Below are 57,671 nucleotides of genomic sequence, written 5' to 3' on the forward strand. Positions count from 1 at the left end.
ATTATAATTAGCATAAAAAGGTTCGGGAATGATAACTTCATCGCCTGCATCACAAATACTGCCCATAGTAAACAATAAAGCCTCAGATCCACCTGTGGTGATGATCAATTCGTTGGCCGAAATATCGATCTCGTGTTTACTGTAGTAGGAGGCAAGCTTGGTGCGGTAACTTTCAAACCCTGCAGAATGGCTGTAAGACAAAACTTCAATATCATTGTTTTTAACCGCTGCAAGTGCTTTCGCCGGAGTTTTTATATCGGGTTGACCAATATTTAACTGATAAATAGTTCGTCCTTTTTTTATGGCAGCTTCTGCATAAGGAACTAATTTTCTTATAGGAGATTCGGGCATTGCCTGCCCTTTACTGGAAATACGTGGCATACTTAAATTTTTGGCTTACAAAGTTGCGAAATTTATATGACAAAAATATATTTCCTAACCTATATCATATACTAAATCGGGAGCCATACTGAATGCTATAAAATTCCCACACAAAAAAACCCTTCTTAAATAGAAGGGTCTCAAAAAAGTCATTTTTGGAAGGTCCTATTCTAAAACCGTTCCTTTTATTTTGATCGATTTTGCAGGTTCTTCAGCATTGGAATATACAGTAATTGTTTTCCGTATTGGTCCCACAATATTTGTATCATACTTCACCTTTATCTCACCGGTTTCTCCCGGTGCAACAGGTCCTTCCGGTCTTTCTGGAATTGTACATCCGCAGCTTGAAGAGACATTGGTTATCACAAGGGGAACACTTCCGGTATTGGTGAATTCAAAGACGCGAATACCGTCACTTCCCTTTTCTATTTCGCCATAGTCAATTACTTCAGACTTAAACTCAATTTTTGCTGTTTCCTGTGCCTGTACAGCGAAACCGGCAAAAATAAAGATGGCAATTGCAATTAATTTTTTCATAGTTGTTAGTTTTACTCAGAACTGTAAATATACTACTAATCTGTTTATTGTAGTAAAAAAAAGGCAATCCACTGCTTCGCCTTTTTTAATCCTGAAGTTATAATTACTTTTGCAAGATATTCCAAAAACCGCACCAAAAGTATGTCTGTAGCATCAAATTACATTGCCCGGGAAGTTGAAAGTAAATGGTATGACTACTGGATGAAAAACAATTATTTTCATTCTGAAGTTGATGAAAGGGAGCCGTATACCATCGTGATTCCCCCACCAAATGTTACGGGGGTGCTGCACATGGGACACATGCTAAATAACACTATTCAGGATGTGTTAATACGTCACGCAAGATTACAGGGTTATAATGCCTGCTGGGTACCGGGAACAGATCATGCTTCTATTGCTACAGAAGCTAAAGTTGTAGCCAAACTAAAGGCCGAAGGAATAGATAAAAATACTCTTTCCCGAGAGGAATTTTTGGAACATGCATGGGAATGGACTCACAAGCACGGAGGTATCATCCTCGAACAGCTAAAGAAACTGGGTGCTTCCTGTGACTGGGAACGTACTAAATTTACCATGGATGATGACATGTCGGCTTCTGTCATTAAGGTTTTTGTAGATCTTTATCGAAAAGGACATATATACCGGGGCTACCGCATGATTAACTGGGATCCACAGGCAAAAACAACACTTTCCGATGAAGAAGTGGTCTACCAGGAGCGGCAGGGGTATTTGTATCACCTGCAGTATAAAATTGAAGGAACAAACGAGACACTTACAATAGCAACCACCCGTCCTGAAACCATTTTGGGAGATACTGCAATTTGTATTAACCCAAATGATGAACGTTTTACTCATCTAAGAGGGAAAAAAGCAATTGTGCCGTTATGCGACCGGGTTATTCCTATCATAGAGGATGAATACGTGGATATGGAGTTTGGTACCGGATGTTTGAAAGTTACTCCGGCACATGATGAAAATGATAAGATGCTTGGGGACAAGCACAATCTTGAAGTGATCGATATTTTTCACGATGATGCCACTCTAAATTCCTACGGAATGCAATACGAGGGAATGGACCGTTTTGAAGCCCGTAAAGAGATGGTCAAGGATCTAAAAGAGAAAGGAATTCTGGTAAAGACCGAAGAGCACTTAAATAAGATAGGGACAAGTGAGCGCACCGGTGCTGTGATTGAACCCAGGTTGAGTGACCAATGGTTTTTGAAAATGAAAGATTTGGCAAAGCCTGCACTTGATGCTGTTTTGGAAAAAGAGGTGAACCTGGTGCCCGAAAAATTCATAAATACATACCGGCACTGGATGGAAAATGTTCGCGACTGGAACATTAGCCGACAGCTGATTTGGGGGCAGCAAATACCCGCATTTTACTACGGAGATGGAAAGGACGACTTTGTAGTAGCTGAAACCCCTGAAGAAGCTTTAGAATTAGCTAAAGAACAATCGCGGAATTCTGACCTAACAGCCGCCAATCTTACACAGGATAAAGATGCCCTGGATACCTGGTTTTCTTCATGGCTATGGCCAATAAGTGTATTTAATGGGATCCTTGAGCCGGAGAATAAGGAAATTAATTATTATTATCCTACAAATGACCTCGTAACAGCTCCCGAAATTCTTTTCTTTTGGGTGGCGCGAATGATCATTGCGGGATATGAATACAGAGACAAGAAACCTTTTAATAATGTGTATTTAACGGGAATTGTACGGGATAAGCAACGTCGGAAAATGTCGAAATCCCTTGGTAATTCCCCAGATCCTCTTGGATTAATAGATGCTTATGGTGCCGATGGGGTGAGGGTAGGAATGTTGTTGAGCTCTCCTGCAGGGAATGATCTTATGTTTGAGGAAGATTTGTGTAAGCAGGGTGGGGCGTTTGTAAATAAAATATGGAACTCTTTCAAGTTAGTGAATTCCTGGAAGGTTTCAGATAAAGCTGAACAACCTGAGTCAGCCGGAATTGGAATTAAATGGTACAGGTCAAAATTCCAAAAGACCCTGCAGGAAATCGAAGACAATTACAAAAAGTACCGCATGAGCGATGCTTTAATGGCAACTTATAAGCTGGTATGGGACGATTACTGTTCCTGGTTTTTGGAGATTGTAAAGCCGGAGTACGGTCAGCCGATGGATAAAGTCACTTTTGAAGCGGTGTCAGAAATTTTGGAAAATAATCTAAAAATACTCCATCCTTTTGTGCCTTTTGTTACGGAAGAGATTTGGCAGTCAATGAAAGAGCGTTCAGAAAAGGAAGCCCTTATTATTTCATCCTGGCCAAAAAGTGAGGGTTTTGATGCTTCCTTAATTGATGAGTTTACTGTGGCTTCAGAAGTTATTTCGGGGATAAGAAGTATTAGAAAGGAAAAGAATATCTCTTATAAAGATCAGCTTGAACTACAGGTGCTCAACAACGAAAGAGCAGCTAAAACTTTTGATCCTGTTATAGAAAAATTGGGCAATATTTCTACCCTTGGATACACAGATGAGCAAGTGAAAGGCGCCCTATCTTTTAGGGTAAAATCTAATGATTACTTTATTCCTGTTGCAGGTGCGGTAGACATTGAAGCCGAAAAAGCAAAACTTGAGGAAGAATTAAACTATACGATAGGTTTTCTTAAATCTGTTGAAAAAAAGTTATCCAACGAGAAGTTTGTGAACGGGGCACCAGCAAAAGTAGTTGAAATGGAAAAGCAGAAAAAGGACGATGCCGAAGCCAAAATTGAGGCAATTAATGCAAGTCTTAAGGCGCTTTCCTAGAGCTACTAAAACTTAAAACCAAGAGGAGTGCTGGTGAATCTTTTGTGCTAAATCTATACGGATAATGTTTTTTCATGAAGACATCTGTACAATTGGGTTGAATCACTTATCAAGAATAATCTTCTTAACAAGTTCAATATATGCTTTTTTGGCTTCAAGTTGAGACATGTCTTTGACCTGGAGCAACGCATTTAATTTAAAAGCATTCTTGACCTCACTGTCTCCGGAGGGAATATATGCCCGGGTGTGCTCTGTAGCCTGTTTGTAATAAGCATACAGTTTAAGCATAATATCTGGGGGGAACTTTTTAGAAGTCGTACTGGCTTTATCATAAGCTCTTAAGAATTCCCGGTCAACATCTTCGGAAGTCATTACTTCAGGATTAGGATACTGTGGCGAGGAGACTAATTCCACCTTTTACTTTTTGATTCAGTTTAACTTCCAGGGGAGTACCTAAGGGAAGAAATACATCCACCCTTGAGCCAAATTTTATAAAGCCACTGTCGCTTCCCTGTGCTACTTCTTCACCTACTTTGGCGTAATTTACTATTCGTTTTGCCAAAGCACCGGCAATCTGCCTGTAGAGGATTTCTCCGGACACCTTATTCTCAACGACTACTGTTGTACGCTCGTTCTCTTCACTTGCTTTTGGATGCCATGCAACAAGGTATTTACCTGGGTGATATTCGCTGTATTTTACAACTCCTCCCACAGGGTGCCTGGTGACATGTACATTTATGGGAGACATAAAAACTGAAATCATTAAACGTTTATCCTTAAAATATTCTTTTTCAAAAACTTCTTCAATAACGACTACCTTTCCGTCAACCGGTGCGATTACATGTACATCATTAACCTCTGTATTTCTTTTAGGATTCCTGAAGAATTGGAGAACCAGGAAGAACAGTAGGATAGAGGCAATGAGAACAGCCACCCTAATCCAATAGGTGAAAATAAATGTTTGTGCAAGTAGGTTTACAATGATCAACAAGATCACTGCCGTACCCATAATTTTATATCCTTCTTTATGAAACATAGTTAAGTAGTTGTAAGTAGGCGTAAACAAATGGGCTCGCGAAAATTATGCTGTCCAGCCTGTCAAATAAGCCGCCGTGTCCCGGCATAAGCCTCCCGCTATCTTTGACTCCCGCCTGACGTTTAAATTTAGATTGGATAAGATCTCCAAGGGTTCCAAAAATACTTAATATCACCGCCATTCCTATCCAGGTATGAATGTTGAGTAAACCTGTAAAGAAATAAACCAAATAAGCGGCAATCGCACTAAAAACCAGCCCTCCCAGAAAACCTTCCACTGTTTTTTTGGGAGAGATCCTTTCAAAGAGTTTCTTTTTACCAAAGTTCTTACCTACAAGATAGGCAAAAGTATCGTTTATCCAAATTAGTACAAATATTCCTACCACCAGCTCAGGTGTAAAATCGCCGGTATAGCTTGGAATGAGTGTAAGAAAAATCATGGAGGCTATGAGATAGAAGATAATGATCACGTATTTCTTCTTTTCGAAAAGAGGAATTTTATTCACCAGCATTAGGTCCTTCACTAAAAAAAGATTAACAAAAATGGTGATCATTAAAAGAACAATAGTGGCATAAGGACTCCAGCGCATATAGCTAAAGAAGTAAAAAAGTCCAATGAGCAGCAAGTATCCAAGAATGCTTTTTAAATGGAGCAGGCGCTGCAGTTCCCTTAAGCAGATAACTCCGAATAAAAGAAAAAGAGTGGTAAAGGCAAACTCCGACGCGAATATGGCAACCACGAGTATTGAAACATACATGACTCCCGATAAACCCCGAATAATGTTTTCCTTCATATTACAGATCTTCCAGAAGCAGCAAATATAGGTTTTTTGTGCTACTTCCATAGCTCATGAAATCCCCTTCTTTGTTGTTCTCAAAATTCTTTATGGTTGTAATATTTGAAGGAATACGATCTTTATTTTTAAACTTAATACCTCTTAAACCTTCCCCAATTGCATCAACAAGTTTGCTGGTGGAGGCAAGAATGACAAAATTATAAGGTAATTCTTTTAGCTTCTTTTCCTTGATCTGGTTAGAGGAAATGAGAATAGATCCATCGTTTGCAATGAGATATTCACAGGTGCTAAGAAAGAAAGCTGCTTCACCAGAATGAGTGAATTCCAAATTCTGGTCGGAAAATTTATCCTTTAAATTTTGGTCAAAACAACAAGTTTCTTTTTCATACCAGTCATTTTCCAGCATGATGTTTTCAAATGTTTCTATTAACTCCTCGTTACTCTCACAATAAAGAAACTTGCCGCCATTGTTTTTGAAATTGAGCATGAAACGCTCATCCGTGGGGAGTTTAACATCTGGCATGTACTTGCTACGGTCAGAATTTTCTACTTTATCCTGACCCTTGTCTGATTTAGATTTAGGGTTTAAAAAGTTTCTAAATAGACTCATATAGGGTTTTTGGTTACTCAAGGTAGCATTTCACCCAAAGGTAAAAAATCTTAACTTACAGATTAAGATAAGTTAAGATTTTTTCCTTGTAATTATTATATTATTTTCCTTCGGAAGTTGGAGCGTCCTGGGGCTCTGAAGTTGGTGAGCCACCGGGGATTGTTCTTTTGGTAACCGTCTCTTCCTGTGTAGGCACCTGCTTTTCCTGGCTGTTCCCGTTCATTATTTCATCCCGGCTTTTGTATGGTCTCTTTCCAAAGATCTCCTCAAGGTTATCCTTAAAGATTACTTCTTTCTCCAGAAGGATTTCCGCTAGTTGAGTAAGTTTATCTTTGTTTTCTTCAAGTAGACTTATAGCTCTCTGGTACTGCTCTTCAATCAGATTTGAGATCTCTTTATCTATTAATTCTGAGGTTTTCTCACTGTATGGCTTTGTAAAGTTATATTCGTTCTGGCCCGACGAATCATGATAAGTGAGATTACCCACTCTCTCGTTTAATCCATAGACTGTCACCATAGCCCGTGCCTGCTTGGTCACTTTTTCAAGGTCACTAAGTGCTCCAGTAGAAATTTTATTGAATACCACTTTTTCGGCAGCACGTCCTCCCAGGGCAGCACACATTTCATCCAGCATTTGCTCTGGTCTCACAATAAGTCTTTCTTCAGGAAGATACCATGCCGCTCCCAGGGATTGTCCACGTGGTACAATAGTAACTTTTACTAATGGTGCAGCATGCTCAAGGATCCAGCTAACTGTTGCATGTCCCGCTTCGTGAAAAGCAATTGCCTGCTTTTCCTCGGGAGTAATAATCTTATTCTTTTTCTCAAGACCACCCACAATACGGTCCACTGCATCAAGAAAATCCTGTTTTCCAACGGCAGTTTTACCTTTACGTGCAGCTATAAGTGCTGCTTCGTTACAAACATTCGCAATATCGGCGCCTGAGAATCCAGGAGTTTGCTTTGCCATAAATTCGGTATCCAGCTCATCGGCAACTTTTTTAAGGGGCCGAAGGTGCACTTCAAATATCTCTTTTCGTTCTCTAACGTCTGGAAGGTCCACATAGATCTGTCTGTCAAATCTACCGGCACGCATAAGGGCCTTGTCAAGAACATCTGCCCTGTTTGTAGCGGCAAGAACGATTACGTTCGTGTTTGTGCCAAAACCGTCCATTTCGGTAAGTAACTGGTTAAGGGTGTTTTCCCGCTCGTCATTAGATCCCGAAAAATTGCTCTTCCCACGAGCACGTCCTATAGCATCAATCTCATCGATGAAAATGATGGCCGGGGATTTCTCCTTAGCCTGCTTAAACAAGTCTCTAACCCTTGAAGCTCCAACTCCTACAAACATTTCAACAAAATCAGATCCGGATAATGAGAAAAAGGGAACTTTGGCTTCTCCTGCCACTGCTTTTGCAAGTAAGGTTTTTCCTGTTCCCGGAGGTCCTACAAGTAAGGCTCCTTTAGGAATTTTTCCTCCAAGGTTGGTATATTTATCTGGATTTTTTAGGAAATCCACGATCTCCTGTACTTCTTCTTTTGCACCTTCGAGACCTGCAACATCTTTAAAGGATGTTTTTACATCTGTGTTTTGGTCGAAAAGCTTCGCTTTGGATTTACCGATGTTGAAAATCTGCCCCCCGGCACCTCCTCCGGCACCTCCACTCATGCGTCGCATAATGAAGATCCAAATTCCAATGATGAGGATAAACGGTAATAAGGTTAAAAGTATGTCTCCCCACACATTTTGATGGGTTTCAAATACCACCGGAGTATCAATATTAGTTTCGGCTTTTACTTCTCTTATATCATCCTCCAGGTTTTGAAGATCACCAAATTCGAAAGTGTAGGCAGGAGATTCTCCCCCCGGGAAAAGCCCATCCTGAACTGCTTGTTGGTGTTCTTCTTCCGCTTTTGCTTCTTCGGTAAGAAATACTTTCGCCTGATTGCGGTTTACAATTACCACTTTCTGTACGTCTCCATCTCTTAAATAAGTCAGGAATTCAGCAGGATTTGTTTTGGCAGGTTCATTGAATCCGCTTCCGCTGAAGAAATTGATCCCAATAAAAACGAGTATTATCGCAGCATAAATCCAGTATGCACTGAATTTTGGTTTTTTGGGTTCTTTATTTTTAGGTTGCTCTTTGGCCATGCGTTCTTTCTTAACTCTTAATAATTTGTTTCAATTGAGGTGGATTTAGCATCCCCCCAAAGACTTTCAATATCGTAAAATTCTCTTATGTGTTTTTGAAAAACGTGTACTACTACACTTACGTAATCCATTAGTACCCACTCGGCATTGTCCGATCCTTCAATATGCCAGGGTTTATCTTTCAGTGATTTACTAACAGTCTTTTGAATGGAATTAACAATGGCGTTTACCTGCGTGTTTGAAGTTCCATTGCAGATAATAAAATAATCGCAAACTGTATTTTCTATTTCCCGTAAATCAAGAATATCAATGTTATTTCCTTTAACTTCTTCGATCCCCTTGATTATATGTGATATAAGTATATCGTTGTTAGCTTCTTTTTTTGTCATTAAATTTATTTTCTTTGCGCAAAGTTATTACTTTTTAAGGTTTTTAAACCTCGGTTTTTCATAACATTTAACGCCAGCATTATCTGTTCTTCGTATGCACCTTATCAAAGTTAGTGCCATCAACTCCACCAATTCATTCACCCGGGAGCTCCTTAAAGAGAATCCTAATTTACCGCTCACCTGTGTCGTGGCTAAAAAACAGTTGGAGGGCAGAGGGCAACGAGGTACTTCCTGGACCGCCGAAGGGGATAAAAACCTCACTTTTTCGATCTTTTTACCACGCCCCGGGATAAATCCTGCACAACAATTTTTGCTCAGCGCAACAGTTGCATCATCACTAATTGTCGCCCTTAAAAAATTTCAACTGCCACGACTCTGTATCAAATGGCCAAACGACATCTTGTCAGCCAACCAGAAGATAGCCGGAATTCTTATTGAAAATGTTCTCGCTGAAGGAAAGGTGATGGGCTCTGTGATTGGAGTTGGTCTCAATGTAAATCAGGAGAGTTTCGAGAACCTGCCACAGGCCGCATCCATGAAAATTATTACGGGTCGTGATTTTAATTTGGAGGAAGTTTTGCAAATGGTTTTAGCCGAATTAGAAAAGGGGTTTGCAGAACTGTCAGAAAAAAACTCCACATCTATATTAAATAACTATAAAAATAATCTTTTTCGCAGGTCAGTTCCGTCCACCTTTAGGTACCCCGATGGGCAGCTCTTTACGGGAATGATTGTCGATGTCACCCCGGCAGGAAAACTGCGGGTGAAAAAAGACGAAGAGGAAATAGCTGAATTTGATCTAAAAGAGGTTAGTCTCTGCTATTAAATCTTTGCCAGGTTTTCAGATAAATTAGTGATGAACTTCTTAAGAGGCCCTTTTACCATCATTGCCATCATTGTATTAAACTTACCGTGGAAAAATAATTGCGCCGAGCTCTGGTTTTCTCCAAGAGATTCGATCTCAACGTCAAGAGAGAAATTAAATTTATCTGAAGTAGAACCCAGTTTTATATACTCCGGTTCACGCGTTTCTTTAATCTGGAGTGCAATCTCGGGCATTCCTTTTAAGGCAAAAGCAAAGGTATCCTGAGATTTTACTTCAAATTTCTCTTTGCTCTCGGGCATGATCTGTTCGTAGTTGCTCACATCTGTGAGGAAATTAAACAATTCCTGCTGGCTTTTTTGTACTGTTACTTTGTCACTCTGTAATTCCATAGCTTATCTTTTCCAGTTAGCCGGATCTTTGTGCCAGCTTTTCAAAAGCTCGCTTTCGGCTTGATTTATATAATTAGTTTTTAAAGCTACTTCCAGGAGGTAATCGTAGTTACTCAGGGTGTGCAGCTCAATATTTGCTTCTTCAAAGTTATTATTGGCGGTCTCAAATCCATAGGAGAAAATAGCCAGCATGCCTTTTATTTGAAGGTTGGCATCCTTCAGGGCTTTGACAGCGTTGAGGCTACTTTTCCCCGTACTTATAAGATCCTCAATGACCACTACTGTTTGCCCGTCCTCAATTTTTCCTTCAATTTGGTTCTTTCGACCATGGGATTTTGCTTCGGGACGAACATAGGCAAATGGCAGGCTCAGGTATTCGGCAACCAGCATTCCTATACCTATGGCTCCGGTGGCCACTCCCGCAATGACATCAGCCTTTCCATAGAGCTGTTCTACCTGTCGGGCCATATGTTCCCGCACAAAATTGCGGATTGGAGGATAGGAAAGTATAACACGATTGTCGCAATAGATGGGAGAATTCCATCCGCTCGCCCAATTAAAGCCTTGTTGTGCATCTAATTTTATTGCCTTAATTTGCAATAGTAACTCAGCAGTTTTGCGAGCCGTTTCCTTGTCTAAAATCATACTGCAAATGTATAAAGTTTTTGTAAATGATATTCCTATTATTCTCTCAACGGAAAAGGATTTGGGTGAAAAATATGTGTCAATTCCGTTAAAAGAAGTTAAATTAAAAAGGATCATTAAAAAGATCAACAAAGGCAAACTGCTCTACGTTAACCTTTACCATGAAAAAAAAGAGAAGCTGCTAAAACACCTTTTTAAGAAGTTACCTGTAGTTACTGCCGGGGGAGGATTGGTGCTAAATCCGCAGAAGGAGGTGCTGTTTATTTATCGCAATGGACGGTGGGATTTACCAAAGGGAAAGGTGGAAAAAAATGAAAGCATAGAAGCTGGTGCTATTCGCGAGGTAGAAGAGGAGACGGGCGTAAAAGACCTGAAGATATCCAAATTCCTTTTGGCCACCTATCATATTTTTCAGAGAAAAGGACGCTACAGGCTTAAAGTCACATACTGGTACGAAATGATGACCGATTATGACGGGGAGCTTATTCCGGAAGAAAAAGAGGGCATTAAAAAGGTAAAGTGGAAAAACATGGAGAAGGCGCAAAAAGCTCTTACAAAATCCTACGCCAATATAAAACTGCTCTTTCCTGAAGAAATTTTACCTGTTCACTCTAAAGACGGGATATCTCAAATGTGATTTTTCATAATGATCACTTTTTTTATGTATCCAATCCAGCTGCGCGTACCAGTTTTCTGCAAATTCGGGTTCATTTGATTTCTTTGCCAGGAATTCTTCTTCGATTTCAGGATGATCATCTAAAAATTCCCTTGCTACCTCTTCAAAGACGTAAGGAGAAAAACCTTCCTTTTGCTGCAGGATGCTATCAAAGAAATTCCATTTAAAGAAAGAATCTGGAGCTTGTGGTTCCAGGGTTGCCAAAAGATATTTTGCGGCCTTTTGGTTTAGAGGTATGAATACATCACCTTCTCTTACCATAACTTTTTCCCTGCTGCTTTCCACTTCTACGTTTGAGTGCGGGTAATGACCTTCATAAGCCGTGTTCCTGGTCTCGTAATCCTTAATTCTATAAACTTCCAAAGTCATACTCGTATCTTTTTCGAACGGGATCATTGTGACATTGTTTAGTTCCAGTAAATTTAAAACCGGCCACCATGCCTGTGGTACAATGTATCCCTGGGGCATTTTTACTTCACGTGTTGCTGTAAAATTATCATAATAATCTACAGGCTTGGTGAAAGGACGTGTGATGTCGTATCTTAATCGTTCAAAGCCTGTAACCTGACTGGGAATTCTTTCTGCTTCATAGCCTTTGAATTGAAGAGTGGAAACCATACTGCTGTCTACTTTAAAGTCAAAAGCATAAGTGTTCATTTCTTGAAACTCTTTTAAATTCCGCTCCCGCAGCTTTTTAATTAATTCAGCATCTTCATCGGCGATGTCGATCATAGATCGTAAGAATTCATAGGTGCCCAAAACCCTTTGATCGTATGGCTTGAGCATATGGGTTTCGATCATTACACCTAAAGTATTCCAAAGAGCGGCATAACCTGTGGAGTATCGGGGAGTATCAAGGAACTGTGAAAATCCCTTTTCAGGAACATCACCAAAGACGTTTACATAAGGAGTTGTCTCCCAGTCTTTCTTTTGCAGAGCTTTTTCAAGCGCAGGTCGTAATTCGGTCTTGAGGTAATTTCCTAGAGGACCGCCCATTTGGTCGTGCTGTGTAAAAAGGTGAGTAAGGATATATTGGTAATCCGCTCCGTTACTTACATGGGTATCTATAAAAATATCGGGATTTACCATGTGGAAGATTTCGTAAAAGCTTCGGGTATTTTTAGTGTCGGCCTTGATGAAGTCGCGGTTGAGGTCGTAGTTTTGTGCATTTCCGCGGAAACCGTAAGACTTGGGTCCGCTTTGATTGGTACGGGTAAACGAATTTCGATTTAAAGCACCCCCAACATTATATACAGGTATTGCAGCAATTATTGTATTTTCGGGAAGCGCTATAGAATCTTGTGCAAGATCCCTGAACAACATCATCGTAGCATCGATCCCGTCGCTTTCCCCGGGGTGTATTCCGTTATTGATCATTACAATGCTGTTGTCCTCCCGACTACTTTCAAAATCAAATTCGCGGTTGCGACTATAAGTAACAAGATGCAGTGGTTCTCCACTATCGGTTTCTCCAATTCTTTGAAGGTTTATCGTGGAATATACAGCAGCCAGGTCTTCGTAATAATCAATAATTTCGGTATAGGTGGCAGTCTCGGTCCCACCAGATTTTTCAAAAACGGTAGTAAAATCGTAATCCTGTTCCAGAATGTAATTTGAAAAATCACAGGAACCAAGCCCAAGTGCGAAGATCGCCAGAACCAGAATCTTTTTCATGCAGGGGTTTTTAATAGCTGTAAACATAAAGAAAAACTTCAAAAGCTTAAAGAATTGCTAAGAATAAAGCAGGTTTTCCCAAACCTTAGAAAAAGCTTATTTTAGCTAAGGCTTTGTCGTAATTAAAGAGAAAGGTTTCAAATGTGACATTTTTGAAACTCTTTATAACCAGAATTTTAAAATATAGATCTTGAATAAATACCTGTTCCTGCTGTGCACCTTCTTTTTCTTCGGAAATCTCTCCGCTCAGAATATTAACGGAAAAGTAATTGATGCATTCACAAATAAACCTATTGAAAATGTGAAAATAACTTCGGAAGATTCTTCGGAAGCTGTTTTTTCTGACGCTTCCGGGGCCTTTTCTTTTTCTGCAGAAAATCTGCCCGTAAATCTCATTTTTGAATATCCGAATTATAGCCGGAAAGTTCTGCTGGTCAATTCTGCTTCCAATAATTTATCTGTATTTATGGCACCTTCTGAAGGTTCCCTTTCCGAAGTAGTGCTTCGCAGTACAATTATTCCGCAGGATTTACTGGAAACTCCGGCGGCTGTTTCCGTCTTAAGCGGGGAGGAGCTACAAAGATTTGATGAGACAAATATCATGCAGAATTTTAGCACGGTAGCAGGTGTTAGTGTGCACCAGGGAGCTTTAAACACAAACAAAATGAGTATTCGAGGGGTTGGCGCCCGTTCCCAGTACAGCACTAATCGTGTTAAAGCTTATTTTATGGAGATTCCCATCTCCAGCGCCGAAGGCGAAACTACACTTGATGACCTGGATCCAGAGGTTGTTGATCGTGTCGAGATCATTAAAGGCCCTACTTCCAGTGTTTATGGGGCAGGTCTTGGCGGAGTGATCACTCTTTTTCCTGCACGGGCAGAGGAGCAGGGCACACAGGCAAAGGTCAAGGGCACCTACGGGGACTACAATTTAATACGAGGAACTGTACAGGCCTCTCATGCATCGGAATCTACAAATTTAGTGGCAACCTATAACCACGTGGAAACCGATGGCTGGCGTGATAATTCAGCTTATAATCGTGATTCCTTTACCATGTTTGGACAGACCGCAGGGGGAGAGAATGGTGAATTTTCTGTACTGGGACATTTTGTAAGGCTTAAAGCTTATATACCAAGTTCCCTAAACCTTGAAACTTTGCTTACAGATCCTTCTTCGGCAGCATTTACATGGGCGGCGGCACAAGGATATGAGTCTTATGATAAAGGTTTGCTGGGACTTTCCTACCGCTATACCTTTTCTGAAGCACTTTACAATACCACAAGTATTTATGGCACTTTTAGGGATGCCTATGAACCAAGGCCGTTTGACATCCTCAATGAAAGCCAGACAGCTTTGGGGGCCAGAACAAAGTTTAACCTGGACGGGGAATTTCTTGATTTGCCTTCCCGGGTGAGCTTTGGGATGGAGTTTTACAATGAATGGTATGACATTGCTACTTATGAGAATCTTTATGAGCAATTTGAGGATGCAGGCAGTGTTCCGGGAGTTTACTTAAGCCACAATGAGCAGGACCGGAATTACTATAATTTCTTTTTTCAGTGGAATTTACAGGTCACCCCCAAACTAAAGCTGGAGGCCGGACTGAATTTAAATTCTACCTCCTATGAGCTAAGTGATTTGTATGAGGAAGATAACGTAGACCAGTCGGGAGAGTATGGTTTTGATGATGTACTTTCACCAAGGTTTGGTGTAGTATATTCGGTTGTTCCCGAAAAGAATTTTTACGCTTCTGTTAGCCATGGATTTTCCACTCCCACAGTAGCCGAAACGCTTACTCCCGACGGTTTGATTAACACCAACCTAAGGCCTGAAACTGGAATAAATTATGAAGTAGGATTTAAAGGTAATTTTCTGAATAACCGCCTGTATGCTGAAATTGCGGCTTTTTCGATACAGGTAGATAATCTTTTAGTGGCCGAGCGTGTGGCCGAAGATCAATATATAGGACGCAATGCCGGTAAAACAGATCATAATGGACTGGAGCTGGTACTGAATTACAATTTCCCCATATTTTCGGCACTTCGGGCCAGAACTTTTGTCAATGCAGCTTACAATTCTTTTAAATTTGATGTGTTTATAGATGAAGAGGAAGATTTCTCCGGAAATGATCTCCCGGCAGTTCCCCAGGAAACTTTAAATGCAGGATTGGATCTAATTACTTCCTACGGTTTTACCCTACGCACCACATACCAGTTTGAAGGAGAAATGGCTTTGAACGATGCCAATACAGAATTCAGGGATTACTACAATCTGCTGCATTTCAAAGCTTCTTTGGAGCCCCTGGAGGTCTTAAGGCCTGGTGTAATGAATAGTTGGGAAATTGAGCTTTTTGGAGGGGTAAATAATGCGCTGGATGAACAATATGCTGCTTCGGTAATACCAAATGCCGTAGGCTTTGGTGGTAATGCTCCGCGCTATTTCTATCCAGGGATGCCGCGGAACTTTTATGGAGGACTGTCAGTGAGCTATAACTTTTGAGAAACTAGGTTCTATAATAGGACTTTTTTGATTTTATTCTTAGAATTCCGATTAACCATTAGGAAGTACCTACTTCCTCACAACATCAGGCACCATAAAATGGTAATCTCCGCCATTGCGTATCACATCCCGAACCACTGTGGAAGAAATATGGCTTTTTCCGGAGGAAGTGATAAAAAAAACAGTTTCCACTCCGCTTAATTTGAAATTAGTCTGTCCGATAGTCTTCTCAAATTCCAGATCATTTCCATTACGAAGTCCTCGCAGGATGAAACCGGAGTTTTGTTCTTTACAAAAGTCCACCGTCATACCTTTATAGGTCATGACCTTGATCTTTGGCTCATTTATAAAGGTCTCTTCTAAAAACCGCACCCGGTCTTCAAGTGAAAACATGTATTTTTTATCTGAATTTGTTCCAATGGCCAGGATGATCTGATCAAAAAGAGGAAGTCCGCGGTTGATGATATCTACGTGTCCCAGAGTGACAGGATCGAAAGAACCGGGAAAAACTGCTGTTTTCATTTTCAAAAAATTTATTCTAAAATAGACATTTTTGAGTACCTAGTATTTTAAGGCTGTTTCAATCGCACTACCAAAGAGGTCTTTTAAAGATATACCTGCGGCCTGGGCCTGCTGTGGAAGAATACTTGCTTCGCTTAATCCGGGGTTGGTGTTCATTTCAATAAAATGCGGCTCATTGTTATGGAAAATAAATTCAGATCGGGAAAAGCCTTTCATCTTCAGTTTTCGATAAATTAATTTTGCTATTTCCTGCACTTCCTTTGTCTGCTCTTCAGAAATTCGTGCCGGAGTGATTTCCTGAGACTTTCCGAGGTATTTTGCCTCGTAGTCAAAAAATTCATTTTCAGAAACAATTTCGGTGACAGGCAATGCAAAAATTTCCCCGTTGTGAGTGATTACCCCAACAGAAACTTCGATTCCATCAAGAAAAGATTCTATGATGATCTCATTATCCTCCTTAAAAGCGAATTTAGTGGCAGGGATAATGTCTTCACTGGATTTTACTTTTGTGATCCCAAAGCTGCTTCCGGCCTTGTTGGCTTTGACGAAACAAGGTAAGCCCACTTTTGAAATAATATCCTCGGGATCTATTTCATCCCCCTTATCGACAAAATAATTTTCTGCAGTTTTTATTCCGAAAGGTTTTAATACGCTTATAAGATCCCTTTTATTAAAAGTGAGTGCCGACTGGTAAAAATCGCAGGAGGTTTGCGGAATATCCAGCAGCTCGAGATAAGCCTGCAGCAAACCGTTCTCTCCCGGCGTACCATGGATTGTGTTAAAAACACAATCAAAAGTTATGAGTTTTCCGTCTATGGTCACCGTGAAATTACTTCGGTTAATGGGATAAGGTTCGTCATTTTCTCCAATGACAAACCACTCTTTTTGCAGGATGTGCACCCGGTAAGGGTTATATTTACTGCGATCAAGATTTTTATAAACAACATTCCCGCTGTTAATGGAGATGCGGTATTCACTGGAGAAGCCGCCCATGGCTATGGCTACATTTTTCTTCATAATTCAATATGGCCCAAATATTTTCGTTAACAAAAGTAGCGACTATAAATGAATGTCTCCAAACCCACCTGTTTTTATATCTTTGTTTTTTAAATTGACCTATGAGTTTTTTCCGATTTTTATTTAGCAAAACCTTTCTCATCCAGTTGGTTTTGGCAGTATTTGCGGTGGTTTTGATTGCTTTTATTATGCTGCAATGGTTGGATTATTCTACTAATCAGGATCAAAGAATAACAGTGCCCAATCTTGAACGTTTGTCCCTGGATAAGGTGGATGAACGGCTTACAGAATTGGACCTGCGCAGGGAGATCCTGGATTCTGCAAATTATAATCCCGATTTTCCTCCATATTCGGTGATCGACCAGGTTCCGCTTCCGGGGAAAGAGGTGAAGGAGAACAGAAAAATTTATTTGACACTGAACCCTTCAGGATTTACAAAAGTTGAAATTCCCGAAAAACTTATCGGCAGAACCCGCCGACAGGTAGAGCCAACTTTGCGCTCGTTGGGTTTTGAAATAGGAACAATTACTTATAAACCAGATGTTGCCAAAGAAGTGGTACTCGAAATGCGTCACCGGGGACAACTGCTGGAGCCGGGAATGAAAATAATGAAAACTTCCAAAATTGACCTTGTATTGGCAGATGGCTCCCTGAGGTATGGCATGGATGAGGAGGAGGAACCTACAGCCGAAGAGCAAATTTTAAATGACCTGGAAGACGAAGAATATGATTTCTGATAATACAAATCCTGAGACCGACGAGAATGATGATGAGTTGTATGAGCATCACAGGTTTGTAGCCGATAAAGGACAGCAGCCTTTAAGGGTGGATAAATTCCTGATGAATTACATTGAGAAAGCTACCAGGAACAAGATACAAACTGCAGCAAAAGATGGAAATATTCACGTTAATGAAGTACCGGTAAAGTCAAATTACAAAGTAAAACCGGGAGACGTGGTACAGGTGCTGTTTGAACATCCACCTTATGAATTTCTTCTCACTCCCGAAAATATTCCGTTGGATATAGTTTATGAAGATGATTCCCTTCTCATTGTAAATAAACCGGCGGGAATGGTTGTGCACCCCGGTCATGGGAACTACAGCGGTACGCTCATTAATGCCCTGCTTTACCACTTCGATAACCTGCCGCAGAACAGTGATGAACGCCCAGGATTGGTGCACAGGATCGATAAAGATACGAGCGGACTTTTGGTCGTTGCAAAGACAGAAAGAGCGATGACAAAACTGGCAAAACAATTTTTTGACAAAAGTAGTGAGCGGGAGTATGTTGCCTTGGTTTGGGGTAACGTAGAAGAGGATGAAAGGATTGTTGAAGGGAACATAGGGCGTCACCCAAAGAACCGGCTTCAGAATACCGTTTATCTGGGAGAGGATGAAGAAAAAGGTAAACCCGCAGTAACGCATTTTAAGGTCCTTGAAAGGTTTGGATATGTAACTTTGGTTTCCTGTCAACTTGAGACAGGACGTACCCACCAGATAAGGGTTCATATGAAGCACATTGGTCATACGCTATTTAACGATGAGCGGTACGGTGGAGACAAAATCCTGAAGGGAACAACTTTTACAAAATACAAGCAGTTCGTAGAGAATTGTTTTAAGGTTTTGCCAAGGCAGGCGCTGCATGCCAAAACCCTCGGCTTCAAACATCCCGAAACCGGGGAATGGCTAAGATTCGATTCTCCTGTTCCGCAGGATATACAGGATTGTATTGAACGGTGGAGGAATTATGCAAAAAACCAAAAGGAATTCATTGACGAATAGAGTTTTTTGATAAGCCCATCAACAGGAAAAAACGATCCCGTCAGGAAATCTTGTCGGGATTTAATATTTTTGAGAGGTAAAAGAAAAACTATCTAAGAAAATTCCATGAAAATAGTTGTATCCCCCGCCAAGACCCTTGATTACCAATCTAAACTACCAACTACCAGAGGCACTCAACCTTCTTTTCTCGAGACCACCGCTACTATTAACCGGAAACTGGCAAGAATGTCGAAAAAAGAGATTGCAGATCTTATGGATATCAGCGATAAGTTAGCCGATCTTAATTATAACCGTTACCAGGAGTTTTCTGAAGAACATACCAAACAAAATTCGCGTCCCGCAGCTTATGCTTTTGACGGGGATGTGTATACAGGTCTTGATGCATATACCATTCCTCTCGAAAAAATCGATTTTATGCAGGATTCCTTGCGGATCCTTTCCGGGTACTACGGAATTTTGAGACCGCTGGATCTAATTCAGCCATACCGCCTGGAGATGGGAACGTCTTTACCTGTAGGTCGCAAAAAGAATCTTTACGCAGTATGGCAGGAAAAAGTGACAGAGTTTTTAAATAAAGAACTCGGTGAAGATGAGTTATTCGTGAACCTTGCGAGTCAGGAATATTTTAAGGCTGTAGATACTGCTAACCTTAAAGCGCCGGTAATTTCACCGGTATTTAAAGACTTTAAAAATGGAAAATTAAAGATCATCAGCTTTTTTGCGAAGAAAGCCAGGGGTTCTATGGCAAGATATATTATTGAGACAGAGGCACAGACGCTTGATGAACTTAAAGCATTTGACTATGACGGCTACCTCTTTTCGGCTGAAGAAACTTCAAACGAAAACGAGCCTGTTTTTACTAGGTAACTTCAGAAGCAGTTTATTGTTAAAGTATTTAAAAAAGCGGTGTGACACCGCTTTTTTCTTTTTAATTTCTGAAATTAGATGAGGTTCCAAAAATGCCATTTTTGAGGAGCCTTCAGAAACACCATTAATTATTAAAAGCAACTTCAGAAAATGAAAATTAAAAAGGTTTTAGTAGCGAACAGAGGAGAAATAGCCATACGAATTTTTAGAGCATGTACAGAGATTGGTCTGAGAACCGTGGGGATCTATACCTTCGAGGATCGCTACTCCCTTCACAGATACAAGGCCGATGAGGCGTACCAGATAGGGGCAGACAAAGACCCTCTTAAACCTTACCTGGACGTAGATGGTATTATTAAAGTGGCTAAAAAAAATGGAGTTGACGCCATTCATCCCGGTTACGGATTTCTATCTGAAAATGCCGAATTTGCGAGACAATGTGAGGAAAATGATATAATTTTCATAGGACCAAAAGTTTCTGTTCTCAAATCTTTAGGAGATAAGGTCAAAGCCAAGGAAGTTGCTGTAAAAAATGATATTCCGGTAATACGGAGTAATGAGAAAGACCTTACGACTGTAGAGATAGCACTGGAAGAAGCTGAAAAAATTGGATATCCGGTGATGCTGAAAGCAGCATCGGGTGGAGGTGGCCGCGGAATGCGGGTTATTCGATCTGAGGATGACCTGAAGAATGGTTTTAATGAATCAAGGAGAGAAGCCAAAAATGCTTTTGGGGATGACACGGTTTTCCTGGAGAAATTCGTGGAAGATCCTAAGCATATTGAAATTCAAATTGTAGGGGACCATCATGGCAACCTGGTGCACCTTTTTGAACGGGATTGTTCAGTACAGCGGAGGTATCAAAAGGTGATCGAATTCGCTCCCTCCATGGACCTTGACGAAAAAGTAAAACAGAATCTTTACGATTATGCGGTCAAACTGTGTAAGGCTGTGGACTACAACAATATTGGAACCGTAGAATTCCTTGTAGATAAAAGTGGAGAGATCTTTTTTATTGAGGTGAATCCGCGCATACAGGTGGAACATACCGTTACGGAGATCATAACCAATATTGATCTTGTGAAAGCCCAGCTCTTCATTGCAGGCGGTTACAAACTCAGTGATAAACAGATCAAAATTGAAAGCCAGGAATCTATCAAGATCAGTGGCTATGCATTACAATGCCGAATTACTACCGAAGATCCTACCAACGATTTCAAACCCGATTATGGCACAATTACAACCTATAGAAGTGCTTCAGGTTTTGGAATTAGGCTTGATGCGGGAAGTATATATCAGGGAGTAAAAGTTTCTCCCTTCTTTGATTCTATGCTGGTAAAAGTTTCAGCCAGCAGCCGTACTCTCGATGGTGCCTGCCGAAAAATGCGCAGAGCACTGGCCGAATTCAGGATAAGAGGAGTGATGACCAACATTGGATTTCTTGATAATATCCTGGCGCACCAAACCTTTAGGCAGGGAGATGTGACAGTGAATTTTATTAAAGAACATCCGGAACTTTTTCAAATCAAGAAGACCCGCAACAGGGCGACTAAGATGGTGAAGTTCCTGGGAGACGTGATCATCAATGGTAATGAAGACGTCAAAAACCCTGAAAAGAAAAAGTTTATTGCACCTGTAGTCCCTTCTTTTAAGGACGATGGCGGTTATCCAAAAGGAACTAAAAACCTTTTAACTGAATTTGGACCCGAAAAATTTTCCCGATGGTTGTTACATGAAGGCAAAGTACATTTTACTGATACTACTATGCGCGATGCACACCAGAGTCTTCTGGCCACCCGTATGCGTACCTATGACATGGAAAAAGTGGCTGAAGGTTTTGCACGAAACCATCCGGAAGTTTTCAGTATGGAAATATGGGGAGGCGCAACCTTTGATGTATGTATGCGTTTTTTAAAAGAAGATCCCTGGGAAAGATTGAGAAGGCTTCGTGCCGCTATGCCTAATGTTTTGATGCAAATGCTGTTGCGTGGTTCCAACGGAGTGGGCTATACTGCCTATCCCGATAATCTTATTGAAAAATTTGTAGAACAGGCCTGGGAAAACGGAGTAGATGTTTTCAGGATCTTTGACAGCCTTAACTGGATGAAGTCAATTGCGCCCTGTATTGAACATGTACGAAATCGTACTAACGGGCTGGCAGAAGGAACTATTTGCTACACGGGAGACCTAATGAATCCTAAAGAAACCAAATACAACCTCGAGTACTATGTTCAGTTGGGGAAAGATATTGAGAACGCAGGAGCTCATATAATCGGAATTAAAGACATGGCCGGGATTTTAAAGCCCGATGCTGCTTTTGAATTGGTATCGGCACTTAAATCCAGAATAAATGTTCCGATTCATTTACACACTCACGACACTTCATCCATACAGGCGGCCACTTATCTTAAGGCTATAGAAGCCGGGGTCGATGTAGTAGACGTGGCAATTGGTGGGCTGTCAGGACTTACATCGCAGCCAAATTTCAACTCCATTGTTGAAATGCTAAGGTTCCATGACCGGGGCAGAACTTTTAATACTGATAAGTTAAATGAATATTCCCAGTACTGGGAGGCAGTAAGACGTTATTACTACCCGTTCGAATCGGGACTAAAGGCAGGATCTGGTGAGGTCTATAAGCACGAAATTCCCGGGGGACAATATTCTAACTTAAAACCGCAGGCAGAAAGTCTTGGACTGGCAGACCGGTTCCACGAGATTACTGAGATGTACAGCAAAGTTAATAAGCTTTTTGGTGATATTATAAAAGTTACGCCAAGTTCAAAGGTAGTTGGAGATATGGCGCAGTATTTAGTAAGCAATAATCTTTCAATTGAAGACGTACTGGAAAAAGGAGAGGACATTTCTTTCCCGCAATCTGTAAAGAGTTTCTTTAGAGGAGATCTTGGTCAGCCTTACGGTGGATTCCCCGAAAAAATTCAAAAAATTGTTCTGAAAGATGAAAAACCATACACCGAAAGACCCAACGCTCATTTAGAACCTATCGATTTCGAAAAAGAGTTTGCTGAATTTGAAAAGACCTTTGGAGAAGGCATGGGAAGGGATGTAGAGATAACAGATTTCCTTTCCTATAAATTATATCCAAAAGTTTTTACAGATTTCTATAATCATCAGGTGGAATTTGGTGGCGTTATGAATATCCCCACTAAGAATTTCTTCTACGGAATGGAGCCGGGAGAAGAGATCATTGTAGACCTTGACCGGGGTAAAACCCTTTTGATCGAGTTCCTTTCTATTGGGGAAACCGATGAAGACGGAATGGCCAAAGTTTTCTTTAAGGTGAACGGCCAAACCAGGGCGGTTGAGGTGAAAGATGAATCGGTGAAAGTGGAAAAAGTTGTCCATCAAAAGGTTGACAAAGATGACAAAAAGCAAGTAGGAGCCCCGTTGCAAGGCGCATTATCCAATATTCAGGTGGAGCCGGGGCAAAAGGTGGAAAAGAATCAGCCGTTGTTTGTGATCGAAGCCATGAAGATGGAAACAACCATCACGGCCAACGCTTCCGGAGAAGTCGACAAGATCATCCTCAAAGAAGGTGACATGGTTTATGCGGATGACCTTGTAGTAGTTTTGAAGTAATTGGGAAATGAACCAAGAGCCAAGAACCAGGAGCCAAGACTTGGAATTTCTTGTAGAATTTAAATTTTGATCAGATTGCGCGGATTTTTAATCTGTGCTGACCACGATATGGAATTAGCAACCATGCTGACAATAAATATTGAAAATTTTAAATCTTGAACCTTGAATTCTGAATTATTCCACCATACCCATCCTTATAGACCCTTCATCCCAGAAAACGCGACAAAACTCATCGTCGGCACCTTACCGCCACCGCGTTTTACAACAAGGGAGTTAAAAGAAGGGGATGTGGATTTTTGTTACGGGAGCAGGGATGGTATGTTATGGCAAATTATTGACAGGATCTTTAATCTTGATCTTAAGTTTGAAAATACGCCCGAAGCTGTGAAACAACGCAAAGAATTTCTGGCTCGCAAAGGCATTGGGATCTGTGATACTGTGGAGAGCTGCAGAAGGGATAAAGTAGATGCGTCTGACCTTGGGATGCTTCATGTTGAATTGCGGGATCTTGTAGGCATTTTAAAAGAAAACGAGAAGATCGACACGTTACTGTTCACAGGTGGTAACAGTAAAAACGGACCGGAGTTCTTTTTCAGGAAGTTATTAAAAGAACAGGATATAAAGATTAAAGTAATATCAAATGATGTGCCGCGGGTGCACCAGTTCCTACTTGATGGACGTTCTATTAACACAGTTTCTCTTACTGCCCCTTCAGGATCAGCAAACAGGGCAATTGGGAGTATGGAGCTCTACAAGCATTTAAAAAAACAAAACCCTGAATTCAATACAATTGATTTCAGGGTCTTGCAGTATCGCCGGTTTTTTGAAGACTAGGCGCTTTCTTTTTCAAGAGGATTTTTTATTTGCTGAGGTTTTGTAGTAAATTTTCCTCTTTTAGGTCGTAGCTTACCAAAAGTATTGAGCGGAGTCTTACCTCCCTTGGTATTTTTTTCACCCTTACCCATTACTTTTTGTTCTGCTGATCTTTTATAGTATCTTTTTCAATATCAAACTCATTGGTTTCTCTATCACGGTTTCCTAATTCTCCACTTAAGGGATCATTATCACTGCGTCTTTTTCTTTTATCATGTTTATCTTCTATGCGTCCCATAACTTTAGTTTTTAAGTTCTTTTCAAGATAAGAAAATCATTACCCAAGCTCTATTAAAGCACTGTTAATAAGAGAGATGATTATCTTATGGTTTTAATAAAATTAGAGATCCCGGAAGTGCCGTGATCATTCAGTTGTTTAATAAATGCACTTCCAATTATAGCCCCGTTCGTTTCGGCTGTAGCTTGTTGAAAAGTCTCCCTGTCCTTTATCCCAAAACCGACAATAAGAGGGTTCTTTAATCCCATTTTTGACACCCGGTGGAAATACTTCTTTTGTTCTTCTCCAAAACCTTTTTTTCCTCCCGTGACTGCAGCAGTGCTCACCATATAAATAAATCCGTCTGATGCACTGTCGATCTCTTTTATTCTTTCTTCGGAAGTTTGAGGAGTAATAAGAAACACCGGAAGGAGATCATACTGCTGAAAAATCTCTTTGTATTGCAATTGATATTCTTCCAGCGGAAGATCCGGAATAATAAGTCCGTCAATACCAATTTCACTGCACTTGCGGCAGAATTTCTCCACGCCGTACTGAAGAATAGGATTAAAATATCCCATTATTAACAAAGGAATATCAATTGCTTCCCGATTATTTTCCAGCTGATTAAATAGCCTGGTGGTGGTCATTCCGCTCTTTAAAGCAGCTTCCGAACTTCTCTGGATCACAGGACCATCGGCAAGCGGATCACTGAACGGCAAGCCTATTTCCACCATGTCAACGCCGCTGTTCTGCAATTCCAGCAAAATACTAACTGTGTCTTCGGGTTCAGGATAACCTGCGGTAAAGTAGATGGAAAGCAGCTTTTTTGAAGGATTTTCCTGAAGTTTTTGTTTGATTCTGTTCATATCTCAGATTGAGACCTCACAGGTTTTTAAAACCTGTGAGGTCTGTTTTTTTACAAATTAAAATGTTCAATGTAAGTATTCAGATCCTTATCCCCGCGACCGGAAAGATTTACCACCACCACTTCATCTTTTTCAAACTTTCGTTTGTCAAAAATAGCTAAAGCGTGGGCTGTTTCTATAGCGGGAATGATCCCTTCCAGTTTACAAAGGTCCAGGCCTGCTTTCATTGCCTCTTCATCGGTAATGGAAATGAATTCTCCGCGGCCGGTCCTAAACAGGTTTGCGTGCATAGGACCTACACCCGGATAATCGAGTCCGGCAGAAATGGAATAAGGTTCTGTGATCTGTCCGTCATCTGTCTGCATAAGAAGGGTCTTGCTTCCGTGGATGATTCCTTCGCGACCCAAAGCAGAAGTTGCGGCGCTTTTTCCCGTGAGGACGCCTTCTCCGGCGGCCTCTACGGCAATGATATTAACCTTTTCATTGTCGAGATAATGATAATAAAGGCCGGCAGCATTACTGCCTCCGCCTACACAGGCCACAACATGATCTGGTGCTTCGCGACCTTCTTTTTCCTGCAGTTGTTTCTTAACCTCTTCAGAAACCACACTTTGGAATCGGGCAACCATATCGGGATAAGGATGAGGTCCCACTACAGATCCAATAATATAATGAGTGTCCACAGGATTGTTGATCCAGTCCCGAATAGCTTCATTTGTAGCATCTTTTAAAGTTCGGCTGCCAGATTTTGCGGGCACTACCTTCGCACCGAGCATTTTCATTCGGGCAACATTTGGCGCCTGTCTTTTAATGTCGATCTCGCCCATATACACCACACATTCAATCCCCATAAGGGCACAAACAGTTGCAGTGGCAACCCCATGTTGTCCTGCTCCGGTTTCGGCGATGATACGGTTCTTGCCCAGGCGCTTTGCCATCAGGATCTGCCCGATAGTGTTATTCACCTTATGAGCGCCGGTATGGCAGAGATCTTCACGTTTTAAATACACTTTTGTGTTGTATTTTTTGCTAAACCTTTCAGCAAAATAGAGCGGTGTGGGCCGGCCTACATAATTTTTCAGCAGCTGTCGGAATTCCTTCTGGAAATCCTCTTCCTGCATGATGTCCAGATAGCGGGAACGGAGTTCCTCTACATTGGGGTATAACATTTCAGGAATAAAGGCGCCACCAAAATCCCCGTAATATCCTTTTTCATTTACTTGATAACTCATAAATATGTTATTTAGACAGCTCTTCCTTAAAAAGTTTTAAAGCTTCAGGATCTTTTACAGCGGGAGCTGTTTCGAATTTACTATTGACATCAATACCGTAAAATAGCTCTTGATTTCCTTCATTTTTAAAGATGCTGTACAGCCTTTTTATAGCCTCAATTTCTTCGGGTCCTATCCCGCCGCTAAGAAAAAACGGAGTAGAAGAGGGATATTCTTTTAATAGATCCCAGTCAAATGTGACTCCGTTTCCTCCTTTATTTTTTCCGCGGGTGTCAAAAAGGAAAAAATCTACTATTCCTTCGTAAGGCTTGAGGCGGTCAAAATTAAAGACTTCTTTCATTCCAAAGACCTTGATGATCTCCACAGGTTTTCCAGATTTCGAGAAAGTATCCTTTAATTTCTGACATATTTCCGGAGATTCTTCTCCGTGAAGCTGAACAGCATCCAAGTTATAATTTTCCGCTTTTTCAAGGATCTCTACTTCGGAAGCATTTACAAAAACTCCGGTAATCTTAATTTCAGAATCCAAATGTTCAATTGCTTCTGAAACATAGCGTGGCGAATCTTTATAAAAAATAAGACCTACGTAATTGGGCTGTAAAGCTGTAATCTGGCGCAGGTTTTCCTGCTCCCGCATGCCGCATATCTTCAGTTGCAGATTCATTTGGATTTTTTTTATAGTTTCTGGATAAATTCTGAAGCACTTTTTCCGGGATCTTCAGTTTTCATAAAATTTCCTCCAATAAGAAAGCCCTGAAATCCGCATTTTTGAAGCTCCAGAATTGCTGAAGTTTCACTAATACCGCTTTCGGAAATTTTGACAAATTTGTTTGGGATCTTATCCGCCAGGTCTTTGCTGGTCTGAACATTGACTTCAAAAGTTTTCAGGTTTCGGTTGTTTACACCTATCATATCAACGGTGTCAAAAATGGCATTTTTAAGTTCCTCTTCATTATGAACTTCCAAAAGCACCTCGAGACCAAGATCTTTAGCTTTTTTGGAAAGCTTTTGAATTTCCTTTGGCTTGAGAATCGCAGCGATCAACAGGATCACATCTGCACCCATGGCCTTGGCTTCAATGATTTGATATTCATCGATCATGAAATCCTTCCGAAGCAATGGCAGCTTTACGGTTTCTCTTGCTATGGCAAGATCATCAAGGCTTCCGCCAAAGAATTCCTCATCTGTAAGTACCGAAATTCCTGAAGCACCTGCAGTTTCATAACCTGCCGTCACTGTGGCAGCGTCGGCTTCAAGATTTATTTCAGGATGGGAAGGGGAGCGGCGTTTAAATTCTGCAATTATTCCCGTGGAAGAATTTTTAAGATTTTCTTTTAAAGAAATACATTTACGGCTAAAGTGGGGCAGGAGTTGAAGAGATTCAGCAGGTACTTCCTCCTTTAAAAAGGCTACTTCTTCTCTTTTCCTGGCTGCTATTTTATCGAGTATATTCATTCTTATTTAGTTTAATTGCTGCAGTTTTTGCAGGGTGGCCAAAGCACGTCCCGAGTGCAGACTTTCTTTAGCCTCTAAAAAGGCATTTTCGAGTCCGGATTTTTTTACGGTATCAATTGCTACCGCCGCGTTCGCACAAACCACATTTTCCTGGGCTGCAGTCCCTTTATTGTTGAGCACGTTCATAAAGATCCCTGCTGCCGATTCCACAGTGTTTCCCCCGGAAATCTCACCTGCATTGATTGGTTTCAGCTGAAAATCTGCCGGTTGTAGCATCGCTTCAGCATTATTGGTGATCATTTTGGTATTTCCGGTAAGGGAGATTTCGTCATAACCATCAAGAGCGTGTAAAATGGTAAAATTCTTATCTGTTTTCTGGTAAAGGTACGCATACATTCTTGCAAGTTCGAGGCTATAAACGCCTACCACCTGGTTCTTCGGAAATGCGGGATTCACCATTGGACCCAGCATATTAAAAAAAGTTTTTACTCCCAGCTGTTTACGAATGGGAGCAACATTTTTCATCGCCGGGTGGAAAAGGGCAGCGTGTAAAAAACAGATTCCTGCTTCCTCCATACAGCGCTCCAAAAAATTCTGCTCATTACTGAATTTAATTCCCAGATGTTCCATAACATTTGAACTTCCACAGCCTGATGATACTCCGTAGTTGCCGTGTTTCGCAACTTTTACTCCGGCGCCTGCCGTCACAAAGGAGGCGAGAGTGGAGATATTAAAAGTGTCCTTGCCATCGCCACCTGTTCCGCAGAGATCGATAGGATCGTAGTGTGCAAGATCTGTGGAAAGGCACATTTCCAAAAGGGCATCCCTGAAGCCTTCCAGCTCTTCAATGGTAATGCTCCGCATCATGTAAACGGTGAGAAAGGCAGCGATCTGACTGTCGTTGAACTCACCGGCCGAAATTTTTACCAGTACATTTCTGGCTTCTTCTTTAGAAATAGTTTCGTGGTTGATCAGCCTGTTTAAAATTGCTTTCATTTTTTAATTTATTTCAGGTTGCTGATCATTTTTTTCTTTTTTTGAAGCTTTCATCGGGCTGTTGATCCAATTGGCAATCATCTTTTTACCCTGCGGCGTTAAAACTGATTCCGGATGAAACTGAACTCCCCGTACATCGAAGTCACGGTGGCGTAGGGACATGACCTCCCCGTTATCGTCATAGGAAGTAGCTTCAAGACAATCTGGTAGAGCTTTGTCTACCACCCAGGAATGATAACGACCGACTTCCAATTCGGGCTCCAGCTGGTCGTATAAAAATTCATCTGTCACGCAGAGTTTAATTTTTGATGAAACTCCGTGGTGAACTTCTGTAAGATTGATCAATTTTCCTCCGAATACCTCCCCAATGGCCTGCTGTCCCAAACACACCCCAAAAATACTCTTTTTGGAAGCGTAGGTGGAGATGATCTTTTTAAGTAATCCCGCTTCTTCCGGAATGCCCGGCCCCGGAGAGAGCAGGATCTTGTCGTACTTCTCGATTTCCTCGAGGTCCAGTTCATCATTTCTTCGAACAGTGACCTTACAGTCCAGCTCCTCGAGGTAATGAACGAGATTATAAACAAAGGAATCGTAATTGTCTATGACGAGGACAGATGGAGCCCCACCCCGACCCTCCCCAATGGGGAGGGAGTTTTTATTATTTTTGCTATTCTTCATTTTTCTACTTTTTTAATTCCCCTTCTTTTCAAAAAGGGATGCCTCCAGGACGGGTTGATTTGCTCCCCTCCTTCGGAGGGGCCGGGGGAGGCTTAGATTTCTTCTGCCAACTCCAATGCTTTTTTAAGTGCTCCAATTTTATTATAAACTTCCTGTAGCTCCCCTTCGGGCGTTGATCCCGAAACTATTCCGGCACCGGCCTGATAATAGAGGCGGTGGTTTTTGCTGAGGAAGGACCTGATTATAATGGCATGGTTAAAATTTCCGTTGAAGTCCATGAAACCTATGGCACCACCATAGAAGTCACGGTTTACATTTTCATATTTTTCGATAAGCTGCATGGCCTTATGTTTTGGGGCACCACTTAAAGTTCCTGCGGGAAAAGTATCGGCCACCATTTGCATTGTACTTATATCTTTATTTTTGATCCCTGTCACTTTACTCACCAGGTGGATCACGTGAGAGAAATACTGGATCTCTTTGTAATTCTCCACTTTTACTTCCTTGCTGCTGCGGCTTAGATCGTTACGGGCGAGATCAACCAGCATTACATGCTCGGCATTTTCTTTTTCATCGGCTGCAAGGATCTTTGCACTGGCAGCATCCTGTTCGTCATTTCCGGTTCGTTTAAAAGTCCCGGCAATGGGATGGATTTCGGCTTTTCCGTCTTTTACTACCAGTTGGGCTTCGGGCGAACTTCCAAAGATCTTAAAACTTCCGTAGTCAAAATAGAACAGGTAAGGAGAGGGATTCACATTCCGCAGTGCTCGATAGACATTAAATTCATCGCCTTTAAATGCCTGAGAGAATCTTCGGGAGAGGACCAGCTGAAATACATCTCCGCGGTGACAGTGTTCCTTGGCTTTTAAAACCATTTGACGATAACCTTCATCGGTCTCGTTTGAAGCAGGTTCCCCTTCCGCAGTAAAAGGATAGGAAGCAAAATTCTTTACTTTAAGGAGCTGCTCTATTTGTTCAAGATTACTTTTTGAAGAATAGCTGTGGTCAAAAATGTAAGCTTCGTTGTTGAAGTGGTTGATAGCAATAATGTTTTGATATATCGAATAATTGATCTCGGGAATCTCCAGGTCTTCTTTTTTCTTCGAAAGGTTAAGCTTCTCAAAATACTGAACTCCGTCATAAGCGATATATCCAAAAAGTCCTTCGTTAATAAAATTGAAGTTGGGGCCTGTAGTTTTAAATTTTTGCGAAAATTCGTGAAGGGCTGCAGGAACATTAAATTGAGATGTTATAGGAATCTCCCTGGAAGTACCGTCTGGAAATGTTTCTATAAAATGTTCTTTTTCAACCTTAACCCCCGCGATAGGATTGCAGCAGATGTAGGAAAAGCTGTTTTCGTTCCCGTGATAGTCACTACTTTCCAGTAGCAGGCTGTTTGGGAAAATATCCCGCAGGCGTAGATAGACACTAACAGGTGTAAAGGTATCTGCCAGAAGTTTTTTATAGGTAGTGTTGAGTTCGTACATTTTTTCTTTTGTTTTACTGAAATGCAGGCATAAAAAAAGGCTTGTCGTGATTGACAAGCCTTTGTATATGATTACAGGAGGTGTTGCTCACGACGTTTGACGTAAGTACTTCCACCACCAGTTATTTTTGTTTATCAGGTTCATTTGAACAGCAAATATAGAAGGGAAATAATTCTAAAAAAATATTTTTTGGAATTTTTTATCGTACAGGATAAATCCCGGACATCAAATGGGTTTAAAAAGAGCAGGTGATTCTTATATTTGTGAGAAGAACTTAAAAAATTAGAATATGAAAGAAATAAATCAGGAAGAGTGGAGAGAGAAAATTGCCCAGGATGACAAGGCTGTTATTCTCGATGTTCGAACCGAAGAGGAAGTAGAGGAAGGATATATTCCCGGAGCAAAGGTGATAGACATCCATAAAGGGCAGGAATTCATCGATGAAATTGATAAACTTGATAAGAGTAAGAATTTTTACGTTTACTGCCGTAGTGGGAAGAGAAGTGCACAAGCCTGCGCTATCATGGATCAAAAAGGTTTTAGCAATACTTATAATCTCATTGGAGGATTTTCGAAGTGGGAAGGAGAAAAGACAGAATAATCCTACAAAAAATGTTAAACTTATAAAAGGCAGAATTTGAGAAAGTTCTGCTTTTTTTCTTTCCTACTTCAGCAGTAGCAGTAAGGGTTTGCTAAAAACTTTAACAACCCTAGAACGAGTTTTTTTATTACATTATTGGAGTTAAAAACCACAAAAATGTGAAGGGAGTGATGTTAAATACTTTCGTTTATTGATTTAATAATATAGATTCGGGAAATCTTTTAATATTAACCAAATCTATTTACTATGAATTTAAAGAAGTACTACTCAGGTCTTGCGGCTGCATTAGCCCTTACCGCAATGGTGTCATGTTCGAAAGACGAGGCGAGAGAATTACCACCCCCCGAAGAGCCTCAGGCAGCTCAATCGTATTCTGAAGTTATTCCGGACCAGTACATTGTGGTGTACAGAGAAACGGGCAAAATGAGTGGAGACCACAGGCTTAATAGCTTACAGGTCCAGCAAAAAACTCAGGATGTTCTAATGATAAACGAGGTTAAAGGAGCAGAAGTCATTAAAGTATACAGTGCAGCTCTTTCCGGGGTAGCCCTTAAAATGTCAAAAAGTGATGCTTTAAAGCTTAGCCAAAGCAAGGACGTTGCCTATGTAGAACAAGATCGAATCGTTGCACTTGCGCCTCCTTGTGGTACTCCCAATGGAGGTCCATGTCCTCCTCCGGAAGAAGGAGATGACGGTGGAGGTGATGACGGTGGAACCTCCTCTCAGGAAACCCCTTATGGAATTAGCCGCGTAAATGGTGGTGTAACTTATACAGGAACCAGTGTAGTCTGGGTAATTGATACTGGAATTGATCTTGATCATGAAGACCTAAATGTAGATGCTTCCCTTGGCTATAATGCTTTTACTTCGGGAAAAGACGGCGGGTCTTTAGATGATGGTAATGGCCATGGATCGCACGTTGCGGGAACTATCGCGGCACTGGATAATACGGTGGGAGTCATAGGGGTTGCTGCCGGAGCTACTGTTATACCGGTAAAAGTTCTTGACAGCCGGGGAAGTGGTTCTTATTCTGGAGTCGTAGCAGGTGTAAATCACGTAGCTGCCAATGGAAATCCGGGAGATGTTGCGAACATGAGTTTGGGAGGTCCCGTTTCTCAGGCTTTGGATGATGCAGTACTTGCTGCTGCCGAGGCAGGTATAAAATTTGCACTTGCTGCAGGAAATGATGGTGCAGATGCGAATAATTCTTCCCCTGCGAAGGTCAACCACTCTAACGTCGTTACTATTTCAGCTATTAATTCCAGTGATACTTTCGCATCTTTTTCAAATTGGGGTAATCCACCTGTAGATTTTGCTGCACCGGGAGTGAGTGTTAAATCAACCTGGAAAGATGGAGGATATAATACTATTAGTGGAACTTCCATGGCTGCACCTCATACAGCCGGGGTTTGGCTACTGGGAAATATTTCCACAAGTGGTTACGCCTTGGGTGATCCAGATGGGGATGCAGATCCAATTTCTGTCCATTAAAAAGACAATAAACTAGAATCAAAAAAAGCGTCTTTTGGGATGCTTTTTTTGCTTTTAATGATATAGATCAGCCTTGCTCAAAAGCAAGATAATTACCTTTAGAAAAACTTACCAACCATGCGTACTTTAGGCTTAATTGGTGGCACCTCCTGGCATTCTACCATAGTATATTACCGGCTCATCAACGAGATGGCCGGGAAAAGAACCGGAACCCAGTCAAACCCTCCCCTCATACTTTACAGTCTTAATGTTGAATTAATGCGGGAGCATGATGTAGACAAAATCAAGACTACTTATTTACACATAGCCAGAAAACTTGAAATTGCCGGCGCCCGTGCCATAGTAATATGTGCCAATACCCCACACCTTGTTTATGAATACGTGCATAAAAAGATATCTATTCCAATACTACATATTGCTGATGCCTTAGGGCTGGAAGCTATGAGTAAAGGTTACAAAAAACTAGGTCTGCTAGGAACCCGCCCTACCATGAAAGGGGATTTTCTGAACAAGAGGCTCAAGGAAAACTTTGGGATTGATGTTCTTACTCCGGAAGTTGATTTTATGGATGAGATACATCAATATATAGCTTCGGAACTCACACAGGGTAAGTTTACGGAATCTGCAAAATCTTTCTTTCTCGATCATATTCAACTACTGAAAGAAAAAGGTGCCCAGGCGGTTATTATGGGCTGTACCGAACTGCCAATTTTAATTAATGATGAAGATACAGATCTTCCATTGTTGCAAAGCACTAATTTGCATGCAAAGATGGCCGTAAATTTTATCTTTTAACAAAACAGACCGTTACCAATAAAAAAGAGAGATCCCCCAATCTCTCTTTTTCTTTTTTCTGAACAAAAATTTACAAATACCTTTTTAATTAGTTTACCTAACTATTTCAAGGTATGGGTAAAGATAAGGATTAAAATCTTTAAAAACCTCTGGGGGATTACCCCTAATTTTAGCCGTGAAATCTTCTGTATTTTGCCATTAGGAACATATAGACGGCATAAGCCACAAGACCTGCAGCCACCAGCCCCATCAACCAGGCTCCGTAAGAAGATTCCTGAATAAACGCGAAAGCTTCCTGTGTGGTTTTAATCTCTGAAGGATTTGAATTTACGGCTGCCTGTATGGCGAAGAATCCAATGATTAATAAGATTACGCCACGGGCAGTCAGGCCGAATTCAGCAGTTTTTTTAATGCTTTCTCTCCTTTTTTCATCAATGGATGCAAGCCCAAATTTCTTATAATAATCATTTTTATAAGCCTTGACAATTTGGAAGATTCCGGCGATAATAATACCTGCACCTACTATTCCAATGATCCAGAGGCCTGTATCTGTTGCAAGAAAAGAAGATTGCTGGGCAGATGAAGAGCCGGAACTTCCGCTACCCGATCCAAACGCCTTTAAGGCTGCAAGAACACCGAACCCTAGGTACAGGAGCCCACTACAGAAAAAAGCAATACGTTTTGCCGTACCCTTCTTGTCGTCGCCAATATTTTCTGGATCTTTAATGGACTGTACAAATCTCCAGGCCGCATAACAGGCCAATCCCAGTGCCATAAGAATAAGCAGGATATTTCCAAAGGTCTGTTTTTCAAGAAACTCAAGAACCTGTAATTGCCCTGCTTTTTGACCGCCCATATCAAAAGCGGCTTTAAAGGTCAATACTCCAATAATTCCATACACAACCCCTTTGGCTACAAATCCTGTCCGGGCCATGGTTTTAATATTATCATCCATAATTTTTGGTGTTGGTTTTTTCTAAATTAAGGGAAACAGCTGTGACCACCAATGAATTATGTATATTTTAAGGGAATGTCCTAAAAAGCTAAGAAAAAGGAAAAATCTCCAGGGATATTTTTGCCTCTTTTACGTTTTTAGTAGCTTCTGTAATTCAATGTTTTCTTTTTTCTGAGAATGAGCGTAGGCGGTAATTCCCTGCGCGTCTCTCATTGTTTTATCTGCTCCGTTTTCCAGCAATAGCCGGGCTATTTCCTGTTGATCAAACATGGCAGCGAAAATAAGAGGGGTGGCCCCACCAAAATTACGGGCATTGACATCGGCACCGTTGGCTATTAACATGAGTGCGATATCCCTGTTACCTTTAAAGCATATCCCCATGAGAGCTGTGTTCCCGGCAACATCTTTTGCATCAATATCGGCTCCATGTTCTAAGAGGAGCCGGGCTATTTCTGGCTGTCCATTATATGTTGCCAGAACAATAGGAGGAAAGCCTTTAGGATCTTTTGTATTCACTAAAGAGGAATCTGCTTCAAGTTGTTCTTTTATATTTTCTGTGTTTCCTAATCTTATGTTTTCGTAAAAGTCCATTTTTTTAATTATAGTACCTTCCAAAAATGCCGTTTTGGAGGCTTGTTAGTTAAAGGTAATTTAGAAAAAGAGTTGATTATCTTAATTGTTTACTCATTCTCTTTATTAATCAGATTATAAAAGTAGTCGATGAGGAACTTTGTATCATTCCTTACTTCAACTTTCTATCAGCTGCCCTAGGGTAAAATTAGGTTATTCTGCTCCCTCTTAGATATATTCCTTTACAGACCCGGAATTGTTCCCGTTCCTTTATTCTTCTGCTCGGCAGAACCTTCAGGCGGATAAGGAATTTTATCTTCAATTTCTTTTATATGTTCGGGATCAAATTTAGGCAGCTGTAAGTCTCCCTTTTCCTTCCACTGGCGAACCTTTTCTTCGGCAGTTTTCGATTTTTCTTTTGAAAGACCGGTATCTTTTCCGAAGTAAATGGTCTGAGACGGGAAAGCGAAACCTGTACCGCTCTCTCCAACTACATCCATAATGCGCAGGAGCAGGTCCTCCTTCACTTCCAGATATTCATCAAAAGTGCTTACCTTTATATAGGTGAAAATTTCAAGGTTTATGGAATCCGATCCTAATTCTATAAACCGCACCCGGGTTATGTCCGAAGTAACCATGGGGTGAGCATATAAAATGGTTCTCAACTCCACCAGTAGATACCTAATTTGATCTGGGGTGGTTTCATATCTTAAACCTATAATTGTATTAAACCAGAATTTGTCTCTGTGGGCATAATTCTCAATTCTACTGGAGGAAAATTCCCCATTGGGAATAGTAACGACCGTTCGGGCAAGTGTCCTAATCCTGGTTGAACGCATTCCGATCTTTTCCACCACCCCGATTGTGTCGCCCACTTTACAGAAATCACCGACCCTTATGGGCTGGTCTGTAATAACTGTAACACTGCCTACAAAATTTTCGATTGTTTTTTGTGCTCCCAGGGCCAATGCCAAACCACCAATTCCCAGTGCCGCCAAACCTGTGGTAATATCTACACCTACGGCACCTAAAATGGCAATTATCCCAAAGGCTATAATGGCAATCTTAGCTGCTCTTTTGAGAAAAAGTGCAACAGAGACACCAGAGAGATTGCCACGCGCACTCATTCTTTTGGTGCTAAAAGCCCCCAGGAATTCCGATAAGCGCCATAAAAGAATAAGGAATGCCAACAAACCGATGATCAGGGTGATTCCGCTAAACCGCTGGCGTAGAACTATTGTAATGCCTATTTCCTGTGACAGGGCGACAAATAACCAAACAGCGAGATAAAGTTTGACGGGTAAGGCAAAGGCTTTGAGAACTCCGGCTGTTGGCTCGGTTCGTGCTCTTCTCCATACCAGCGGAATGATGTAAAGGAAAAACTGAATAATGAGCCAGGCAGCGGCATAAGATAAAGCAGCCAAAATAAGTAATGCCAGCCATTGGCCTACAGTAGCTCCCCAAATTTCATATTGCTCAAGTATATCGGGTGTAATACGGCTAAGGAGCAGCACGTTTTCTTCCAGGCTTGAAAGTTCTTCTATGTATTCTATAGTTTGATCTGAAAACAGCCACAAAGGTCCATCCGCGGGACCCTCTACCTTTTCGAGCAGGATGTCAAAACTTTCATTGGATGTTGTAACTGTACCCACGCGATCCAGGTGGTTAGGCAGGTCGTCATCCAGTCGTCCCTCTATATCATCGCTCAACCAGGAGTACGGCATCACTTGCCCACGTTGATTTAGCAGAATTTCGAGATTAGCAGCCAGTTCTTCCTGTGAGAGTCCAATGTTTTCTCCCTGAATTGTTTTAAAATATTCTCCTGCTTTATCGTAATCTTTTTCGGCTACGGCAGAGATAAAACCTGCAATGCTGCTACGGGGAGTACGTCTTCCCAAGGCATCTTCGGGCCATTGAGGTTCTTCAGAGGCTTCAGGTTCGGTTTGTGTGCCGGGGATTTGCGCCTGCATTTCGGCGGAAGACCAGAGCTGAAGAATAGCGACTATGCTAAAGAGAAAAAAAATATTTCTATTAAAAAGGGGCTTTTCAGGAAAAATTATTGTCATGATGATCAGCTGAAGTTTCTGCTAAATTAGGTGTCAAAAATAGCATTTTTGGAGGTTCTTTTGGTTGAGACTTTTCAGGTAGATCTAAAGATATGAAAAATCGATCAAGCTCCTGAAGCTCTGGAAAACTTTAGAAGATATTCAGGTTGATCAGGCATTTTCTGAAGGTATTTCCCGCGGCACGGTGCGGCCATGGTTTATATACATTTTCGCATCTTCCAGGATGAGATAAAGACAGGGCACGATCAAGAGTATAATCGAAGTTGCAAAGACGATCCCGAAGCCTAAAGAAATGGCCATAGGGATGAGGTAATAAGCCTGACTCGAGGTCTCCAGAATGATGGGAGTTAAGCCACCAAAAGTGGTAAGGGTGGTAAGAATAATAGGTCGGAAACGGCGGAGACCCGCCTCGTGGATTGCTTCATATATTGAGCAATCTTCCCGCTTTTTATTGGCGTAGTCTATCATGATAAGGCTGTCATTTACCACCACTCCCGTAAGAGCAATCACTCCCATAAGACTTACCAGGGAAAGATCATACCCTAGAACAATATGTCCTATAACGGCACCCACGATCCCAAATGGAATAGCAGCCATTACAATGAGCGGCTGCGCATAACTGCTAAAGGCAATAGCCAATAGCACATAAATAATTAACATGGCCATTGAGAAGGTGCTCCACAGGGAATCTGTTGATTCCCGCATATCGGCCTGGCTCCCTTCAAAGGACCAGGTAAGTCCGGGGAAATCGCCCCGGAGCTGCGGCAGAACTTCATTTTGAATCGCCGCAAGTACCTGCCCTACCTTATTTGCCGGTTCTACATCCATGCCCACACTTACAACACGGCGTCCATCGCGCCTGTTGATGCTGGTAAAAGCTTCGTCCCGTTCAATCCTCACTACGTCCAGCAATGGCACTTCCACTCCTTGTGGCGTCCGGATTAGGAAATTCTCTAGATTCTGAATATCCCGTCTTTCTTCCAACGGCAGTTTGACCCGCACTTCAATCTCGTTGGTGGCGCGCATTTGTCTCATAGCCAGCGCGCCATAAAAAGCATCCCTTACCTGCCGGCCAACTTCATTTGAGGTGAGACCAAGATTTCTTCCTTCCGGGAGGAGCTTAAAATCAAATTGCTGTTTTCCCTTATTGTAGTTGTCATTTATGTCACGGGTATTTTGAAATGCTTCAAGTCTATTGGAAAATGCGGTACTGGCTTTTTCCAGCACCTCAATATCTGAATGGCTGAGATCTACACTAATAGCCTGTTGGTACCCTCCCGGTCCACGTTCGGCTTCAAAAGTGATCTGGTCTACTCCTTCAATTTCGCCAATGTTATCCCGCCACAGGGCAATAACGTCCCGGGCGGTCATTTGCCGCTCATCTGGCGGTTTCATTACAATCTCCACATCAATAAAATTCTGTCCCCTTACATTGGTCTTTACACCTTCGGCCACTTCAAAAAGATTGTATTCTTCAAACATTTCAAAGGTGGAGTTGGTAATCTCTTCGGCTACTTTCCCGGCCTGGAGGGTAGTAGTGCCTTCCGGCAGGCGTACCCCGGCTTCAATTTCATCGGCGGCTACTTCGGGCATCATGATCATTCCCATATGATCGCTGTACCCGTAGCCTCCCACTACAATTAAAATGGCAATAGCGGCCGTTAGGGTGATGTAACGGTACTTGAGCGATTTATCAAGGAGTGGCCGGTAATACTTTTGAACAAATTTGTCAAATGCACCTGCAAATTTCTGTTGCAGGTTTTCCAGTTTCAACTTCCAGCCCTTTGGTTGCTTCTTTTTGATATGGCCCAAATGGGAGGGGAGGATGAACAGGGCCTCGAATAAAGATACTGCGAGGATAACGATTACGACCACAGGTAGCGGCCACCAGAATTTCCCCGTCTCTCCCGGCATTAGCAGGAGAGGAATAAAAGCGATGATGGTAGTGGCAATACTAAAAATCACAGGTCTGGAAACATCTTTAGTACCTGCAATGGCGGCATCCATGGGGCTGAGGCCTCTCTTGCGGTATTCATACACGTTCTCACCCACTACTATGGCATCATCTACCACGATTCCAAGTACTACCAAAAACCCAAACATGGAGATCATGTTAATACTCACTCCTACCAGCGGAAGGAAAATAATCCCGCCAACGAAGGATATGGTCATCCCCATCATAACCCAAAAAGCGAGACGGTATTCAAGGAACAGCGTGAGAATAACCAAGACAATGACCACTGCCATTAGTCCGTTTTCTGTAAGCAGGGAAAGACGTTCCCTGTAGTCCTCTGCGCGATTGCTGTCAATCCGGTATTTCACCCCCGGCGGCAGGCGAAAGTCTTCAAGAATTTGCTGAACTGTTTCTGCTATATCTAAAGGGGATTGGTCACCCACTCTATAGATGGAAAGACTTACTGCCGGCTCCCGGTTAAATTGCCCGTGAAAACCACTTTCTTCAAAGCCATCGGTCACTGTGGCGATCTCTCCCAGAGTCACTTTTGCTCCCGAAGGTGAGTTTATAATAGTTATATTCCTGAATTCTTCTGCCCATTGTTTTCTCTCCTTCATTCTGAGCAGGATCTCCCCCGTGGCCGTTTCCACGGCTCCCGCAGGGACATCTTCGCTTGACTCAGATACAATACGTGCTACCTGATCGAGAGTAAGGTCATATTTTCGCAGGTTATATCTTGGGATTTCAATGTGGGTAAAATAGTCTGGCACGTTACCCAGTTCCACCTGGGTGATCTCAGGATTGCTCAGCAGGATATTGCGCAGCTGTTCCCCCAGTTGCCTTAAAGTCCAGATATCTACCTGTCCGTAAAGACTTATTTCCATCACATCCTGCTGCTGTAGTTGTAAATTTACCTGCGGCTGTTCAATATCATCGGGAAAGGTGCGTATCCTGCTTACTGCCTGATCGATATCCTGAAATACCTTCATGCGATTTGTACCTGCTATTAATTCGATGGAAACCTGCCCCGAACCTTCACGGGCCGTGGAGACAATTTCCTTGATACCCTGAATTCCACGGATTGCTTCTTCTATAGGCAGCAGAATTCCCTGTTCCACTTCGGCAGGGGCTGCTCCCGGATACTGCACGCTTACATTTACATAATCAAGCTGAAATTGCGGGAAAACTTCTTTCTGTATTTGGAACATGGTCCATATACCACCTGCAAGCAGGAGTACCATCATTAAGTTGGCAGCAATAGAATTCCGGGCCATGTAGGCAATGACTCCTTCTTTTCTGGTATTTGAGTTTTCTTCGGACATTATTCTATACTGTCATTTTCAGTTGTGGTGTTGCGTGAGGTGGAATCAAGTTCAGTGCGAACAGCAACTCCTTCGGCTACTGTGCTGAGGTTGGTGGTGATCACCTTCTCTCCACCCTCGAGTCCCCGGGTAATATATGCGTATTGGTTATCGGTAAGCAGAACTTCAACTTCCCTAATTGATAATTTTCCGTCCTCTATAACCCACACCTTGTCACTTTCACGCAGGTAATCCCTGTTGAGGCGTACTACATTAGTAATTTCGTTTCCTTCCACCAGGGTTTCAACAAAAGTTCCTATGATGAGTTCCGGTTTTCCGGCTGCTGTATCCTGAGAAAGAGGATCGGGTACTTCCACAAGAACACGTGCCATTCGGGTCTCGCGATCCAGCGCTCCTACCTGGCTATCCAGGTAACCTGTTCTGTAAGTGTTTGGTGGCCAGGCTGCGGTATTTCTAATTCGCACCCGGGAACCTTTTTCATTCTCTGAATCAGGGAATTGTAACCATTGCAGGCGGGAGACGGGCAGACTCAGGATCACCCGATAGATTTCTGTACCTACAAGCCTGCCAAGATCTTCCCCGGGAGCAACCTGGGAACCGGTTGTTACATTTTGGGTGAGGATATGCGCATCAAAAGGCGCACGAATGGTACTGCGGGCAAGATTAAGACGTGCCTGATCCACAGCTGCCTGTGCGGCCTTTATCCTTGCCTTCACAGCGTTGAGCTGAGGTTGTCGAAGTACCAGAGACTGTTCCTGTGGGGTAAGAGCATCCCCGCCTACTAATTCCAGGTCCTGCTGGGCTACTTCCTGTCTTCCCATTTCCACATCAAGCTCTGTCTGCGCTTGCAGTAACTCGCTTTTACGCAATTCCAGATTGTTTCGATAGTCTGCGGGGTCAATTTGAAGGAGGACCTCGCCTTTTTCTATAAATCCACCAGGTACAAAAGCAGGGGAGCGACGCACCACCTCACCACCTACCTGGGCACTAATGATAACATCTTCTACAGGTTCTACTATACCAGTCCCTATTAGCGAAGGCGAAAAATCCCCTGCTTCTGCTTCGGTTACATCCACCAGCATTGCCATTTCCCGTGTCGCTCCTTCTTTTTGGGCAGTGGGTTCACTTATAAAAATAAAGGCAGTTACCGCTCCCGCTAGAATAATAATACTTATGCAAATAAGAAGGATCTTCTTTGTGTTCATACTTTCTGTTTTTAGAGCCTGGCTTCTCTCTCTGTTTCAAAGGCCCCGGCCAGGGCTCTGTAAAGTCCTATTCGTATCTCCAGCAGTTCCTGCCTTGCCTCCAGCATTTCCCTTTCCAGTTGTTGTTGCTCATCAAGGGCCAGCAACACATCGAGGTAAGGACTTAAACCGTTAAGGAACTCAATGCGAAGTTGTTTAGCAGTTTTAGAAGAGAGGTCCAGTCTTCTTTCCAGAACCTCCAGTCTTTCAATCTGTTTCATCTCCTGAAAAAGGGCATTCTCTACTTCCTCAAAAGCAATGAGCACAGCCTGTCCGTACTCAAAAAGACGCTGATTCTTTACTGCTTCCGTGCGATCAACTTCTGCCGAAAGCCTTCCTCCGTAGATAATGGGTGCTATCAGGTTTCCCGCAAGACTATAGGTCCAGTTCTCAAAGAGATTGCCCATTTCTGCAGAATTAAACCTGCCGGTGGCTTCCAGTGAGATTATAGGGAATTTACTCCTTATGGCAAATGCCATTTCTCTATCGGCAGCCAGAACCAGATTATAAGCCTGTTGCAAATCGGGTCGGCGGCGGATAAGTTCCAGAGGTAAACCTGTTTGCGGAAGTGGAGGTAAATTTGGAATAATTCCTGTTCGAAAATCCTCAACATTTTGTGGTGGACGACCTAGCAGAACTGCGAGCCTATTCTCCAGCAGCTCAAGATTAGTCTCATAAAAGATCTTTAAATCCCGTGTGCTTTCAAGCAGCTGTTCCTGTCGCAGAATATCTACGGCACGTATCTGTCCGCCGGCGAATCGAGCCCGAATCAGTTTTACGATGGCTTCATTGGTCTCTATCTGCTGTTCTATTAATTCAAGTTGTTTATGGGCGGTAAGGAGCTCGTACCAGGTGTTGGATATCTCGGCCGAAACTGTCATGGCAGCAGCCTGGTAGTCGCGTAAAATGGCTTCAGCGGTATACTTTTCAGCCTGTATTCCTGCGCGAATGCGTCCCCACACATCAAGTTCATAAGAAGCGGCAAGCCCCGTTTGAAATTGCAGATCTTCAGAAAAATTCCCCTGAGGCTGGTTCCTGGCTACTCCTGCAAAAGCATCAACCTCGGGGAAGAGGAATGATCTTTCCCTTCTAACAATTGCCCGGGCAGCTTTGTACTGCTGCCAGTTTCCTGCTAAAACAAGATTCTCCTCAAGACCAACCTGCACCAATGAATCAAGGATAGGATCATCAAAACTGGCCCACCATTCATCGGACAAGGCTACAGGGCCCTGAGATGTGAATTCTTCAGGTTGAGGTACTGGTGCTTCCAGGGGTGCAATTTTCGGGGTACAGGAAGAGAGGAGAAGAAAAATAGAGACAATAAATACTTCCACCCCTCTGCGGGACAGAACTTTAGAATGTAAAAGTGAATTATATTTGAAATATTCTGTCCTCAGTTACTTTAGATATTTAAATCGGAATTGGCTCCTCAATCGTAGAAGATTCAAGAATTCTAAAGTTACAGATTTTTTGCATTTGAGCAACAGCCTTTCAAAAGGAAGCAAAAATGTCATTTTTAAAAGGTAATAAATTTGGATAATAAGCACTTCGAATGATCCTCGGCTGCGCCTTGGGTTCAGTGTGACATTCTGCTACGATGGACGACCCTGACTGCGCCTTTGTTTTATTTTGTGTTTTTAGGGTGTTGTCAGACTGAGCCGACGTAGTGAGAACTTTGCCTGAACTGCGGCGAGTAGTCAAAGTCCTTTTGAAGTGGAAATTTGGTAAACCAGCACTTCGACTAATCCTCGGCTGCGCCTTGGGTTCAGTGTAACATTCTGCTACGATGGACGACCCTGACTGCGCCTTTGTTTATTTTGAGTTTTTAGTATGTTGTCAGACTGAGCCGACGTAGTGAGGGCTTTGCCTGAACTGCGGCGAGTAGTCGAAGTCCTTTTGAAGTGGAAATTTGGTAAACCAGCACTTCGACTAATCCTCGGCTGCGCCTCGGGCTCATTTGGTTACTAGATTTAAAATAAACAAACCCCAAAAATGGTATCTTGCGGTGCAATTCGAAACTCCTGAAAGGGAAAAAAACAAAGCAGCTTGAATCTTCAGGATATATTTCCGTTTAGAAAAAAATATGAATACAAGGTTGGGATAAGCCTTAGTGGTGGTAGTGCCCGTGGCTACGCTCATGTTGGGGTGCTGCAGGCCCTGCATGAACATGGCATCGAGCCGCAGGTCATCTCGGGAACCAGCATGGGCGCGGTTGTAGGAGCACTCTACGCCGCCGGCTATTCTCCGGGAGGCATTCAAAAAATCCTTACCGAGGAAACTTTTTCCAAAATGACCGGCTTTTCGTGGACTCGTACCGGACTCTATAAGCTGGAGAAAATGAAAGTGGCACTCCAAAGATATATTGAGAAAGATGATTTTTCGGGGCTTAAAAAGCCGTTCTATCTTGCACTTTCCAACCTTAATAAAGCCTGTGGCGAAATGCGCAGCAGCGGACCTCTTTTTGATTATATCATCGCCAGTTGCTCGGTGCCGGGTTTTTTTGCACCCATAGTATTAGAGGAAGGGAATTATGTGGACGGTGGACTATTCTGCAACCTTCCGGCTTCAGCTATAAGGGAAAAATGTAGGTATCTTATAGGTTCTCATGTAAATTTTCCCGGTCAAAAAGATAGTTTTCCGGGGCCGCGCAGTATTATGGAGCGTGCAATTAACCTTGGTATTACCCAAAACTCAAGACCTGAAATGAAATTGTGCGATTTTTTGATAGATCCACCGGAGATGCAGAATTATACCTTATTTGAGTTTGCAAAAATCGAGGAGATCATTAAAGTGGGATACAATCATACAATTAAGATGATTGAAAGTGGAGAATTGCCGGTAAAAAAACTCAGGACCAGAGAGGACTAATTTTTTAAACCAAGCTATTTAAAATGAAAGCAGCTTCCAAATTGAAAGCCGCTTTCTACATTAACTAATATTTTTCAATATTTATTGGATTGGATTAAAATCAAATCTTTGTCCGCCCACAGAGATTCCTGCCATGGCGCCTCCTTTAGGGACGGTAACCACTGCAACTCCATTTTCAAAATCCAGATTTTTTGAAATTCCTTTATCCAGAATTACCGCAGATGCACTTGCATCCAGCTGGTAGCTGCCATCTTTGAATTGTTGAAGATCTTCTTCAGTTTCAAAGAACAATACTTCGACAAAAGCTTTTCCGCCTATTTGAAGACCAACATCTACCTGTTTAAGATCAGCATATCCTATGAGGTTGCCGTTTTCATAAACTGCCCCGTTACCGGAAGCGCCTCCAATAATATAAGCTCCTTTACCCACGTTTGGAAAAATAGCATAACCCGCGGCTTCATTAAAATGATCAGCCATCATGGGATATTCCCTTTCGATCATAGCTTTTTCCTCTCTGGCGTCGGCAACAAGATCATCTCCTGTTTTTTTAGCCGATCCGCAACTTGCTAGTGCAAGTACCAGCACTATCATTACAGATTTCAAATAATTAATATTAATTACATTCATCACTCTAAAAATTTTATGGTTAGAACCTTAAATTTAGAGGACCTATGTTGAAATTAGTGTTAAGTCGTTGTTATTTTACACAGGATGAGGTTCTACATGTTATTATTTAACCTCGGGTACTAAGGATTGAAAAGCTCCTTTACCAAAGATTAAATTTCCATGATAATTAGTAACCTTAGAAGGGTAATAATCTAATTCTGTAAAATGATTGGTAACTGTTAAAAGGATGGAAATTCCGGTTGGTTTTTTAAAGTTTAGAGGGATGTATGATCCGTAAAAAAAAGTCTAAACCACAACTCCGGTGCTTGTTTTTCAGATTAATATTTAAGACCATAATGAAATTTGTAAATTGTAAATCAATTAATGTAGTATAATTATAAATTCCGGAATTTTGAACATCCTGTATTTACACGGACTTGATAGCAAATTAAGTCCCGAGAAAAAAGCCATTTTAGAGAAGTATGGTAAAGTTCACGCTCCCGAAGTGAACTACTATACTAATCCCGATGCCATTAAAACTTACCTGAATTCGTGTACAGGTTTGGATATTAATGTGGTAATGGGCAGCAGTATGGGAGGCTTTGCAGCTTATTATGTTTCGAATGCCCTTGTTCGCCCGGCGTTGTTATTCAATCCGGCACTCAAGAAGAGATCTGTTCCTCAAAATATTCCTTCGGAAATAAGTTATAACAACCTGAAGCACATCGTTATTGGGCAGAGGGACGGTGTTGTTGCCCCGGCAGACACACTCTCCTTTCTCTCCGAAAATTTTAACCCGGTAACGAATATTCACGTGCATTTGGCTCCCGGATTGGACCACAATATTCCTGTGGAATTTTTTGAAAAAGAGGTGAAAGCTTTTTTGGAGAGGCTGTGATAATAATGTTCAAAAGGGAGAGGGAAATATTGTGGAAATGTGGTTCTGGAGTGTAGAATGGATTATAAAAAAACATTAAGACTTTTATGATTTGGCTGCAGTGCTGTAAATTAGAAGGATAAAATATAGAAAAATGAAAAACTGGTATAACATTGTTGGGTTCATGCTTGGGCTTCTTATGATGATTCCGCAACTTTACGCTCAGGAAACTGAGGTAATGGTAAGAGTTCGTTCAAAAGACGCCAAGTTTATTGGCAGCTCTATTGGAGGGGCGAAAATTTTTATTAAAAATGCTGAAACGGGAGAAGTGCTTGCAAGCGGAATGACCAGCGGAAGTACGGGAGATACAGAACTTATCATGCAGCAGGCCCACAGCCGGAATGAAAGATTAGCCGATGAAGAAACCGCCGGATATCTGGCAAAGTTGGATCTTGAGGAGCCGGTTTTTGTAACGGTTGAAGCCTATGCCCCTTACACGAAAAAGCAAGCGCGGGTAATGAGCAGCACTCAGCTGTGGCTGCTTCCCGGAAAAGACATCACCGGCGACGGACTTATCCTTGAAGTGCTTGGTTTTGTGGTGGATATACTTTCCCCTCAAACACATGAACGAATAAGTGAAGAAAGCCAGATAGAATTAGAAGCCAATGTGGTCATGATGTGTGGTTGTCCTATTACTCCGGGAGGAATTTGGGATGCAGACCAGTATGAAATCAATGCAGTCCTTAGTCGCGATGGAAAAGAAGTGCGCGAACTGGAACTTGTGCCGGGGGAGAAGCCCAGTACTTTTTCTGCAGAAACGAATCTGGAACCGGGCTTATACGAACTCCTCATTTATGCTTATGATCCAATTACCGGGAATACAGGGGTGGACAGAACTAATTTTATTGTGAATTAAGCTATTAGGGAACTGATAGAGGTCTTATTAGTGTTCATTTTTTTTTATTTGGAAGTAAGAAAACTATTTAATTTTCGGCAAATTTCCAGTATTAAGACGGAGCCTTCTTTTTAAGATTAATGATCTCCTTCCTAAGATCTTCTTCAAAATGGGAAGGTCGTACCACATCATTCCATGAAATTTTTCTGGCCAGCTCAATTTCAGTACCTGTGATCTGTTCCAGCAGCTCTTCATTACTGCGTATGTAATTTTCCAGCCTTTGAGTAATCTCTTCTATATCAGAAATGGATTCTGCTCTAACCTGGTTTGAATTTGTCTCTTTTCCTCTTGCTTTCGCTTCTTTAAAATCCTCCAGCAGATTTTCCAGCCAGTTAATAGATTGGTTTAATTTTGTTTTTTCCATAGTTTTTACCCTTTAAAGTATAATACGGATAATAACCACATAGCATTCTCAAAAAGAAGATAAACTTTCCATAAAAGAATCATTTTTATCCGGAGCAGGCGTGAGAGTGGAAATCTTAAACTGTTCTCACGCTGGGGTTAACAAGGGCGTTTGATAAATAAAATCTTTTAAATTTAAATATCAAGACGTCGAACTTATAATCCGGAATAGAAGGAAATACAGTAAAGTTGTGAGTTTATACAACTGCTTTGTGAATGTAATTGCCTATAATACAAGCTTAGGAAAATATTACACCCGATTAAAAAAGGAATGATGAAATACAAAGTAAAAATAGAGAATGCCCATACGGTTGATGAAATTACCGAGTACTGGTCTAATGAGGATTATATTCAACTACTGGATAAATTTGAATATCCCGATGCGGAAGATACCGGCACCGAAGGTTTAAGGGAATTGCTTTTTATGGCCATTACAGATTTTGAGCCTTCTGAAGCTGCGAGAATAGTTTTAGCCTACAAACTGGGGGAGCATTTATCTGAAGGCCAAATCGACCAGATTTCCAATGATATGTTGAACGACAAGGTGTGCGAGGAATATCCTGAAATGGAATTGCAGGCTGCTTTATTTCATGTAAATCAATTGCTGTTTAAAGCATACAACGGGAAATTTCCCAGCTCTAGCGCAACAATAATCGAGTGTTCTGTTACCCCTTTAGATGAAAATAATGAAACCGTTCTTACCAAAGAAATGCTGTTGAGATTGTTGAATGATGGTCTTTCTGATAGAAATATAGTAAAAAGGCTGTTTGAAGATCAAATTAATGGAAATGCCGATTTTCCTGAAGCAGAAAATATCATTTGGGATCTGCAACATCCGGAAGAAAACCGGTATAGAATTACAACCTCAGGAAACCTGATCAAAAAGGATGACATTGTATCTTCTGAATGGGAAAGTAAGATCGAAATTGACAGTGCTCCGTAATCAGTTAGCGGGAAAATCCTAATTTCAAGCTCCAGATTATAATTGGTTTTTGTGTACAAATTGCCATTGGACCAGGTCTAATTTCCGAATGCTAAATCCGGGATGTTTAATCCAAATTCACCCTTTTTGAAAGGAATGACTAAATTTGATTTATGACAAACCTCTTTCCGCTATTTATTATTTTACTTTAAAATGAATCCAGATCCATCTTCTCCAGTAACAACACGCACCATTGGATTTTCGGGAGCGTTAGGTATTGGAGTGGGAGCAATGGTGGGAGGTGGAATTCTCGCCCTGGCGGGGGTGGCCTTTGCGGTTAGCGGGCCTTCGGCAATCCTTGCCTTTGCGCTCAATGGATTAATAGCTTTTATTACTGCCCTAAGTTTTGCTGAGATGGCTTCGGCAAATCCGCAGTCAGGAGGTACTTATACTTATGCGAAGAAAGCACTATCGCTTCAGGTAGCTTTTGGAGTGGGGTGGATTGTATGGTTCGCTTCCCTGGTAGCGGCAGTCCTTTATGCTCTTGGTTTTGGAGCTTTTGCTGTGTTTGCCCTTCAGCAAATTCCGTCAGAAGGGCTCAGCGGCATCCTGGAGTTCGAAATGCTCCCGGTTTTCCTGGCCGTTGCTTCCATAGGCTACTTTGCCTTCAGCCTTACAAGAAGTTCCGGTGATGGCGGCGCCGTTATCAATATTGGGAAACTCGCTGTATTTGCCGTACTCATAGCCGGCGGACTCGCTGTTTTTGTACAAACCCCATTCAGTCATATAAAAGAAAGCCTGGATCCGTTTTTCTCGGGTGGTTTCAGCGGAGTGATCGCAGCAATGGGTTATACGTTTATCGCCCTACAGGGGTTTGATTTAATCGGTTCTGCTGCGGGTGAGATTAAAAATCCTGAAAAAAACATCCCTAAGGCAATGATGGGCACTCTTGCAGTAGGCCTTATTATTTACATACCCTTACTTTTTTTGATGTCGACCGTTGGTGTGCTGCCGGGGGAGTCAATAACAGAACTGAGCCGGGAAAATCCTGAAACTGTTTTGGCCGTTGCTGCACAGAATTATCTTGGAGCTTTTGGGTTCTGGCTGGTATTGGTAGCGGGAATATTTTCAATGTTATCGGCTTTACAGGCCAATCTTTTTGCAGCTTCACGAATCTCACTGAGCATGGCAAAAGACCGTACTTTAAATCATCACCTGTCAAATATTGATGAGAGATTCGGGACACCAATTACCTCGATATACGTTACCTGTGGAATTGTAGCATTTCTGGTTTTGATCCTGCCAGATCTGGCGGCGGCTGGTGCAGCTTCCAGTTTGATCTTCCTTATCACTTTTGCGCTTGCACATCTCATCATGATCTTAATGCGAAATCGTGGATATAAGGAGAGTGAGACCTTTAGGGCGCCTTTTTTTCCTGCCCTTCCAATTGTGGGAATAATTTCTTGTTTAGGATTAGCCGTATTTCAGGCCATTGTGGTGCCGGCTGCCGGAATTATTGCATTGATATGGCTCTTTGTAGGAGCTGTATTGTTTGTGTCCTTTTTTGTAAGAAAAGCCCGGACCATTGAAGCGTCTGAACATGCCCTGGATCCCGATTTGATTCGGTTGAGAGGACTGAGTCCGCTCGTATTGCTCCCAATATCAAACCCTGCAAATGCAGAATCCATGGTATTTCTTGCCAATGCACTGGCACCCCCGGTAATTGGAAGGATCCTGCTTCATTCGATCGTCATCCCAAGTACTGAAAAGGATGATCTTGATAAAAGACTTTTATCAAGCCGAAACGTAACACATTACGCACTTAAAGCTTCTTTTGAAGCCGGTTTGCGACCGGAAACTCTTACCACTATTGCTGACCATCCATGGGAAGAGATTGAACGGGTAGTGAAAGAACACAATTGCGGGAGTTTGTTGTTGGGTTTGAGTGACCTGAACGATTTCCAAACCCATCAGAATCTGGAAAAACTGGTAAAACACGTAAAGGCAGATGTGGTTGTATTCCGGCAGCCTTTTAGTGGATGGAAAATTACCGCAGCACGAAAAGTCCTGATTCCTGTCGCCGGTTTTGAAAGTCATGATCCGCTGCGGGCACGAGTTGCCGCCAGCCTTTGGCGTGCATCACAGCCTGAAATTACATTTATTCAAATTCTGCCTTCAAATACTCCCAGGGAAACACTTCAAAAGAACCATTTAAGGCTTTCACGTTTTGCGGGACGAATAATTCCTGGAAAGACAGAAGTTCGAGTCATTCCAAATGATGACGTCGCATTAGAACTTATCACCCAGGCCGCAGGTCATGACCTGGTAATAATGGGATTGGGAAAAGCCGGAAAACATCAAAAAGCATTTGGAAACGTGGCACTAACACTGGCAGAAAAAACAGATACGGCATTAATATTTATAAGTCAAAAATGATAATCTGTGATTAATGGTAAGAAGGTTAGAATTACGAGGTTAGTAATTCTTGAACTCGGGGGAATATTAAACGTCTGAATTCCCTGTGTAAGCTTTTGAAAGTTTCCGCAGATTTCACAGCATTTGAAAATTTTCTATTCATTCCATTTCTGAAAAGTATAGGCCAGCCGGAAATCTATGACCTCGGCTACGTGCCGGTGAGCGAGCAGATTAAAGCCTGCGCTGAAATGACGGTTTATGCGGTACTGCAAACCCCAGCGATGGAAGATACGGTCGTAGTAAGGTGTTTGATCAAAAACGTAAACACCCAGGCGCTGACTGAATTGAAATCGTCCCAGTAGAAATTCGTGTCCCAGCAGTACTCCTGCTTTTATCGGGCTGGCATCCAGGCCTTCGCTGCGGAGTTTCTCTTTTAACTCCTCATCGTAATAAGCTTCGGCTCCCAAAGTGAGCATGCTGAGACTTCCCACCTGCTTCCCTGCCTGCAAGGCCAGTCCGCCCAGAGGATATCTCCTGCGATCCCCGGCTTCGTCCTCGCCGTTGCGCAATGTGCCCAGCAAAGCGATATCGTAACGAGGGGAGTAGTCTTTCCAGGATTTTTCACTGGTTGGTGTGCCCGTGTACCACGGTCGGTAGGTAGGCTGGTAATTTACCGCAATGCCGGCAGTAGGCCAGTTTATGCCTTTATTGGGTTGGCGCGTGCTGCCGTTTGAAATGTGCTGATAGTTTAAATTTGGATTAAGCCACCACTGCTCCGATAGCTGCACCCAGGCGCCGACACCAACCAGCAAATAGGCGCTGAGGTGGGTGCTGTACGACTGGTTGCCGGGGTTGCTAATGCTATCGTAAGGGTTGGTTAGATACGAGAGCCCTCCTGCGCCTTTAAAGGAGAAAAGTACATGGTCGCTAATCCTGTAAGTGGGCTCCAAAAAATAAGCTGCAGTGCCACTCTTGCCCAATATCTGAACATCATAATCGTAATAGGCCAGCAGCAAACCCTGGCGGGGATAACAGTGGCATAGGGCAAAGATTGCTGAATCGTTGCGCTGCCAGCTAAATATAGTTTCTATGCCGGTTGGTCGTGCTCCTTTGGTATTTTGTACATCTTCAGAATGAGCAAATATGAAGCCGTGTTGTACACTCAGACCAATGGAGAAAAGCGGTTCCTGCTTAGCTGTACCTGTTATTACTGCTGTAGAATCTGTCTGGGCAATAGTATTGAATGGTGAGCATGTAGCAGAAATTATTATCCAGAGCCAAAGTTGCGCTGATACCTGCCGCGCAAGACACCGATTCCATTTGTCGATTTTAACTAGAGCCATTTTTTAAAAGTACTCAAAAATGACATTTTTGGGAGACTTTGCTGAAAACAACATTTTGAATACCAGAAAGGTATTATCCATTAGATTATTTCTGAATCAGGGTAGTTCGGGAAAAGAGTCGGAATTCTCTGCTTTTGGAAACTTGAACAGGAGCTGCGTGTCGAATGAAATAATTGCTGGTTTCCAGGAATTTATTAAAACCCCGGAAACCGTTTCGCAAGAAAAATATCAAGGGAAATTTCTCAATCATTCCTGGGATCCCGTCAGAAATTTAGTATCTTAAAAAGAAAAATATTTATGGAAAGAAAACGAATGGTTGGAAATTATGAGTTGGTCTATGAACCCGATATGAAGATGTTCAGAATTTTGAATAATAAAACTGAAGAATTCAGTGCATGGTATAGCACTGAGGAAGCAGAAGAACTTCAGGGGATGGATGAAGATGAGTTCTTTTCAACTGCTGAAAAATCCCTTCAGAAAGCAAGAAATTCCGGTCATGAACAAACCGGAGATTCGAAAACAGAGATCTGAAACAGCGGAAATCTTTTATTATAAAGGAACCAGCCAACCTAAAGCGGATCCATAAAATAAGTGGTCAAAAATGATTTTTTTGGGAGGTTTTGTCGTGGTTAAAGAACAGTAGAGAGAAGAAAGAAATTTGTAAGTCTTGAGGTTTTTAAATCTTATTGAAGTATCAGTTTTTTCATTTCTTCAGAAGAATAAGTAAAATCCTCCATTTTTCGACTTTTCCCAATATGGATAGGAACATTGTTGATTCGGCCGGTCAATTCTTTAATTGGCATATTTTCTAAGGTCACAAACTCTTCTTTCCACCAGTCAAAATCTGAAATCCGTTGATTTTGAAACCCGGTCGTGCTGCGATCGTTATCTGTGGGGCTAAAGACCAGGTCGCCCGTAAGAGTGGCTATATGGTCAAAACTTGATATGATCCCATCGTAGATCAATTGGGTATAAAAAGCATTTTTGAATAAATCGCCAACCTTATTTAAATCTGCAGCTTTAATATTGGTAAGAATGACGTTGTATTTTGTCTTTTTATTGGTGAAGAGCAAACATTTTTTGCGGTCGACGTAAAACATTGTCGCATTCCAGTTTCCAAGAATTCCACTGTTTTCGATGTCTCCGTCCCCATTCTTATTAATCAGCTTTTTGGCAAATTTTTCCAGCTTTTTGGTTGTGTAGATGATAGTTCGCATTTCGTTTATTTTCAAAAGACAGCTTCTGTGGTTATATTGACAAGTACCTCCGAAACTTCTCCTGCTGTTACGGTTACGGGGAAAATTTCTCCGCCGGGACCATAGCTGTTGGAATAATAATTATCTCCTTCCCTAATAAAGAGACTATAGGTCCCCGGCTCCAGTATTACCTGAAAAAAACCTTCAGCATTAGACTCCGTCGTGGTGACGAGGTCGGTATAGACACTGGAAAAAAACGGAGAATAGCCTTCCTGCTCGGCCTCTTCCCTTGTGGTGAGTTCATAGATATAGACCGTTCGCTGCACCTGACAAATTTCGCCACGTCCCACAGGCATGAAATTTCCTTTCCAGAACCAGATATCACCCCATATTCCCTGGTCAATACTCACCATTGTATCGTTTCTGGGCGGATCCTGTGTGGAATAACAGGAATTTTCAGGACTCGTCTCCGTACTGCAGGAATAGATCCCTGAAGTTAGAAACAACAGCAGCAACGTGTATGAGATTTTTAGATTTTTCATTTAAATATTTTGAGGTTCGGTGAGTTCTTTACAACCTTTTAAATATAATTGTTTCTTTGTTAAATTTGTTTTCAATCTCAAAACATAAATCCTCCTCCAAAACGAACGATTCCCGGATGGTTTTAAGTATTAATTTCCGAAATATTTATCGTACAATTCTCCAAAGGTGGGATCTTGTGGATCTCTATAGTGTGGATCGGGAATTTGAAATTCCAAAGTATCACCCCATTTCACGACCTGCAGGTTGAATGTAGCAGGATCTTTGATAAACTCAAAAGGAGGTTCTAAGTCGCTAAAGTTTGGCGGAATTGGATATTCGCCGAAAAGAGGTCGGGAGTCATGACGAAACCATCCTGGCTTATCAGAGATCAATTTTGAACCTCCGGAAATCAGCAGACTATCGTTCAAAGAAACAATCCCGTTATCAATTGACATGTTTTTTACTTCGAGTCGATAACCCGATGCGTGGTTTATCCTTTCATAACCATCATACCTATGGTGATTTTTGTATTGCACAAATGCGGCAAACAATACCATTGCAGCATAGAGAACAAGCAAGGGAGGAGAGATTAAAAGTTTGATTTCTTTATAAAGTCCTGTTCCGGAATTTTCCTGCTTTTCACTACCCGTCCCGGGGTTCACCGCGGTAGTGACCCATCCCTGTTCTTCGAGAACCTTAAAGATGTTTTTCGGGTCCCTGAAGCTCCAGAAGATCAGCGTCTTTTTGGTGTCTGGATTTTTGTACCGGATCTTTATCCCCTGGGCCAGAATTGGAACATAAAATACCTCTTCAGCACCCAGAAGGTCTGCGGAAGAGATTTCTATAGTGCCGGAAAATGTGCTTTTAAGAGTAATTTTTTGGGACTCAATAATTAGTTTTGAAAAAGGAAAAGTTTTATTTACAGAACCAATTCTGGACCCACCGGTGAATGCTATTTTGTTCTCTTCTTTCAATTTTAGCTTCTCTTTGTAAGTCCAGATTCTAGTATCCAGGTTCAAGTTTCTCTATAAATTCAGTATATATTACAGATCCTCCTCCGGGGCTTCCCTTCTTAATGGTCCTATCATGTGCCCAATTCCAATCCCAATATAGGTCCTGTCTTTATTTATTTGCAACATGGGGGAAAGGGTTAAGCCGAAATATTTTGTAAAAGGAAATTCTATTTTGGGATTTAATATTAAACCTAAAGTATAATACTTGTTATAGTCAAAAGTGTAGTTTTGATAGAGGAGCCCTCTTTCTAATATCTGCCAGTTGGTAGGTTCCTTAATTACTGCCAACCCCAAACCCAAAGAAATGTTCGCCCGAATAGTTCCTTTTTTATTTAAATTATAGATCCTGCCGGCCATGACATGATAGTTCCCTAATTTATCGAACGGGTTTTTCAAACCAAAGCTAAGGATCCCAAAGAAACCCGGACTATAGTTATATGGTGCCGACTTCGGCTCCCGAAGATGGCCTGAATATCCCATTTTAAAAGAATATTCCTCGTTCAATAAATAATTAAAATGTATGTCAACACCCAGGTAGTTGCCCGCGGTTAATTCGCTGGTAAAGTAGATCGGATTGTTTATAGAGAATTGAGCCTTGATATTATTAATCGTAAAAAACAACAGGAAAAAGAAGTAGTACTTTTTTAAAGAGTTCGGAGAGAACATAGGTTTACCTTTTCTTATCAACCACGGCTGACTGTTTAACTAAAAACAAAATCCAGAATAGGCTTTGCAACAAATAACCGGCAACCTTCATGTATTTATAAATTTCATGGTCGCGGAGCTCAATTAATTCAAATTCCCCGGTGATTATAAGCGGCAGGGATAGAAAGATGATGAAAAAAAGGAATTTTTTGTCTTTCATTACTGTTTCAAATCCTTTTATGAACGTAGGCCATATACTTATAACTAACGCCATTGCTCTCATAAGCTCCTAGGGGAGCGATCATCCACAGCGTATTTTTATCGGGAAACTTTATCTCATAGACTGTACCGGTAGATCCTTCACTAAAGATCCTGTATTCTCCTTCAGCAACTTCTTCCCACATCATTTTATGGTTCGCAGTCGCTTCATTAAGGACACATCCCAGGTCACTATTCATAACTTCCCTGTAATCCAGTTCCTTAAAAGCACCACTTTCGGTGAAGCTGATCGTAGATCTTTTAGTGCATTCGTCTGTCAGGGTTTCAAACTCTTCCCCGGCTGTAGTGACCTCTGTGACCCCATGATAGTACCAGGTGCCCACCACCGGATTGGAGGGAGCTTCTTCTTCGGAAGAACAGGAAAAGAAAATGATAAGGAGTGGAAGGAGGAATTGTTTTTTCATGAACTGGATTATATAATTTTATCTTAATGCTAATTCAGAAATTTGATTTTAGAGTCATTTTTGTAAACAGTGGAAGGTGGAGAGAAAACGTTATTCATTATATATTTGGAAAAACCTTCCCCTCAAAAATAGGAAAATCCAGCACCTATTTTCCTGAAGTAGCTTTTTTAAGAACATATTTATCCACTAAACCATTTTATATTAGGGTTTTAATAGCAAACGTATTAAAAATTCCGCTTTACCTCTCCTTCTGCCTCGGTTTGAACTTTTCGGAATTTCCAAACATTTGCCGCAGCCGGGGATTTTTTAAAAGGCGTTGAATTCTGAAAGATGAATCTCAGCCGGGAATTACTTCATATAGCTGTACTTATTCCAGTTATCTGGCAGCTGGTTCGTTACCTTAAGTTTATTGGAAGTAATTGTAGGTTTTACCATGATCACCTTCGTTGTGTCCGTCACAGTTACTTCATGATCACTTTTCATGTTCACCAGATCCAGGTGAAGGATATCAAAAGTGTGTTTCCCGTTCACAAGATTGACTATGACATAGTCTTTAGCGCGCAACTGCCCCAAATTCCTGCCATCCATTTTAATGTTCAAGCGGTCGGTTTTGTCACTGGTGTGCAAAATATTCGCATCATTATAGATCAATATTTTACCGTTACCCAGGTTATCTAAAATAGTCTGCTCTTTGTCCATCTGCACCAGCGTATGCTCAGACGGAATGGGTCGTAATCCACAGGATGAAAAAAGAATTGTAATTAAAAGAATCAGGATAGAAGCGGTGGTTTTCATTTTTTAGTAAATTGATTTAATTGGTTATTATGGTTTTTATAGCAGTAGCAAGCGGAAGACACTCAACAACCTTTGCGGAGTGGATATTCGAAGTTGGCTATATCAACTTCTTTATATTGAAATCTGCCTGTAGCTGAGCAAGTTCAGTTTTATCGATCATTCTCATCGAATGAAGCCAATGAATATTTGCGTTAAATTGATCTTCACTAAGATCAAAATTGATCAACATTTCTTTCTTTTTTTCGTTTGCCTTTTTAATAAGGTTATTTGCAAATTCCAGAGCTTCTTCTTCGTTCCGGAAGAGCGTGATTAGCTTGTTACCGTTGGTAATTAGAAGATCGTCTTTGGCAGTGAAAAAGATCCCGCAGATTGAAATTACTCCCCATATTATAGAATTAGCAACATAAGTTCCCGGATCCTCCGGATTGCCCAGGAAATAATAAGCCGTAGAAA

The 57,671-nt window shown here is 41.7% G+C and carries 56 protein-coding genes (2 of these 56 only partly in view); 18 read left to right on the forward strand and 38 right to left on the reverse strand.

The features are described 5' to 3' along the window. Together H148_RS0115195 and H148_RS0115200 are read right to left on the reverse strand one after the other, a co-directional pair. Nucleotides 1–381, reverse strand: partial view of a pyridoxal phosphate-dependent aminotransferase gene (locus H148_RS0115195; RefSeq protein WP_029035565.1) — the 5' end (the start) only. It extends 810 nt beyond the left edge of the window; only the first 381 of its 1,191 coding nucleotides appear in the window; its start codon is at nucleotides 379–381; its stop codon lies off the left edge, out of view. A gap of 165 nt (nucleotides 382–546) precedes the next feature. Next, entirely contained in the window at nucleotides 547–918 is a 372-nt protein-coding gene (locus H148_RS0115200; protein ID WP_029035566.1) for a DUF1573 domain-containing protein, read from the reverse strand. A 141-nt stretch (nucleotides 919–1,059) separates the two neighbouring features. Here H148_RS0115200 and H148_RS0115205 point away from each other — a divergent pair, with 141 nt between their 5' ends. After that, the gene (locus H148_RS0115205) at nucleotides 1,060–3,690 is read left to right on the forward strand and encodes a valine--tRNA ligase (RefSeq protein ID WP_029035567.1); all 2,631 of its coding nucleotides are present in this window, start codon (nucleotides 1,060–1,062) and stop codon (nucleotides 3,688–3,690) included. Between the two features lie 102 nt (nucleotides 3,691–3,792). On the opposite strand, the gene H148_RS0115210 is transcribed toward H148_RS0115205, so the two are convergent. The 6 genes from H148_RS0115210 to rsfS all read right to left on the reverse strand — a co-directional run bounded on the left by H148_RS0115210 (nucleotide 3,793) and on the right by rsfS (nucleotide 8,673). Continuing rightward, the gene (locus H148_RS0115210) at nucleotides 3,793–4,104 is read right to left on the reverse strand and encodes an acyl-CoA-binding protein (RefSeq protein ID WP_342663259.1); all 312 of its coding nucleotides are present in this window, start codon (nucleotides 4,102–4,104) and stop codon (nucleotides 3,793–3,795) included. Continuing rightward, on the reverse strand, nucleotides 4,073–4,726 hold the full coding sequence (locus tag H148_RS0115215) for a phosphatidylserine decarboxylase family protein (RefSeq protein ID WP_029035569.1): 654 nt from the start codon (nucleotides 4,724–4,726) through the stop codon (nucleotides 4,073–4,075). Before H148_RS0115215 ends, H148_RS0115210 begins: the two co-directional genes overlap by 32 nt. After that, nucleotides 4,716–5,519, reverse strand: coding sequence for a phosphatidate cytidylyltransferase (locus H148_RS0115220; protein ID WP_029035570.1), 804 nt, complete (start codon nucleotides 5,517–5,519; stop codon nucleotides 4,716–4,718). The genes H148_RS0115215 and H148_RS0115220 overlap by 11 nt, the downstream gene beginning before the upstream one ends. Before the next feature lies 1 nt (nucleotide 5,520). Further along, nucleotides 5,521–6,132: an LUD domain-containing protein gene (locus H148_RS0115225; protein ID WP_029035571.1), complete on the reverse strand. Its 612-nt coding sequence runs from the start codon at nucleotides 6,130–6,132 to the stop codon at nucleotides 5,521–5,523. A gap of 100 nt (nucleotides 6,133–6,232) precedes the next feature. Further along, complete coding sequence (gene ftsH / locus H148_RS18070; RefSeq protein ID WP_083961698.1) at nucleotides 6,233–8,284, reverse strand: ATP-dependent zinc metalloprotease FtsH; 2,052 nt, start codon at nucleotides 8,282–8,284, stop codon at nucleotides 6,233–6,235. A 17-nt stretch (nucleotides 8,285–8,301) separates the two neighbouring features. Next, nucleotides 8,302–8,673: a ribosome silencing factor gene (gene rsfS / locus H148_RS0115235; protein WP_029035572.1), complete on the reverse strand. Its 372-nt coding sequence runs from the start codon at nucleotides 8,671–8,673 to the stop codon at nucleotides 8,302–8,304. A gap of 94 nt (nucleotides 8,674–8,767) precedes the next feature. Between rsfS and H148_RS0115240 the strand changes: the two genes are divergently transcribed. Further along, complete coding sequence (locus H148_RS0115240) at nucleotides 8,768–9,499, forward strand: biotin--[acetyl-CoA-carboxylase] ligase (protein WP_029035573.1); 732 nt, start codon at nucleotides 8,768–8,770, stop codon at nucleotides 9,497–9,499. Here the strand turns inward: H148_RS0115240 and H148_RS0115245 are convergent. Both H148_RS0115245 and pyrE read right to left on the reverse strand, forming a co-directional pair. Further along, nucleotides 9,496–9,888: an orotate phosphoribosyltransferase gene (locus H148_RS0115245; protein WP_029035574.1), complete on the reverse strand. Its 393-nt coding sequence runs from the start codon at nucleotides 9,886–9,888 to the stop codon at nucleotides 9,496–9,498. The genes H148_RS0115240 and H148_RS0115245 overlap by 4 nt on opposite strands. A 3-nt stretch (nucleotides 9,889–9,891) precedes the next feature. Then, on the reverse strand, nucleotides 9,892–10,533 hold the full coding sequence (pyrE, locus tag H148_RS0115250) for an orotate phosphoribosyltransferase (RefSeq protein WP_029035575.1): 642 nt from the start codon (nucleotides 10,531–10,533) through the stop codon (nucleotides 9,892–9,894). Between the two features lie 7 nt (nucleotides 10,534–10,540). On the opposite strand from pyrE, the gene H148_RS0115255 reads away from it, so the two are divergent. Further along, nucleotides 10,541–11,170 (forward strand): NUDIX hydrolase, encoded by a 630-nt coding sequence (locus tag H148_RS0115255; RefSeq protein WP_037325487.1) that lies wholly within the window; start codon nucleotides 10,541–10,543, stop codon nucleotides 11,168–11,170. Here H148_RS0115255 and H148_RS0115260 read toward each other — a convergent pair. Then, nucleotides 11,132–12,883, reverse strand: a complete 1,752-nt coding sequence (locus H148_RS0115260; RefSeq protein ID WP_029035577.1) for a M14 family metallopeptidase — start codon at nucleotides 12,881–12,883, stop codon at nucleotides 11,132–11,134. The two genes, H148_RS0115255 and H148_RS0115260, sit on opposite strands and share 39 nt — an antisense overlap. A gap of 190 nt (nucleotides 12,884–13,073) precedes the next feature. On the opposite strand from H148_RS0115260, the gene H148_RS0115265 reads away from it, so the two are divergent. Then, nucleotides 13,074–15,383 carry a TonB-dependent receptor domain-containing protein gene (locus tag H148_RS0115265; RefSeq protein ID WP_245583437.1) on the forward strand — a complete coding sequence of 770 codons (2,310 nt, stop codon included), beginning with the start codon at nucleotides 13,074–13,076 and terminating at the stop codon, nucleotides 15,381–15,383. Nucleotides 15,384–15,452: 69 nt separating this feature from the next. On the opposite strand, the gene coaD is transcribed toward H148_RS0115265, so the two are convergent. Beyond that, nucleotides 15,453–15,905 carry a pantetheine-phosphate adenylyltransferase gene (coaD, locus tag H148_RS0115270; protein WP_029035579.1) on the reverse strand — a complete coding sequence of 151 codons (453 nt, stop codon included), beginning with the start codon at nucleotides 15,903–15,905 and terminating at the stop codon, nucleotides 15,453–15,455. A gap of 39 nt (nucleotides 15,906–15,944) precedes the next feature. Further along, nucleotides 15,945–16,922 (reverse strand): D-alanine--D-alanine ligase, encoded by a 978-nt coding sequence (locus H148_RS0115275; protein WP_029035580.1) that lies wholly within the window; start codon nucleotides 16,920–16,922, stop codon nucleotides 15,945–15,947. A gap of 101 nt (nucleotides 16,923–17,023) precedes the next feature. On the opposite strand from H148_RS0115275, the gene H148_RS0115280 reads away from it, so the two are divergent. The 5 genes from H148_RS0115280 (at nucleotide 17,024) to H148_RS0115300 (ending at nucleotide 24,005) form a co-directional block, all read left to right on the forward strand. Then, nucleotides 17,024–17,659, forward strand: coding sequence for a PASTA domain-containing protein (locus H148_RS0115280; RefSeq protein WP_029035581.1), 636 nt, complete (start codon nucleotides 17,024–17,026; stop codon nucleotides 17,657–17,659). Then, nucleotides 17,628–18,704, forward strand: a complete 1,077-nt coding sequence (locus H148_RS0115285; RefSeq protein ID WP_029035582.1) for an RluA family pseudouridine synthase — start codon at nucleotides 17,628–17,630, stop codon at nucleotides 18,702–18,704. The genes H148_RS0115280 and H148_RS0115285 overlap by 32 nt, the downstream gene beginning before the upstream one ends. 105 nt (nucleotides 18,705–18,809) lie before the next feature. Then, entirely contained in the window at nucleotides 18,810–19,571 is a 762-nt protein-coding gene (gene yaaA / locus H148_RS0115290) for a peroxide stress protein YaaA (protein WP_029035583.1), read from the forward strand. Between the two features lie 150 nt (nucleotides 19,572–19,721). After that, on the forward strand, nucleotides 19,722–23,171 hold the full coding sequence (locus H148_RS0115295) for a pyruvate carboxylase (protein WP_029035584.1): 3,450 nt from the start codon (nucleotides 19,722–19,724) through the stop codon (nucleotides 23,169–23,171). 162 nt (nucleotides 23,172–23,333) lie between these two features. Next, nucleotides 23,334–24,005 (forward strand): uracil-DNA glycosylase family protein, encoded by a 672-nt coding sequence (locus H148_RS0115300; protein WP_029035585.1) that lies wholly within the window; start codon nucleotides 23,334–23,336, stop codon nucleotides 24,003–24,005. On the opposite strand, the gene H148_RS19060 is transcribed toward H148_RS0115300, so the two are convergent. The 9 genes from H148_RS19060 to H148_RS0115345 all read right to left on the reverse strand — a co-directional run bounded on the left by H148_RS19060 (nucleotide 24,002) and on the right by H148_RS0115345 (nucleotide 30,978). Next, on the reverse strand, nucleotides 24,002–24,136 hold the full coding sequence (locus H148_RS19060; RefSeq protein ID WP_083961700.1) for a 30S ribosomal protein THX: 135 nt from the start codon (nucleotides 24,134–24,136) through the stop codon (nucleotides 24,002–24,004). The two genes, H148_RS0115300 and H148_RS19060, sit on opposite strands and share 4 nt — an antisense overlap. Beyond that, nucleotides 24,136–24,282, reverse strand: coding sequence for a hypothetical protein (locus H148_RS18715; RefSeq protein WP_169578581.1), 147 nt, complete (start codon nucleotides 24,280–24,282; stop codon nucleotides 24,136–24,138). The genes H148_RS19060 and H148_RS18715 overlap by 1 nt, the downstream gene beginning before the upstream one ends. A gap of 80 nt (nucleotides 24,283–24,362) precedes the next feature. Next, a complete protein-coding gene (gene trpA / locus H148_RS0115315) occupies nucleotides 24,363–25,130 on the reverse strand; it encodes a tryptophan synthase subunit alpha (protein ID WP_029035586.1) in 768 nt (255 codons plus the stop codon). Nucleotides 25,131–25,180: 50 nt separating this feature from the next. Next, nucleotides 25,181–26,362: a tryptophan synthase subunit beta gene (gene trpB / locus H148_RS0115320; protein WP_029035587.1), complete on the reverse strand. Its 1,182-nt coding sequence runs from the start codon at nucleotides 26,360–26,362 to the stop codon at nucleotides 25,181–25,183. A 7-nt stretch (nucleotides 26,363–26,369) separates the two neighbouring features. After that, the gene (locus tag H148_RS0115325; RefSeq protein WP_037325446.1) at nucleotides 26,370–27,026 is read right to left on the reverse strand and encodes a phosphoribosylanthranilate isomerase; all 657 of its coding nucleotides are present in this window, start codon (nucleotides 27,024–27,026) and stop codon (nucleotides 26,370–26,372) included. Nucleotides 27,027–27,037: 11 nt separating this feature from the next. Then, nucleotides 27,038–27,817: an indole-3-glycerol phosphate synthase TrpC gene (gene trpC / locus H148_RS0115330; protein ID WP_029035589.1), complete on the reverse strand. Its 780-nt coding sequence runs from the start codon at nucleotides 27,815–27,817 to the stop codon at nucleotides 27,038–27,040. 6 nt (nucleotides 27,818–27,823) lie between these two features. Continuing rightward, nucleotides 27,824–28,813 (reverse strand): anthranilate phosphoribosyltransferase, encoded by a 990-nt coding sequence (trpD, locus tag H148_RS0115335; RefSeq protein WP_029035590.1) that lies wholly within the window; start codon nucleotides 28,811–28,813, stop codon nucleotides 27,824–27,826. 3 nt (nucleotides 28,814–28,816) lie between these two features. Beyond that, on the reverse strand, nucleotides 28,817–29,491 hold the full coding sequence (locus H148_RS0115340; protein ID WP_083961702.1) for an anthranilate synthase component II: 675 nt from the start codon (nucleotides 29,489–29,491) through the stop codon (nucleotides 28,817–28,819). Between the two features lie 92 nt (nucleotides 29,492–29,583). Then, nucleotides 29,584–30,978: an anthranilate synthase component I family protein gene (locus tag H148_RS0115345; RefSeq protein WP_029035592.1), complete on the reverse strand. Its 1,395-nt coding sequence runs from the start codon at nucleotides 30,976–30,978 to the stop codon at nucleotides 29,584–29,586. Between the two features lie 289 nt (nucleotides 30,979–31,267). Here H148_RS0115345 and H148_RS0115350 point away from each other — a divergent pair, with 289 nt between their 5' ends. From H148_RS0115350 to H148_RS0115360, 3 genes are all read left to right on the forward strand, one after another. Next, nucleotides 31,268–31,579: a rhodanese-like domain-containing protein gene (locus tag H148_RS0115350; protein ID WP_029035593.1), complete on the forward strand. Its 312-nt coding sequence runs from the start codon at nucleotides 31,268–31,270 to the stop codon at nucleotides 31,577–31,579. Between the two features lie 246 nt (nucleotides 31,580–31,825). Further along, the gene (locus tag H148_RS0115355) at nucleotides 31,826–33,070 is read left to right on the forward strand and encodes a S8 family serine peptidase (RefSeq protein WP_029035594.1); all 1,245 of its coding nucleotides are present in this window, start codon (nucleotides 31,826–31,828) and stop codon (nucleotides 33,068–33,070) included. A 117-nt stretch (nucleotides 33,071–33,187) separates the two neighbouring features. Next, a complete protein-coding gene (locus tag H148_RS0115360; RefSeq protein ID WP_029035595.1) occupies nucleotides 33,188–33,865 on the forward strand; it encodes an aspartate/glutamate racemase family protein in 678 nt (225 codons plus the stop codon). Between the two features lie 169 nt (nucleotides 33,866–34,034). On the opposite strand, the gene H148_RS0115365 is transcribed toward H148_RS0115360, so the two are convergent. The 6 genes from H148_RS0115365 to H148_RS18080 all read right to left on the reverse strand — a co-directional run bounded on the left by H148_RS0115365 (nucleotide 34,035) and on the right by H148_RS18080 (nucleotide 43,310). Continuing rightward, complete coding sequence (locus H148_RS0115365) at nucleotides 34,035–34,820, reverse strand: DUF1206 domain-containing protein (RefSeq protein WP_037325447.1); 786 nt, start codon at nucleotides 34,818–34,820, stop codon at nucleotides 34,035–34,037. A gap of 129 nt (nucleotides 34,821–34,949) precedes the next feature. Further along, nucleotides 34,950–35,411, reverse strand: coding sequence for an ankyrin repeat domain-containing protein (locus H148_RS0115370; protein WP_029035597.1), 462 nt, complete (start codon nucleotides 35,409–35,411; stop codon nucleotides 34,950–34,952). A 221-nt stretch (nucleotides 35,412–35,632) separates the two neighbouring features. Continuing rightward, on the reverse strand, nucleotides 35,633–37,456 hold the full coding sequence (locus tag H148_RS0115375) for a mechanosensitive ion channel family protein (RefSeq protein ID WP_156877272.1): 1,824 nt from the start codon (nucleotides 37,454–37,456) through the stop codon (nucleotides 35,633–35,635). Between the two features lie 150 nt (nucleotides 37,457–37,606). After that, a complete protein-coding gene (locus tag H148_RS0115380) occupies nucleotides 37,607–40,732 on the reverse strand; it encodes an efflux RND transporter permease subunit (protein WP_029035599.1) in 3,126 nt (1,041 codons plus the stop codon). Continuing rightward, entirely contained in the window at nucleotides 40,732–41,937 is a 1,206-nt protein-coding gene (locus H148_RS18075) for an efflux RND transporter periplasmic adaptor subunit (RefSeq protein ID WP_051286532.1), read from the reverse strand. The genes H148_RS0115380 and H148_RS18075 overlap by 1 nt, the downstream gene beginning before the upstream one ends. Nucleotides 41,938–41,948: 11 nt before the next feature. Next, a complete protein-coding gene (locus H148_RS18080; protein ID WP_037325449.1) occupies nucleotides 41,949–43,310 on the reverse strand; it encodes an efflux transporter outer membrane subunit in 1,362 nt (453 codons plus the stop codon). 712 nt (nucleotides 43,311–44,022) lie between these two features. Between H148_RS18080 and H148_RS18085 the strand changes: the two genes are divergently transcribed. Continuing rightward, complete coding sequence (locus H148_RS18085) at nucleotides 44,023–44,844, forward strand: patatin-like phospholipase family protein (protein ID WP_051286534.1); 822 nt, start codon at nucleotides 44,023–44,025, stop codon at nucleotides 44,842–44,844. Between the two features lie 81 nt (nucleotides 44,845–44,925). Here the strand turns inward: H148_RS18085 and H148_RS0115400 are convergent, their stop codons facing one another. Next, nucleotides 44,926–45,471, reverse strand: coding sequence for a lipid-binding SYLF domain-containing protein (locus H148_RS0115400; RefSeq protein ID WP_029035600.1), 546 nt, complete (start codon nucleotides 45,469–45,471; stop codon nucleotides 44,926–44,928). A gap of 391 nt (nucleotides 45,472–45,862) precedes the next feature. Here H148_RS0115400 and H148_RS0115405 point away from each other — a divergent pair, with 391 nt between their 5' ends. Further along, nucleotides 45,863–46,348 (forward strand): YqiA/YcfP family alpha/beta fold hydrolase, encoded by a 486-nt coding sequence (locus tag H148_RS0115405; RefSeq protein ID WP_169578583.1) that lies wholly within the window; start codon nucleotides 45,863–45,865, stop codon nucleotides 46,346–46,348. Between the two features lie 133 nt (nucleotides 46,349–46,481). Continuing rightward, nucleotides 46,482–47,243 carry a hypothetical protein gene (locus H148_RS0115410; RefSeq protein ID WP_029035602.1) on the forward strand — a complete coding sequence of 254 codons (762 nt, stop codon included), beginning with the start codon at nucleotides 46,482–46,484 and terminating at the stop codon, nucleotides 47,241–47,243. 91 nt (nucleotides 47,244–47,334) lie between these two features. Here H148_RS0115410 and H148_RS0115415 read toward each other — a convergent pair whose 3' ends face one another. Beyond that, a complete protein-coding gene (locus H148_RS0115415; protein ID WP_029035603.1) occupies nucleotides 47,335–47,646 on the reverse strand; it encodes a hypothetical protein in 312 nt (103 codons plus the stop codon). 309 nt (nucleotides 47,647–47,955) lie between these two features. On the opposite strand from H148_RS0115415, the gene H148_RS0115420 reads away from it, so the two are divergent. Together H148_RS0115420 and H148_RS0115425 are read left to right on the forward strand one after the other, a co-directional pair. Then, a complete protein-coding gene (locus H148_RS0115420; protein ID WP_245583438.1) occupies nucleotides 47,956–48,627 on the forward strand; it encodes a hypothetical protein in 672 nt (223 codons plus the stop codon). A gap of 192 nt (nucleotides 48,628–48,819) precedes the next feature. Next, nucleotides 48,820–51,042, forward strand: a complete 2,223-nt coding sequence (locus H148_RS0115425; protein WP_051286536.1) for an APC family permease — start codon at nucleotides 48,820–48,822, stop codon at nucleotides 51,040–51,042. 134 nt (nucleotides 51,043–51,176) lie between these two features. Here the strand turns inward: H148_RS0115425 and H148_RS0115430 are convergent, their stop codons facing one another. Beyond that, entirely contained in the window at nucleotides 51,177–52,364 is a 1,188-nt protein-coding gene (locus tag H148_RS0115430; protein WP_029035606.1) for an acyloxyacyl hydrolase, read from the reverse strand. Nucleotides 52,365–52,661: 297 nt separating this feature from the next. Between H148_RS0115430 and H148_RS0115440 the strand changes: the two genes are divergently transcribed. Then, nucleotides 52,662–52,895: a hypothetical protein gene (locus tag H148_RS0115440; protein WP_029035608.1), complete on the forward strand. Its 234-nt coding sequence runs from the start codon at nucleotides 52,662–52,664 to the stop codon at nucleotides 52,893–52,895. A 152-nt stretch (nucleotides 52,896–53,047) separates the two neighbouring features. On the opposite strand, the gene H148_RS0115445 is transcribed toward H148_RS0115440, so the two are convergent. The 7 genes from H148_RS0115445 to H148_RS0115485 all read right to left on the reverse strand — a co-directional run. Further along, nucleotides 53,048–53,581 (reverse strand): DUF6933 domain-containing protein, encoded by a 534-nt coding sequence (locus H148_RS0115445; protein WP_029035609.1) that lies wholly within the window; start codon nucleotides 53,579–53,581, stop codon nucleotides 53,048–53,050. Between the two features lie 11 nt (nucleotides 53,582–53,592). After that, the gene (locus tag H148_RS18090) at nucleotides 53,593–54,102 is read right to left on the reverse strand and encodes a hypothetical protein (protein WP_051286538.1); all 510 of its coding nucleotides are present in this window, start codon (nucleotides 54,100–54,102) and stop codon (nucleotides 53,593–53,595) included. Between the two features lie 129 nt (nucleotides 54,103–54,231). Further along, nucleotides 54,232–55,056 (reverse strand): hypothetical protein, encoded by an 825-nt coding sequence (locus tag H148_RS0115455; protein WP_156877273.1) that lies wholly within the window; start codon nucleotides 55,054–55,056, stop codon nucleotides 54,232–54,234. Between the two features lie 69 nt (nucleotides 55,057–55,125). Beyond that, a complete protein-coding gene (locus H148_RS0115460) occupies nucleotides 55,126–55,761 on the reverse strand; it encodes a hypothetical protein (RefSeq protein WP_245583439.1) in 636 nt (211 codons plus the stop codon). A 206-nt stretch (nucleotides 55,762–55,967) separates the two neighbouring features. After that, complete coding sequence (locus H148_RS0115470) at nucleotides 55,968–56,423, reverse strand: hypothetical protein (protein WP_029035613.1); 456 nt, start codon at nucleotides 56,421–56,423, stop codon at nucleotides 55,968–55,970. Nucleotides 56,424–56,771: 348 nt separating this feature from the next. Then, on the reverse strand, nucleotides 56,772–57,218 hold the full coding sequence (locus tag H148_RS0115480; RefSeq protein ID WP_029035615.1) for a hypothetical protein: 447 nt from the start codon (nucleotides 57,216–57,218) through the stop codon (nucleotides 56,772–56,774). A 97-nt stretch (nucleotides 57,219–57,315) separates the two neighbouring features. Continuing rightward, a protein-coding gene (locus tag H148_RS0115485) for an MATE family efflux transporter (protein ID WP_029035616.1) crosses the window boundary here: on the reverse strand, nucleotides 57,316–57,671 show its 3' portion. 211 nt of this gene lie beyond the right edge of the window; only the last 356 of its 567 coding nucleotides appear in the window; its start codon lies off the right edge, out of view; the stop codon is at nucleotides 57,316–57,318.

Origin of the sequence: Salinimicrobium terrae DSM 17865 (assembly GCF_000424665.1) — a bacterium.
In the GTDB taxonomy this organism is placed as follows: domain Bacteria; phylum Bacteroidota; class Bacteroidia; order Flavobacteriales; family Flavobacteriaceae; genus Salinimicrobium; species Salinimicrobium terrae.

Coding starts and splice junctions, on each gene's coding strand:
- H148_RS0115200 (WP_029035566.1), bottom strand. CDS start 918: ATGAAAAAATTAATTGCAATTGCCATCTTTATTTTTGCCGGTTTCGCT.
- H148_RS0115205 (WP_029035567.1), top strand. CDS start 1,060: ATGTCTGTAGCATCAAATTACATTGCCCGGGAAGTTGAAAGTAAATGG.
- H148_RS0115215 (WP_029035569.1), bottom strand. CDS start 4,726: ATGTTTCATAAAGAAGGATATAAAATTATGGGTACGGCAGTGATCTTG.
- H148_RS0115220 (WP_029035570.1), bottom strand. CDS start 5,519: ATGAAGGAAAACATTATTCGGGGTTTATCGGGAGTCATGTATGTTTCA.
- H148_RS0115225 (WP_029035571.1), bottom strand. CDS start 6,132: ATGAGTCTATTTAGAAACTTTTTAAACCCTAAATCTAAATCAGACAAG.
- ftsH (WP_083961698.1), bottom strand. CDS start 8,284: ATGGCCAAAGAGCAACCTAAAAATAAAGAACCCAAAAAACCAAAATTC.
- rsfS (WP_029035572.1), bottom strand. CDS start 8,673: ATGACAAAAAAAGAAGCTAACAACGATATACTTATATCACATATAATC.
- H148_RS0115240 (WP_029035573.1), top strand. CDS start 8,768: ATGCACCTTATCAAAGTTAGTGCCATCAACTCCACCAATTCATTCACC.
- H148_RS0115245 (WP_029035574.1), bottom strand. CDS start 9,888: ATGGAATTACAGAGTGACAAAGTAACAGTACAAAAAAGCCAGCAGGAA.
- pyrE (WP_029035575.1), bottom strand. CDS start 10,533: ATGATTTTAGACAAGGAAACGGCTCGCAAAACTGCTGAGTTACTATTG.
- H148_RS0115255 (WP_037325487.1), top strand. CDS start 10,541: ATGTATAAAGTTTTTGTAAATGATATTCCTATTATTCTCTCAACGGAA.
- H148_RS0115260 (WP_029035577.1), bottom strand. CDS start 12,883: ATGAAAAAGATTCTGGTTCTGGCGATCTTCGCACTTGGGCTTGGTTCC.
- coaD (WP_029035579.1), bottom strand. CDS start 15,905: ATGAAAACAGCAGTTTTTCCCGGTTCTTTCGATCCTGTCACTCTGGGA.
- H148_RS0115275 (WP_029035580.1), bottom strand. CDS start 16,922: ATGAAGAAAAATGTAGCCATAGCCATGGGCGGCTTCTCCAGTGAATAC.
- H148_RS0115280 (WP_029035581.1), top strand. CDS start 17,024: ATGAGTTTTTTCCGATTTTTATTTAGCAAAACCTTTCTCATCCAGTTG.
- H148_RS0115285 (WP_029035582.1), top strand. CDS start 17,628: ATGACCTGGAAGACGAAGAATATGATTTCTGATAATACAAATCCTGAG.
- yaaA (WP_029035583.1), top strand. CDS start 18,810: ATGAAAATAGTTGTATCCCCCGCCAAGACCCTTGATTACCAATCTAAA.
- H148_RS0115295 (WP_029035584.1), top strand. CDS start 19,722: ATGAAAATTAAAAAGGTTTTAGTAGCGAACAGAGGAGAAATAGCCATA.
- H148_RS19060 (WP_083961700.1), bottom strand. CDS start 24,136: ATGGGTAAGGGTGAAAAAAATACCAAGGGAGGTAAGACTCCGCTCAAT.
- H148_RS18715 (WP_169578581.1), bottom strand. CDS start 24,282: ATGGGACGCATAGAAGATAAACATGATAAAAGAAAAAGACGCAGTGAT.
- trpA (WP_029035586.1), bottom strand. CDS start 25,130: ATGAACAGAATCAAACAAAAACTTCAGGAAAATCCTTCAAAAAAGCTG.
- trpB (WP_029035587.1), bottom strand. CDS start 26,362: ATGAGTTATCAAGTAAATGAAAAAGGATATTACGGGGATTTTGGTGGC.
- H148_RS0115325 (WP_037325446.1), bottom strand. CDS start 27,026: ATGAATCTGCAACTGAAGATATGCGGCATGCGGGAGCAGGAAAACCTG.
- trpC (WP_029035589.1), bottom strand. CDS start 27,817: ATGAATATACTCGATAAAATAGCAGCCAGGAAAAGAGAAGAAGTAGCC.
- trpD (WP_029035590.1), bottom strand. CDS start 28,813: ATGAAAGCAATTTTAAACAGGCTGATCAACCACGAAACTATTTCTAAA.
- H148_RS0115340 (WP_083961702.1), bottom strand. CDS start 29,491: ATGAAGAATAGCAAAAATAATAAAAACTCCCTCCCCATTGGGGAGGGT.
- H148_RS0115345 (WP_029035592.1), bottom strand. CDS start 30,978: ATGTACGAACTCAACACTACCTATAAAAAACTTCTGGCAGATACCTTT.
- H148_RS0115350 (WP_029035593.1), top strand. CDS start 31,268: ATGAAAGAAATAAATCAGGAAGAGTGGAGAGAGAAAATTGCCCAGGAT.
- H148_RS0115355 (WP_029035594.1), top strand. CDS start 31,826: ATGAATTTAAAGAAGTACTACTCAGGTCTTGCGGCTGCATTAGCCCTT.
- H148_RS0115360 (WP_029035595.1), top strand. CDS start 33,188: ATGCGTACTTTAGGCTTAATTGGTGGCACCTCCTGGCATTCTACCATA.
- H148_RS0115365 (WP_037325447.1), bottom strand. CDS start 34,820: ATGGATGATAATATTAAAACCATGGCCCGGACAGGATTTGTAGCCAAA.
- H148_RS0115370 (WP_029035597.1), bottom strand. CDS start 35,411: ATGGACTTTTACGAAAACATAAGATTAGGAAACACAGAAAATATAAAA.
- H148_RS0115375 (WP_156877272.1), bottom strand. CDS start 37,456: ATGACAATAATTTTTCCTGAAAAGCCCCTTTTTAATAGAAATATTTTT.
- H148_RS0115380 (WP_029035599.1), bottom strand. CDS start 40,732: ATGTCCGAAGAAAACTCAAATACCAGAAAAGAAGGAGTCATTGCCTAC.
- H148_RS18075 (WP_051286532.1), bottom strand. CDS start 41,937: ATGAACACAAAGAAGATCCTTCTTATTTGCATAAGTATTATTATTCTA.
- H148_RS0115400 (WP_029035600.1), bottom strand. CDS start 45,471: ATGAATGTAATTAATATTAATTATTTGAAATCTGTAATGATAGTGCTG.
- H148_RS0115410 (WP_029035602.1), top strand. CDS start 46,482: ATGAAAAACTGGTATAACATTGTTGGGTTCATGCTTGGGCTTCTTATG.
- H148_RS0115415 (WP_029035603.1), bottom strand. CDS start 47,646: ATGGAAAAAACAAAATTAAACCAATCTATTAACTGGCTGGAAAATCTG.
- H148_RS0115420 (WP_245583438.1), top strand. CDS start 47,956: ATGATGAAATACAAAGTAAAAATAGAGAATGCCCATACGGTTGATGAA.
- H148_RS0115425 (WP_051286536.1), top strand. CDS start 48,820: ATGAATCCAGATCCATCTTCTCCAGTAACAACACGCACCATTGGATTT.
- H148_RS0115430 (WP_029035606.1), bottom strand. CDS start 52,364: ATGGCTCTAGTTAAAATCGACAAATGGAATCGGTGTCTTGCGCGGCAG.
- H148_RS0115440 (WP_029035608.1), top strand. CDS start 52,662: ATGGAAAGAAAACGAATGGTTGGAAATTATGAGTTGGTCTATGAACCC.
- H148_RS0115445 (WP_029035609.1), bottom strand. CDS start 53,581: ATGCGAACTATCATCTACACAACCAAAAAGCTGGAAAAATTTGCCAAA.
- H148_RS18090 (WP_051286538.1), bottom strand. CDS start 54,102: ATGAAAAATCTAAAAATCTCATACACGTTGCTGCTGTTGTTTCTAACT.
- H148_RS0115460 (WP_245583439.1), bottom strand. CDS start 55,761: ATGTTCTCTCCGAACTCTTTAAAAAAGTACTACTTCTTTTTCCTGTTG.
- H148_RS0115470 (WP_029035613.1), bottom strand. CDS start 56,423: ATGAAAAAACAATTCCTCCTTCCACTCCTTATCATTTTCTTTTCCTGT.
- H148_RS0115480 (WP_029035615.1), bottom strand. CDS start 57,218: ATGAAAACCACCGCTTCTATCCTGATTCTTTTAATTACAATTCTTTTT.